This is a genomic window from Streptomyces solicavernae, assembly GCF_029968095.1.
GTDB lineage: Bacteria > Actinomycetota > Actinomycetes > Streptomycetales > Streptomycetaceae > Streptomyces > Streptomyces solicavernae.
Genome location: NZ_JASCIR010000027.1, coordinates 1 through 57,671, shown reverse-complemented (window position 1 = coordinate 57,671; position 57,671 = coordinate 1). Strand labels below are relative to the sequence as shown.

The 57,671-nt window shown below is 72.6% G+C and carries 43 protein-coding genes and 1 other RNA gene (1 of these 44 running past the window's edge); 26 read left to right on the top strand and 18 right to left on the bottom strand.

Annotated elements, in window-relative coordinates; genetic code table 11:
- Nucleotides 1-345, top strand: partial view of a TetR/AcrR family transcriptional regulator gene (locus QIS99_RS24970; protein ID WP_282515884.1) — the 3' portion only. The gene continues 267 nt to the left of window position 1, outside the view; only the last 345 of its 612 coding nucleotides appear in the window; its start codon lies beyond the left edge, outside the window; the stop codon is at nt 343-345.
- A gap of 184 nt (nt 346-529) precedes the next feature.
- On the opposite strand, the gene galE is transcribed toward QIS99_RS24970, so the two are convergent.
- The 3 genes from galE to QIS99_RS24955 all read right to left on the bottom strand — a co-directional run bounded on the left by galE (nt 530) and on the right by QIS99_RS24955 (nt 4,763).
- The gene (gene galE / locus QIS99_RS24965; protein WP_282515883.1) at nt 530-1,546 is read right to left on the bottom strand and encodes a UDP-glucose 4-epimerase GalE; all 1,017 of its coding nucleotides are present in this window, start codon (nt 1,544-1,546) and stop codon (nt 530-532) included.
- A gap of 226 nt (nt 1,547-1,772) precedes the next feature.
- Nucleotides 1,773-3,410 (bottom strand): glycosyltransferase family 2 protein, encoded by a 1,638-nt coding sequence (locus tag QIS99_RS24960; protein WP_282515882.1) that lies wholly within the window; start codon nt 3,408-3,410, stop codon nt 1,773-1,775.
- 36 nt (nt 3,411-3,446) lie between these two features.
- Complete coding sequence (locus QIS99_RS24955; protein ID WP_408909625.1) at nt 3,447-4,763, bottom strand: glycosyltransferase 87 family protein; 1,317 nt, start codon at nt 4,761-4,763, stop codon at nt 3,447-3,449.
- An 82-nt stretch (nt 4,764-4,845) separates the two neighbouring features.
- Here QIS99_RS24955 and QIS99_RS24950 point away from each other — a divergent pair, with 82 nt between their 5' ends.
- Nucleotides 4,846-6,456 (top strand): glycosyltransferase family 39 protein, encoded by a 1,611-nt coding sequence (locus QIS99_RS24950; RefSeq protein ID WP_282515881.1) that lies wholly within the window; start codon nt 4,846-4,848, stop codon nt 6,454-6,456.
- A 158-nt stretch (nt 6,457-6,614) separates the two neighbouring features.
- Here the strand turns inward: QIS99_RS24950 and QIS99_RS24945 are convergent, their stop codons facing one another.
- Both QIS99_RS24945 and QIS99_RS24940 read right to left on the bottom strand, forming a co-directional pair.
- Nucleotides 6,615-9,563 carry a stealth conserved region 3 domain-containing protein gene (locus QIS99_RS24945; RefSeq protein ID WP_282515880.1) on the bottom strand — a complete coding sequence of 983 codons (2,949 nt, stop codon included), beginning with the start codon at nt 9,561-9,563 and terminating at the stop codon, nt 6,615-6,617.
- Entirely contained in the window at nt 9,560-10,558 is a 999-nt protein-coding gene (locus QIS99_RS24940; RefSeq protein ID WP_282515879.1) for a hypothetical protein, read from the bottom strand. Before QIS99_RS24940 ends, QIS99_RS24945 begins: the two co-directional genes overlap by 4 nt.
- Nucleotides 10,559-10,676: 118 nt before the next feature.
- On the opposite strand from QIS99_RS24940, the gene QIS99_RS24935 reads away from it, so the two are divergent.
- The 5 genes from QIS99_RS24935 (at nt 10,677) to QIS99_RS24915 (ending at nt 20,008) form a co-directional block, all read left to right on the top strand.
- On the top strand, nt 10,677-11,417 hold the full coding sequence (locus tag QIS99_RS24935; protein ID WP_282515878.1) for a methyltransferase domain-containing protein: 741 nt from the start codon (nt 10,677-10,679) through the stop codon (nt 11,415-11,417).
- Between the two features lie 55 nt (nt 11,418-11,472).
- A complete protein-coding gene (locus tag QIS99_RS24930) occupies nt 11,473-12,288 on the top strand; it encodes a TylF/MycF/NovP-related O-methyltransferase (RefSeq protein WP_282515877.1) in 816 nt (271 codons plus the stop codon).
- 261 nt (nt 12,289-12,549) lie between these two features.
- Nucleotides 12,550-16,047 (top strand): bifunctional glycosyltransferase/CDP-glycerol:glycerophosphate glycerophosphotransferase, encoded by a 3,498-nt coding sequence (locus QIS99_RS24925; protein WP_282515876.1) that lies wholly within the window; start codon nt 12,550-12,552, stop codon nt 16,045-16,047.
- Complete coding sequence (locus QIS99_RS24920; RefSeq protein ID WP_282515875.1) at nt 16,044-18,851, top strand: bifunctional glycosyltransferase/CDP-glycerol:glycerophosphate glycerophosphotransferase; 2,808 nt, start codon at nt 16,044-16,046, stop codon at nt 18,849-18,851. The genes QIS99_RS24925 and QIS99_RS24920 overlap by 4 nt, the downstream gene beginning before the upstream one ends.
- Nucleotides 18,848-20,008, top strand: a complete 1,161-nt coding sequence (locus QIS99_RS24915) for a glycosyltransferase (protein ID WP_282515874.1) — start codon at nt 18,848-18,850, stop codon at nt 20,006-20,008. Before QIS99_RS24920 ends, QIS99_RS24915 begins: the two co-directional genes overlap by 4 nt.
- A 156-nt stretch (nt 20,009-20,164) precedes the next feature.
- Here the strand turns inward: QIS99_RS24915 and QIS99_RS24910 are convergent, their stop codons facing one another.
- The 6 genes from QIS99_RS24910 to QIS99_RS24885 form a co-directional block, all read right to left on the bottom strand.
- Nucleotides 20,165-21,016, bottom strand: coding sequence for a class I SAM-dependent methyltransferase (locus QIS99_RS24910; protein ID WP_282515873.1), 852 nt, complete (start codon nt 21,014-21,016; stop codon nt 20,165-20,167).
- A 165-nt stretch (nt 21,017-21,181) separates the two neighbouring features.
- Complete coding sequence (locus QIS99_RS24905; RefSeq protein ID WP_282515872.1) at nt 21,182-23,437, bottom strand: bifunctional glycosyltransferase/CDP-glycerol:glycerophosphate glycerophosphotransferase; 2,256 nt, start codon at nt 23,435-23,437, stop codon at nt 21,182-21,184.
- A 170-nt stretch (nt 23,438-23,607) separates the two neighbouring features.
- Nucleotides 23,608-24,537, bottom strand: coding sequence for a carbohydrate ABC transporter permease (locus QIS99_RS24900; RefSeq protein WP_408909624.1), 930 nt, complete (start codon nt 24,535-24,537; stop codon nt 23,608-23,610).
- On the bottom strand, nt 24,534-25,844 hold the full coding sequence (locus tag QIS99_RS24895) for a carbohydrate ABC transporter permease (RefSeq protein ID WP_282515907.1): 1,311 nt from the start codon (nt 25,842-25,844) through the stop codon (nt 24,534-24,536). The genes QIS99_RS24900 and QIS99_RS24895 overlap by 4 nt, the downstream gene beginning before the upstream one ends.
- A gap of 115 nt (nt 25,845-25,959) precedes the next feature.
- Nucleotides 25,960-27,279 (bottom strand): ABC transporter substrate-binding protein, encoded by a 1,320-nt coding sequence (locus QIS99_RS24890; protein WP_282515871.1) that lies wholly within the window; start codon nt 27,277-27,279, stop codon nt 25,960-25,962.
- Between the two features lie 342 nt (nt 27,280-27,621).
- Nucleotides 27,622-31,251 carry an FHA domain-containing protein gene (locus QIS99_RS24885; protein WP_282515870.1) on the bottom strand — a complete coding sequence of 1,210 codons (3,630 nt, stop codon included), beginning with the start codon at nt 31,249-31,251 and terminating at the stop codon, nt 27,622-27,624.
- Between the two features lie 589 nt (nt 31,252-31,840).
- Here QIS99_RS24885 and QIS99_RS24880 point away from each other — a divergent pair.
- From QIS99_RS24880 to QIS99_RS24865, 4 genes are all read left to right on the top strand, one after another.
- Complete coding sequence (locus QIS99_RS24880) at nt 31,841-33,496, top strand: serine/threonine-protein kinase (RefSeq protein WP_282515869.1); 1,656 nt, start codon at nt 31,841-31,843, stop codon at nt 33,494-33,496.
- A gap of 227 nt (nt 33,497-33,723) precedes the next feature.
- The gene (locus QIS99_RS24875) at nt 33,724-34,974 is read left to right on the top strand and encodes a serine/threonine-protein kinase (RefSeq protein WP_282515868.1); all 1,251 of its coding nucleotides are present in this window, start codon (nt 33,724-33,726) and stop codon (nt 34,972-34,974) included.
- 186 nt (nt 34,975-35,160) lie between these two features.
- Nucleotides 35,161-36,267, top strand: a complete 1,107-nt coding sequence (prfB, locus tag QIS99_RS24870; RefSeq protein WP_282515867.1) for a peptide chain release factor 2 — start codon at nt 35,161-35,163, stop codon at nt 36,265-36,267.
- A 325-nt stretch (nt 36,268-36,592) separates the two neighbouring features.
- Complete coding sequence (locus QIS99_RS24865; RefSeq protein WP_282515866.1) at nt 36,593-37,249, top strand: hypothetical protein; 657 nt, start codon at nt 36,593-36,595, stop codon at nt 37,247-37,249.
- A 179-nt stretch (nt 37,250-37,428) separates the two neighbouring features.
- Here QIS99_RS24865 and QIS99_RS24860 read toward each other — a convergent pair whose 3' ends face one another.
- A complete protein-coding gene (locus QIS99_RS24860; RefSeq protein ID WP_282515865.1) occupies nt 37,429-37,623 on the bottom strand; it encodes a hypothetical protein in 195 nt (64 codons plus the stop codon).
- A gap of 252 nt (nt 37,624-37,875) precedes the next feature.
- Between QIS99_RS24860 and ftsE the strand changes: the two genes are divergently transcribed.
- From ftsE to ssrA, 5 genes are all read left to right on the top strand, one after another.
- Nucleotides 37,876-38,565 (top strand): cell division ATP-binding protein FtsE, encoded by a 690-nt coding sequence (ftsE, locus tag QIS99_RS24855; protein WP_282515864.1) that lies wholly within the window; start codon nt 37,876-37,878, stop codon nt 38,563-38,565.
- A 77-nt stretch (nt 38,566-38,642) separates the two neighbouring features.
- Nucleotides 38,643-39,560 (top strand): permease-like cell division protein FtsX, encoded by a 918-nt coding sequence (ftsX, locus tag QIS99_RS24850; protein ID WP_282515863.1) that lies wholly within the window; start codon nt 38,643-38,645, stop codon nt 39,558-39,560.
- A 68-nt stretch (nt 39,561-39,628) separates the two neighbouring features.
- Nucleotides 39,629-40,792: a S41 family peptidase gene (locus tag QIS99_RS24845; protein ID WP_282515862.1), complete on the top strand. Its 1,164-nt coding sequence runs from the start codon at nt 39,629-39,631 to the stop codon at nt 40,790-40,792.
- A gap of 18 nt (nt 40,793-40,810) precedes the next feature.
- The gene (smpB, locus tag QIS99_RS24840; protein ID WP_282515861.1) at nt 40,811-41,311 is read left to right on the top strand and encodes an SsrA-binding protein SmpB; all 501 of its coding nucleotides are present in this window, start codon (nt 40,811-40,813) and stop codon (nt 41,309-41,311) included.
- A gap of 135 nt (nt 41,312-41,446) precedes the next feature.
- Nucleotides 41,447-41,835, top strand: a transfer-messenger RNA (tmRNA) gene (gene ssrA, locus QIS99_RS24835).
- A 108-nt stretch (nt 41,836-41,943) separates the two neighbouring features.
- Here ssrA and QIS99_RS24830 read toward each other — a convergent pair.
- The 5 genes from QIS99_RS24830 to QIS99_RS24810 all read right to left on the bottom strand — a co-directional run bounded on the left by QIS99_RS24830 (nt 41,944) and on the right by QIS99_RS24810 (nt 45,086).
- A complete protein-coding gene (locus tag QIS99_RS24830; protein ID WP_282515860.1) occupies nt 41,944-42,597 on the bottom strand; it encodes a class I SAM-dependent methyltransferase in 654 nt (217 codons plus the stop codon).
- Between the two features lie 104 nt (nt 42,598-42,701).
- Nucleotides 42,702-43,205, bottom strand: coding sequence for a hypothetical protein (locus QIS99_RS24825; RefSeq protein ID WP_282515859.1), 504 nt, complete (start codon nt 43,203-43,205; stop codon nt 42,702-42,704).
- A 242-nt stretch (nt 43,206-43,447) separates the two neighbouring features.
- Entirely contained in the window at nt 43,448-44,296 is an 849-nt protein-coding gene (locus tag QIS99_RS24820; RefSeq protein ID WP_282515858.1) for a helix-turn-helix domain-containing protein, read from the bottom strand.
- A gap of 24 nt (nt 44,297-44,320) precedes the next feature.
- Complete coding sequence (locus QIS99_RS24815; RefSeq protein ID WP_282515857.1) at nt 44,321-44,854, bottom strand: DUF6879 family protein; 534 nt, start codon at nt 44,852-44,854, stop codon at nt 44,321-44,323.
- The gene (locus QIS99_RS24810; RefSeq protein ID WP_282515856.1) at nt 44,826-45,086 is read right to left on the bottom strand and encodes a hypothetical protein; all 261 of its coding nucleotides are present in this window, start codon (nt 45,084-45,086) and stop codon (nt 44,826-44,828) included. The genes QIS99_RS24815 and QIS99_RS24810 overlap by 29 nt, the downstream gene beginning before the upstream one ends.
- Before the next feature lie 130 nt (nt 45,087-45,216).
- Between QIS99_RS24810 and QIS99_RS24805 the strand changes: the two genes are divergently transcribed.
- Entirely contained in the window at nt 45,217-45,372 is a 156-nt protein-coding gene (locus QIS99_RS24805) for a hypothetical protein (protein ID WP_282515912.1), read from the top strand.
- 35 nt (nt 45,373-45,407) lie between these two features.
- Here the strand turns inward: QIS99_RS24805 and QIS99_RS24800 are convergent, their stop codons facing one another.
- Complete coding sequence (locus QIS99_RS24800) at nt 45,408-46,667, bottom strand: MFS transporter (RefSeq protein ID WP_282515855.1); 1,260 nt, start codon at nt 46,665-46,667, stop codon at nt 45,408-45,410.
- A 99-nt stretch (nt 46,668-46,766) separates the two neighbouring features.
- On the opposite strand from QIS99_RS24800, the gene QIS99_RS24795 reads away from it, so the two are divergent.
- From QIS99_RS24795 to QIS99_RS24755, 9 genes are all read left to right on the top strand, one after another.
- The gene (locus tag QIS99_RS24795; protein WP_282515854.1) at nt 46,767-47,729 is read left to right on the top strand and encodes a LysR family transcriptional regulator; all 963 of its coding nucleotides are present in this window, start codon (nt 46,767-46,769) and stop codon (nt 47,727-47,729) included.
- Nucleotides 47,730-47,923: 194 nt separating this feature from the next.
- Nucleotides 47,924-49,303, top strand: a complete 1,380-nt coding sequence (locus tag QIS99_RS24790; protein WP_282515853.1) for a nitrate/nitrite transporter — start codon at nt 47,924-47,926, stop codon at nt 49,301-49,303.
- A gap of 189 nt (nt 49,304-49,492) precedes the next feature.
- Complete coding sequence (locus QIS99_RS24785; protein WP_282515852.1) at nt 49,493-50,641, top strand: uroporphyrinogen-III synthase; 1,149 nt, start codon at nt 49,493-49,495, stop codon at nt 50,639-50,641.
- Nucleotides 50,642-50,780: 139 nt separating this feature from the next.
- Nucleotides 50,781-51,344 (top strand): CGNR zinc finger domain-containing protein, encoded by a 564-nt coding sequence (locus QIS99_RS24780; protein WP_282515851.1) that lies wholly within the window; start codon nt 50,781-50,783, stop codon nt 51,342-51,344.
- Between the two features lie 76 nt (nt 51,345-51,420).
- Nucleotides 51,421-52,002, top strand: coding sequence for a sigma-70 family RNA polymerase sigma factor (locus QIS99_RS24775; protein WP_282515850.1), 582 nt, complete (start codon nt 51,421-51,423; stop codon nt 52,000-52,002).
- Nucleotides 51,999-52,775, top strand: a complete 777-nt coding sequence (locus tag QIS99_RS24770; RefSeq protein ID WP_282515849.1) for an anti-sigma factor family protein — start codon at nt 51,999-52,001, stop codon at nt 52,773-52,775. Before QIS99_RS24775 ends, QIS99_RS24770 begins: the two co-directional genes overlap by 4 nt.
- Nucleotides 52,776-52,843: 68 nt before the next feature.
- On the top strand, nt 52,844-55,141 hold the full coding sequence (locus QIS99_RS24765; protein WP_282515906.1) for a HelD family protein: 2,298 nt from the start codon (nt 52,844-52,846) through the stop codon (nt 55,139-55,141).
- A 449-nt stretch (nt 55,142-55,590) separates the two neighbouring features.
- Nucleotides 55,591-57,024, top strand: coding sequence for an NAD-dependent malic enzyme (locus QIS99_RS24760; protein WP_282515848.1), 1,434 nt, complete (start codon nt 55,591-55,593; stop codon nt 57,022-57,024).
- A 378-nt stretch (nt 57,025-57,402) separates the two neighbouring features.
- On the top strand, nt 57,403-57,671 hold a 269-nt coding region (locus tag QIS99_RS24755), incomplete at its 3' end, for an HU family DNA-binding protein (RefSeq protein WP_282515847.1).

Below are 57,671 nucleotides of genomic sequence, written 5' to 3'. Positions count from 1 at the left end.
CTCGAAGGCGATCTGCGGCTGCTGTACGAGGTCACCTCGCGCGCCCTGAAGCACCCGGTGGCCGGGCAGATCATCCCGGACCTGCAGGCGGAGGCGGCCCGTAACCCGGAGATCGCCCAGGCCCTGCAGAAAGCTTTGCGCGAAGGACAGCACAGCGTGGCCAGTGGCATCGTGCAGGCGGCCGTCGCCCGCGGCGAGCTGCGCGCCCGCCTCGACGAGGACCTCGCCCTCGACCTGGTCTCGGGCCCGCTGTACTGGCGCTCGGTCGTCGTGCGGACCGGGCTGCCGAAGGGCTATCTGGGCAGGCTGGCCTCGGCCACGGCGGCGGCGCTGCGGGAGTTGTGAGGCCGCCCGGGCGCTCTGCGGGGGTACGCGGAACCCGGGCGCTCTGCGGGGGTACGCGGAAGGGGGCGCTCTGCGGGGTACGCGGACGGGGGTGCTCTGCGGGGGTACGCGGAAGGGGGCGCCCTCGGACTTCCGGGCGCCCCCTGTGCGTAGTGCGAGCTGGTCAGCTGCGTACCGCGAGTTGTCAGCCGCGCGCCGCCTCCGGGTGCCGGTGCACCCAGCCCTCCCAGGCCGACGTGATCATCGCGCGTACGTCGTACCGCGACTTCCAGCCCAGCTCCGCGGAGATCCGCTCGGCCGAGGCGACGACGCGCGCCGGGTCGCCGGGGCGGCGCGGGTCGACCTGCGGGGCGATGCCGTACCCCGTCACGTCGTTGATCAGGTCGATCAGCTCGCGCACCGAAACGCCCTCGCCGCGGCCGATGTTGACCGTCAGGTCCGCGCCGGGCCCGGGTGCCGTGACCGGTGCCGTGGCGGGCCTCGGCGCCTTGGCCAGTCGGCGGGCGGCGGCCACGTGGGCGTCGGCGAGGTCGGCCACATGGATGTAGTCGCGGATGCAGGTGCCGTCCGGGGTGGCGTAGTCGGCGCCGAAGATGCGCGGGGGCTCGCCCGCGGTGAGCCGCTCGAAGACCATCGGGACGATGTTGAACACGCCGGTGTCGGCGAGCTCGGGGGCCGCCGCGCCCGCCACGTTGAAGTACCGCAGGCAGGCCGTCGACAGTCCGTGCGCCCGGCCGGCCGCGCGCACCAGCCACTCGCCCGCGAGCTTCGTCTCGCCGTACGGATTCATCGGCACGCACGGGGTGTCCTCGGTGACGAGGTCGACGTCCGGCATGCCGTAGACGGCGGCGGAGGACGAGAGGACGAAGCTCGGGACGCCCGCGTCGACGACCGCTTCGAGGAGGACGCGCAGGCCCTCGACGTTCTCCCGGTAGTAGCGCAGCGGCTGCTCCACGGACTCGCCGACCTGCTTCTTCGCCGCGAGGTGGATGACGCCGGTGATGCCGTGGTCCGCGAGGACGCGGTCGAGCAGCGGCCGGTCGAGGGTGGAGCCCTGGACGAGCGGGACACCTTCGGGGATGCGCCCGGCGACTCCGGCGGAGAGGTCGTCCAGGACGACCGCCTGCTCGCCCGCCTCCTTCATGGCGCGGACGACGTGCGCCCCGATGTAGCCGGCTCCGCCGGTGATCAGCCAGGTCATGGTCACCCTGTTCCGCGTGCGATGTTTGTGGTGGTGTGACGGTAACGTGCTGGGGTCGGCCGTGGTTCCGGTGGTCCGTCCCGCGCTGTCGGCTCGGGCGCCGTCGATCGCCCTTCGGGCTCGTCCTCAATCGCTGGACGGGCTCATTTTTGATCCCCTCCCCGCCCCTTCCCGAAAGACCTGCGGTCGGCTTCGGAGGCTCCGCCCCCGGGCCCCTCCCCCAATCTCAAACGCCGGACGGGCTGGATGTGCCCGAGGGGCTGAATTTCAGCACCCGTACCGCCTTCCGTCGCAGCATGCCCGCCGCGCTTCGCGTCCCGACCGACAGGCGTAGCGCGAGGTTGCCAGAGGCGGTGGCGTACGGGCGCACGAGCAGTACGCCGCGGCGCGGGTGCGGGCGGGCTGTGGACCGCAGCACGCCCGCGTTCTCGACCGCGCGCACCGTCGTGTCGCGCGCCGTCCCGTCCGCGAAGCGGACCCGCACCTTGATGTCCCACACGCCGGTGTGGAGCGCGGCCAGGTCGAGCAGGAGCAGGGCGGTCCAGGCGGCTCCGGCGCGCTCCGGTGACCATGCCGCTGTACGGCGGAGTCCGCGGCGGCCGGTGTCGCGGTGGCGCAGTTCGACGTCGACGGTGGTCGGGTCGGCCGCGCTCGCCCTGCCGTACAGGTCGTGGAGGCGCAGCCGGAGTGCGGAGGCACGCGCGCGTGGGCGCAGTTCGGCGTCGACGGCGAGCGGGAGCACCCGCATCGGGCGGACCAGGAGGTGATCGAGCGTCACCTGGGGCAGCTGCTCGGACCAGACCGGCGTGGCGTCGGCGGCCTGTGCGTACGGCGGGACGAGCCGGGCCGGGCGGGCGGCGACCTGCTTGAGGCGGTCCAGGTCGACCGGGTCGGGGGAGGCCAGGACGACGCGGCCGATGACGCGGCCGGGCGCGGGCGCGAGCGTGAAGTCGGCGTCGTCGAAGGTCCGCAGGTACGCGCGCGTGCTGTCCCACCAGGCGCGGCGGTACTCGGCGCTGCGCTGGTCGAGCTCCTTGGCGTACATCCGCAGGCTGTGGTCGAGGAACTTGGCGCGGGAGGCGCGGGCCAGCTGCTTCTCGCCGGCGTCCAGGAGGATCTCGACGACCTGGCGGTGGGCCTCGACGCGGGCTTGCCAGTTCGCGACGCCCGCCCGGTCCAGGGAGAGGGAGAGCTTCGTGGCGGAGCGGCGGACGTGCCAGACGTAGACCGTGTCGGTGACGAGCGCGAGGCGCGGGGCGGCGGCGAGCACGCGCGCGGAGAACACGAAGTCCTCGTAGACGAACCGGCCGTCGGGGAAGCGGATGCCGTGCTCGCGCAGGAAGTCGGTGCGGTAGAGCTTGTTGACGCAGAGGGTGTCGTGGACGAGCCGGGTCCGCTGCTCCGGGCGCTCGACGATCGCGGGGGAGTCGTACAGCTCGGGCTGCCAGGGGACGCGCCGCCCGGAGGGCAGTTCGAGGCGGACGCAGCGGCCGGCGGCGACCTGGGTGCCGTGCTCGGTCGCGGCGGAGAGCAGGGCGTCGACGGCGCCGGGCGGCAGCGTGTCGTCGCTGTCCAGGAACATCACGTACGGCGAGGTGCAGGCGTCGATGCCGTCGTTGCGCGGGGTGCCGCAGCCGCCGCTGTTGGCGGAGCGCAGGACCAGTTTGAGGCGCGGGTCCTCGGCGGCGAGGCGGCCGAGGAGTTCGGGGCTCGCGTCGGTGGAGCAGTCGTCGACGGCCATGACCTCGCGGACCGCGGGGCCCTGTTCGAGCGCCGAGCGCACCGCGTCCGCCACATGGGCCGCGTCGTTGAATCCGATGACGACGACGCAGACCTGGGGCTGCTGAGGCGGAGCGCTGTTCATAGCTCGGAATTTTAGCTGTTACAGGGAATTGTCCGACTAGTGGGGTTTGGTGGGGGTGGGCGGCAGCGGGACCGGCGGCAGGTGGCGGAGGTCCGCCCGCGGTGGCGGCCCGGCCTGGACGCCGGATCTCCAGAGCCCCCGCCACGACAGCAGGACGGCTGTGACGAGCAGGGCGTTCCGCACGCACACGACACAGGTTCCGGTCCAGGTGACGGCCATGACCTCCTCGTACAGCAGCGGGTACCCGAGCGTGGTGACCGCCGCCGCGGCCGTCACCAGGGCGGCCGCCGGGCGCTGGCTGGTCGCGCGCGAGGTGAGGCAGACCGCGGCGAGGCCGAGCAGCCAGATCAGGTACTGCGGGCTGATCACCCGGCTCGTGACGGTGAACAGCAGCACCGCGCACAGCGCCGCGTCGAACGGCGTCGCCTCCGTCCAGTGCCGCGCCCGCACCCGCCACAGCAGCAGCGCCGCGCAGCCGAGCCCGGTCGCGAGCAGCGACGCCTGTGCGACCGCGCCGACGTACGGACCGGTGAACTCCATCGCTCCGAAGCGGTACTCCACCCGCAGCGGCTGCCCCGCCAGCCGCGCGAACGCGAGCACCGTGCCGCCCACCGACTCGATCTGCACGCCACGCCCGCCCTGTTGGCGCAGGAACCCGAAGAGGTGGTCGAAGACGGCCGCCAGCACGAGCAGCAGGGCCGCCGCGGCGGCGAGCGCGGAGCCCCAGGTCGCGCGCGTGGCCCGCCCGCGCTCCACGCCGAGCAGCGCGAGCGCCGGCCAGAGCTTCACCAGGGCTCCGACCGCGGCGAGCACCCCGGCCGTACGGGGTCTGCGCGCCGCGCAGAGCAGGGCGAGCACGGCGAGCGCGGTGACCTGCAGGTCGTACCGCGCCAGCGGGATGTGCAGGAGCAGCGGGAGCCCGCCGACCCAGAGCGCCGCCCCGGCGAGGCGGCGCCCCGGGCGGGCGCCCACGCGGGCGAGCGCGCAGGCGACGGCGGCGTCCGCGAGCAGCGCGAGGGCGACGAAGCCCTGGAAATAGCTGAGTCCGGGCAGGAGTCCGGGGGAGAGCAGCACCGGGCCCGCGGCGGGCGGGTACTGCCACAGCGGGTCGTCCAGGGGGAAGCCGCCCTGCCTGAGTACTCCGTACCAGTGGAAGTAGAGCGTGTGGACCTCGCGGGCGATGCCGCCGACGCCGAGCGGGTGGCGGCCGTCCCGGGCGAGCAGGAGCAGCATCACAGCGCGCGTGGCCACCCAGGTCACACCCAGGGCGGCCAGGGTGAACAGCGTGCGGGCGGCGGTGCGGCGGCCGGGTCCGGGGAATTCCGGCCGGGGCGGCAGGAGTGTGGTCGTCATCGAGGGCAGCGTAGGTCGCACGAACCACCTGAGGAGCCGTCAATCCACAGGATCGGTGAGTTAATAGCACAAACTGTGGCGCATGCAGGTCACGACTCTTCGCGCGGCCCTCGCTGCCGGACCGTCCGCCACGGCCGCCGCGCCGGGCCACGTCCGCACCGCATGGGCGGCGCTCACCGCCAGGCCGGCCGTCACGGCCGTGCTCGTTCCCGCCTCCGCCATGCTCGTCCTCGGCCTCTGGGGCCTGGACCGCGCGTCCATGTGGCGCGACGAAGGGGTCACTCACCAGGTGGCCACCCGTTCGCTCCCCGAGATCGTGCGGCTGCTCGGCAGCGCCGACGCCGTCCACGGCCTCTACTACCTCCTCATGCACGCCGTGCTCTCCGTGCACCCCGGCGAGGTCGCCCTGCGGCTGCCGTCGGTGCTCGCCGGGGCCGCGACCGCGGGCCTCGTCGCCGCACTCGGCGTCCGCCTCGCCCGCCCCCGCGTCGGCCTCTGGGCCGGACTCCTCTATGCGGCGACCCCACTCACCGGCTACTACGCCCAGGAGGGCCGCAGTTACGCGCTCGTCGCCGCCGGAGTCACCGGCGCCACGCTGCTGCTCGTCCGGGCCGTACGGCAGGGCCGCGTCAAGGACTGGTGCCTGTACGGGGCCGTCGTCACCGCGACCGTGCTGCTGCACCAGCTCGCCGCGCTGATCCTGCTCGCGCACGCCGTCACGCTGCTGCTGTCCTGGAAACGCCTCGACCGGCAGGCCTGGCGCAACTGGGCCGTCTGCGGCTGCGCCACGCTCACCGTGCTGCTGCCGCTGGCCCGGCTCACCCTCGGCCAGAGCGGGCACCCGGCCTGGCTCGCGGCCGCCGACGAGGGCAGCTCCGCCTCTCTCCTCAAGGCCTTCGCCGGGCCGACCGAACTCGTCCTCACCGCGGCCCTGTTGCTCGCCTGCGTCTCCCTCAACTCGCCCCTCGAACGCACCGGCCGGCTCTCCCTCAACGCGGTCGCGATGCCGCTCATGGTGCTGCCGCCCGCGGTCCTCCTGGCCGCCTCCCAGTACGCGCCGCTGCACCACGACCGCTTCCTGTTCTTCGCGCTCGCCGGTGTGCCGCTGTGCGCCGCCGCCGGTGCCGAGCGGATCGCCCGCGGCTTCCGGATGATGCGTTCCCGGCCGGGCCGCCGGGCGGGCGGCGCGCTCTTCGGGGCCGCGGTGGTCGCGCTCGCGTTCTGCTGGCAGCTGCCGCTGCACCAGGGAGACCGTACGACGGACCAGCGGCCCGACGACCCGGCGGCGCTCGCCAAGGTCGTGGCGGAGCGGATCGGTCCGGGTGACGCGATGCTGTACCTCCCGTCCGTCGCGCGGCGCACCGCGCTGGCCTACCCGCGCGAGTTCCAGAACACCAACGACATCGCCCTCGCGCGCACCGCGGCCGCCTCGGGGACGCTGTACGGACAGGAGACCGGCCCCGGGGAGCTGCGGCGGCGGCTCGCGGACCTGGAGCACGTGTGGCTGCTCGCGGAGCCGTACGCGGCGAGCACCGCGTGGGACCCGAAGAGTGCGACCGAGCGGGCCAAACTCACCGTCGTGAGCGAGGAGTTCCTGCTGCGGGCCGATTACCGGACGCGGAGCGGGGTGCTGCGGCACTATGTCCGGCGGCCGCCGGAGAAGCCGGTGGGGTGGTCGGCGCCCGCCGCGTAGTTGCCGTGGTCCGGGGCTGCGGTCCCTGGGGCTGCGGTCCCCGGGCTGCGCCCCAGACCTGCATCGGCCTGCCTTGTCCTCGGGCCGGACGGGGGGCTGGTTTGTCGGCCTGCGCCCTCGCCCTCAAGCGCCGGACGGGCTGGATTCACCCGGGGCGGTCAGGAGCGCCGGGACCGCTCGTAGGGCGAGGGGACCGGGAAGTACGCCGTCAGGAACGCCCGCAGCGCGAGCGCCGTCTCCTGCTCGGAGAGTGTCCCGTCCTGGGACTCGCCGATGCAGAACACCGTCTTGTTGCGGCTCTGCAGGATCCGCCCGAGCCGCGCGTGCCCCGCCCGGTCGGCGATGTCGACGTAGTCGTACGCGAGCGCGCCGGGCACCGCGCGGCCCGTCAGGTACGCGTAGTGCTGGTACAGGGACGACACCGGGGACAGGTCGGTGCGGGAGCGGAAACGGCTGCGGGACGTGGCGGCCAGCTCGTCCGCGTACCGCTCGGAGAGCTCTTCGAGGACGCTGCGGCGCAGGGCGTGCGGGACGTGCAGGAAGCCGTGCGTGAGGGTGCGCCCGAAGTCCCGCTGGAGCAGGGCCCGGTTGTTCTTCGCCGCCGCCAGGCAGCCCTCGTCCGCGTCCGACGGCGGCTGCGCGGGCACCGGCACCGACGACCAGAACAGCCGGACCAGGCCGGAGCTGAGGAAGAAGGTCTCCGGGGTGGTCGGACGGCCGAGGAACACGTCGTCGTTCAGGTACAGGAAGTGCTCCGACAGGCCCTCGATGCGGTGCAGCTGCGCCTCGATGGCGTGCGAGTTGAAGGTGGGCAGGGCCGCCGCCGGGTCCGGGAAGATCTCCTCGTGGCCGACGACCGTCAGGCCCGGGTGGCCGGGGTCGAGCCAGTCCGGGCGCTGCCCCGCCGTCACCAGGTACACATGCCGGATCCACGGCGCGTACTGCGCCAGCGACCGCAGGGAGTACCGGAGTTCGTCGCGGTTGCGGAAGCGCACCGTCCCGTTGTCCGCCGACTCGCCGGCCGGCCCGCGCGCCGCGTCACGGCGGGCGCGCCAGCGCGGGTCGGTGTCGTCCACCCAGGTGTAGACGGCGTCCACGGGGAAGTCGACGTCCTTCATCAGGCGCTCGGCGAACACCTCAAGGGTGGGGTGGCGGCGGCCGGCCACCGTCAGCGCCGCCGAGGGCCGCAGGGACGGCAGCTCCGCGCCCGCGAGCGTGGTGCCGAACGGCGCGCGCCATGGCCCGCCGTCCCCCTCGCCTTTCCCCTGGCCCTCCTTCTGGCGCTCTCCCTCTCCCTGTCCCCGGCCCTGTCCCTGTCCCTGTCCCTGGCCCTGTCCCTGGCCCTGTCCCTGGCCCTCGCCCTGGCCCTCCCCCTCCTGCTCCCGCCGCCAGAAAGCGACCGTGCAGGCCTCCCCCGCCCCGTACCGCAGCGAAAGCGTGGACGTGGTGACCGGCCGGAAGATCTTCACCCCGGCGACCTCGCCCACCGAGTCCAGGCGCTCGGCGAGCACCGGCCCCGGGGCGGCGTCGCGCGGCCGGACCAGCTCCGCGTAGACCGCCTCGCCGGAGGCGGCCTCGGCCAGTGCCTTGAGCGCGAGCGCGCGGTCGGCGGCGTCCACGGCGAGGGTGTGTGTCGTCCCGCCGGTGCGCACCAGGACGTACGGGACGGCGTACGACCGGAGCGCGGAGGCGGTCAGTTCGAGGTTCCGGTCGACCGCGGCGGGCAGCGTCAGGTCGTCCCGCTGCTCGGCCAGGCGGCCCACGGAGCGGACCAGGCGCTTGGCGGCGCCGGTCTCCAGGAGTTCGTTCTCGCGCGCGTGCTCGTCGGCGGCCGGCAGGGCGCTGAGCAGGTACGGGGCGGTGGCCCGGAAGGTCCCGCCGCCCGCACCGATCGCGGCGGCGGCCCGGTCGGCCCGCTCGGCGAGCCGTTCGGGGCGGTCGCGGCGGGCCACGAGCCGGGTGAAGAGGTCCTCCCAGAGCCCGGTGACGCGGACCGGGGAGAAGCGCTCGTACACGCCCCGGCGCGCGGCGAGCCCATAGCCCCGGCGGGTCTCCGGGTCGCCCATCAGGGAGCTCATCGCGGCGGCGAGACCGTCGACGTCGCCCGGCGGCACGAGCAGCCCGTCGACCCGGTGCCGGACGATCTCGGCGGGCCCGGTCAGCACGTCGTACGCCACCACCGGGACCCCGGCCGCCAGCGCCTCCAGGAGGACCGGCGGGAAGGCCTCGTCGTGTCCCGAGGTCAGCAGGCTCAGGCCCGCCTTGGCCCACTCGGCGGCCATGTCCCGGCAGGGGCCGAGGAGTTCGACCCGGTCCTGCAGGCCCGAGCCGTCGACCAGGCGGCGCAGCTCGTCCGCCGGCCGGCCGCCGCCGAAGACGCGCAGCGTCCAGTCCGGGTGGGCGTCGGCGACCTGGGCGAAGGCCCGTACGGCGTGGTCGACCCGCTTCTCCCCGGCCAGACGCGCCGCCATCACGATCACCCGGCCCTCGCCGTCGGCGCTCGGGCGGAAGCCGTCCGGGACAGCGTTCGGGATCACCGCGAGCTCGGGCGCGCTGGCGCCCAGGGACTCGGCGAGCCACAGGCGGGTGCGCTCGGCCGGCGTGACCAGGGCGTCGAGCCGGGGCCCGTGCAGCAGCAGCGGCTCGACGGAGGCGCCGCGGCGCTGCGACGGGCGATGTTCCTGATGCACCGTCACCACCCGGGCCGGTGCGTGCGTCACGGCCGCGGCCAGGAGCGCGGGCGAGGTCGTCACCAGGACGTCCGTGTCCAGGGCGGCGAGCGCCGTCGACAGCTCGACGTCGGAGAGCCGGTCGAACGTCGGCTCCCAGGCGGGCGCGACCAGCTCGCTCGGCAGCGCGGCCAGCGTGCGGCAGGTCTCCTCGTCCAGGCGGGACTCGCGGACCGGGCGTCCGGGGCTCGCCGTGCGGTCGACCAGGTGGCGCACGGGCAGCGCGCGGGCCTCGGGGAAGTACGGCTCGGGCCGGGTGCGGAACACCGACAGGACCTCGACCTCGCACCGGCCGGCGAGGTGCTGGGCCTGGGTGCAGGTGGCTAGTTCGGTGCCGCCCGTCTCGTCGCCCCGGGTCAGCAGGTACGTGATCTTCATCGGTCCTCCGTCAGTTCGAGGCAGGTCACGGCGAACCCGCCGGACTTCGTGAAGTGGGCGTGCGCCCGGACGAGCGAGCCGCAGGGCAGCGCGAAGACGCGGAACGGCGCGGGGAAGGCGGTCGCCGGGTCGCGTACGTCGGTGAGGCGGCGGGCGAGCGGCAGCGCGTGGCGGGCCGGGTCCGGGCCGCGCAGCAGCCGGAAGTCCCACACCCACTGGCCGGGTCCGGCCCCCGCCATCCCGCCGAGCGGCAGGTCGAGCGTGAACTTGCCGTTCTGCGAGCTGAGTCGGGCCGGTACGGTGACGCCGTCCCGGCGCCGTACCGCCTCCGCGCGCCAGCCCTCGGGTGCGGCCGCGACCAGCCGGACGTGTACGGCGGCGCCGTCGCCGCGCGGCTCGAAGCGGACCAGCTCGGCGTGCGGCAGCGGCCGGGTGACCTGCAGCGCGGCCCGCCCGCCGCGGCAGCGCACGACCCGGATCAGGGCGCCGGTGCGGGCGTCGGGCGCGTACCGCAGCGTCGGAGTGGCGGGCGGCGTGGCAGGCGGCATGGCAGGAGGCGTCGCGGGCGGCGGTGCCGTCGGTGGGGGCGCCTCGGGGCCGAGGGTGAGGCCCCGCCGCCGTACGCGGCCCTCCGGGCCGGTGGTGACCACGGTCAGCCGCCAGACCCCGTCGGCCAGATGCAGGCCGGAGGCGCCCGGCTCGGCGCCGGGACCGCGCAGCGTGGCGGTCGCGGTGAGCAGCCGGCCGCCGCCCGCCGCGCGGCGTTCCACGGCGAGCGGCACCTCATGGCGCACGCCGCCGCGCGAGACGACGAGCCGGGCGCGGCCCACCGGCTCCGGCGGGTCGAGGGCGAGGTTGAACGTCCGGCTGTCGCCAAGCGAGAGGTGGACGGGCGGCGGCAGCAGGGCCCCGCGCCCGCGGGAGCGGCCCGCGGCGAGCCGCTCCAGGCGGAACCGGTGCGAACGGCTCCGTACGACGAACCCCATTCGATGCATTCGCCTACTTTGCCCCGACCCGTCCCGAAGTCCCCGCCGGACGGGCCCGCGGGGCGTGACCTCGTCGCCCGGCAGGCCGTTGATGACCGCAACGCACCCGAGTTGAGGATGAGGCCCCGTGCACAGGTCCGCGTACGAGCAGATGGCGCTCTGCATCGAGGAGTACATGCCCACCGACCGCCGCCAGCGGGTCGTCGACCTGGGCTCCCGTGTCTCGGACGGGCAGAAGCTCACGCACCGGGCGCTCCTGAAGGGGCGGGACATCGACTACTGCGGGGTCGACGTGTGGGACGGCCCCAACGTCGACCGCGTGATGCCCAGGCCGTACCGCGTTCCGGTGAAGTCGAACAGCGCGGACTTCCTGCTGTCCGGTCAGGCCTTCGAGCACATCCCGTTCTTCTGGGCGTCCATGCTGGAGATCGCCCGCGTGCTCAGGCCCGGCGGCACCGCCTTCGTCACCGCCCCGTCCCGCGGCCATGAGCACGACCAGCAGGACTGCTGGCGCTACTACCCGGACGGCTTCCGCGCCCTGGCCGCGTACACGCAGCTCGAACTCGTCGAGGCCTACACCGACTTCCCGCCCGCCAAGGGCATCTGGCACAGCTACAAGGGCATCGACGCCAAGCACGCCTACTGGGGCGACACCGTCGGCGTCTTCCGCAAGCCGAAGAACTACCCCCGGCTCACCATGACCTTTGTTCGGGCCACCACCCGGTGGTGGGCCAACCGCGTCGGCGGCGTCGAGGGCGTCCCGCTGCCCGAACCGCTGGCCGGGCGCGGACAGTGCGGCAGGCCCGCCGCCGTGCCCGAGCCCGCGCGGCCCACGACGTCCCACACCCCCGCACCGCACGCACAGTAAGGATTCGTTGACGAAACGTGACATCGGCGGCGGCGCGCGCGTATCGTCCCGCCGCATGGCATGGCGAAAAGCAGTGAACGGCGTACTGAAGCAGCTCACCGGATACCAGCTGACCCGAGCGGCCGCCCCCGCACCGAAGCCGTCCGCGGCAGCCCCGGCCCCCGCCCCCAAGGCGAAGCCGAAGCCCAAGGACCTGGTGCTCCCGGACGACTACGACGACGAGGCGAAGGCGATCATCCGCGAGGTGAAGCCGCGCACGATGACCTCGCCGGAGAAGCTCAACGCCTTCATCCTCGCCATCCGGCACGTCGTCGCCCACGACATCCCCGGCGACATCGTGGAGTGCGGGGTGTGGCGCGGCGGTTCGATGCAGGCCTGCGCCAAGACCCTGCTCTCCCTCGGCGCGACCGACCGCCACCTGTACCTCTTCGACACGTACGAGGGCATGACCCCGCCCACTGAGCTGGACGTGCGGCGCGACGGCAGGCCCGCGCAGGAACTCCTGGACATCCAGGGCAAGGACCGCCCGATCTGGGCCGTCGCCGACCTCGACGACGTCAAGTCCGGCTTCGAGAGCGTCCCTTACCCCGAGGAGCGGATGCACTACGTCGTCGGCAAGGTCGAGGAGACCGTGCCCGACGAGGCGCCCGAGCAGATCTCCATCCTGCGCCTCGACACCGACTGGTACGCCTCCACGAAACACGAACTCGACCACCTCTACGACCGGTTGTCGCCCGGCGGCGTCCTGCTCATCGACGACTACGGCTACTGGCAGGGCTCCCGCCAGGCCGTCGACGAGTTCCTGGAGCACACCGGGGCGCGGCTGCTGCTCCTGCGCATGGACGAGGGGCGGATCGCCGTCAAGCCGTGACAGCAGGCCTAGCGGCAGGCCGTAACTGCAGGCCGTAACAGCAGGCCGTAACAGGCAGTCCCCGCAGGTGAGTTGAGACGGTCCCGGTCTCACGGCGTGAGTGCCGTGGGGTCGGGATCGGCCTGTTTTCACTCGAACGGCCGTCATGGGGTGACTGTGCGAAGAGCCGTCTGTTGTTAACCCGTAGACCCTTAAAAGGTCTTGATGTGTAGCCCGTGTAGCCCGTGTAGCCCTGCCGTCCGGAAGGATCGTGTGCACCGCATGGCACCCCGCCTCAGCGTCGTCGTCCCCGTCCACAACGTCGAGGACTACCTCGGCGCCTGCCTGCAGTCACTCGCGGGCCAGACCATGACCGACCTCGAAGTGGTCATGATCGACGACGGCTCCACCGACGGGAGCGCCCGCATCGCCCGCGAACACGCCGCGCGGGACCCGAGGTTCCGGCTCTTCCGGCAGGAGAACGCCGGCCTCGGCGCCGCCCGCAACGCCGGGGTCCGGCACGCCCGCGGCACGCATCTCGCCTTCGTGGACAGCGACGACCTGGTGCCGGTCGACGCGTACGAGAAGATGCTCGCCGCCCTGGCGGAGTCCGGGTCCGACTTCGTCAGCGGCAATGTGCACCGGCTCAGGGTGAACGGCAGGGCCGAGCAGTCCTGGATGTTCAAGAAGCCGATGCGGGCCACGCGTTCGGGTGTCCACGTCACCCGCGACTGGTCGCTGCTCGCCGACCGCATCGCCTGCAACAAGGTGTTCCGCAGGGAGTTCTGGGACCGGCACCGACTCGCTTTCCCCGAGGGCGTGCTGTTCGAGGACACCCCCGTCATCGTGCCCGCGCACTTCCTCGCCGGCGCCGTGGACGTCCTGCGCGACACCGTCTACCTCTGGCGCGACCGCGACGGCTCCATCACCAACCGCCGCACCACCCCACGCGCCGTCGAGGAGCGCACCGCCGCCTGCACGACCGCCTCCGCGTTCCTCGCCGCGCGCGCGAAGGACGCGGCGCCGGGCTCCGACGAGCACACCAAGTGGGCCGAGGGCAAACGGCGTTACGACTCCTCCGTGCTCGTCGCCGACCTGCGCTACTTCCTCGACGTCCTGCCCGAAGGCGACCGGGCGTACCGCGAGGCGTTCCTGCGGCACGCGGGCGGATACGCGGCCGCCGTCGACCGCTCCGTGCTCACCGCGCTGCCACTGCACCTGCGCGTCAAGTGGCAGCTGGTCACCGAGGGCCGCGTCGACGAGGTCCTCGCCCTGCTCGCGTACGAGAAGGGCCACCCGGGCGCATTCCGGGTGCGGGGGCTGCGCCGGCGGCGCGCGGACTACCCGGTCCTTCAGGGGGCGCTGCCGCGCGACGTGGCCGCGCTGAAACGATCCGAGCTTCCCCTCGTCACCCGCGTCTCGCAGGCCGAGTGGCGCGACGGCAAGCTGCACCTGAAGGGCTTCGCCTACCGCCGCAACCTGCCCGCGGGCCGCCTCGCCGGACGCGTCAAGTTCCTCTGGCTGCGGCTCGGCAGACGGCGCCTGCTGCCGCTGCGGGCCCGTACGACCTTCCTGCGCGAGGCCACCTACGCCTCCCGGCAGGGGCTGCACCGCTACGACTGGGCCGGGTTCGAGGCCGTCGTCGACCCGCGGAAGCTGCTCACCGGGCGGCGCAGCGCCGTCTGGCAGGCCGAGACCGCGGTGCTCGGCGGCGGTGCGCTGCGCCGGGGACCGCTGCGGATGGCGGGCGGCGCGACCCCGGCCGCCGTGCACTATCTCGACGACCACGCGCGCGTGGTGCCGACGCTCAGCCGCGGCCGCCTCCAGCTGAAGGTGGAGCGCACCCTCGCCCAGCTCACCGGGCACCGCCTGGACGGCGCGGACGTGCTCGTCGAGGGCACCCTTCTGGAGGCGGCGCCCGGGACGCTGCTGCGGGTGGAGAACTGGCACTCCAAGGAGGGCGCCGACGTCGAACTGCACACCGAGGGCCGGACGTTCACCGCGCGTGTGCCGCTTTCCGCGTTCACCCCCGATCAGGACGCGGCGCCGCGCGAGGCCGAGCCCTGGGGCGCGTATCTGCTGCGGGCCGACGGCAGCAGGGTCCCCGTCGGCGCCCGGGACACGCTGCCCTCCGGGCGGTACGCGCTGCGCTCCGGCCGCGAGCTGTATCTGACCGCCAACTCCAGCGGCAACCTGGAGCTGCGCGACCAGACCGTACGCCCCATCGCCGAGACCCTGACCTGGGACGCCGACGGCGAACTCACCGTCGGCGGCAGCTTCCCCGCGCTCGCCGCCGGCCCCGTCGACCTGGTCCTGCGGCACAGCGGCCACGACGAGGAGATCACCCTGCCGGTCCACCTGCGCGACGGGCGCTTCCACGCCGCCTTCGCGCCCGCCGCCGTCGCCGGGCTCGCCGGGGAGCTGCCGCTCGCCGAAGGGCGCTGGCACCCGTACTTCCGGGCCGCGGGCGGACAGGGCGAGGCCCTGCCCATGCACGTCGCCCCCGGCCAGCACCAGGCCCTGCCGCTCGTACGGGAGCTCGGCGGGCGGGAGTTCAGCGTGGCGCGGCGCGCCCACGACCGGCTGTTCCTCGCCTCCGGCAGCGCCCTGCCCGCCGCCGACCGGGGCGCGCCCCGCCAGGCCGAACTGCGCGCCCGCTACCAGGAGTTGCGCGCCTCACCTCGCCGCCAGGCCGTCCTCTACAGCAGCTTCGACGGCCGCCAGTACTCGGACTCGCCGCGCGCCGTGCACGAGGAACTCGCGGGCAGGGACACCGGGTTGGAGCACCTGTGGGTGGTCCGCGACCAGCAGGCCGTCGTACCGCCCAGCGCCCGGCCCGTCGTCCTGTGGAGCGCCGAGTGGTACGAGGCGCTGGCCCGCTGCCGCGCGATCGTCACCAACACCCAGCTGCCGCAGTGGTTCGAGCGCGCCGACGGCCAGACCGTCGTCCAGACCTGGCACGGCACCCCCCTCAAGCGCATCGGCCGGGACGTCGCGGGAAGCGTCTCCGCCGACCCCGCCTACATCGCCACCCTGCCCGCCCGCGCCGCCCAGTGGAGCGCCCTGGTCAGCCCCAACCGCGCCTCCACGCCCCTGCTGCGCCGCGCCTTCGGGTACGAGGGCGAGGTCCTGGAGTACGGCTATCCGCGCGCCGACCTGCTGCACGCCCCCGACCGCGGCAAGGTCGCCGCCGCCGTACGCGAACGCCTCGGCATCCCCGACGGCGCGAAAGTCGTCCTCTACGCCCCGACCTGGCGCGAGAACCAGCCCAGGAACGGCGGCCGCTACGGGCTCGACCTGCAGCTCGACCTCGCCGCCGCCGAACGGGCCCTCGGCGAGCGGCACGTCCTCCTGGTCCGCCGTCACTACCTGGTCGGCGGCACGGTCCCCGGCAGCCGCTTCGTGCGCGACGTCACCCGCTACCCGGACGTCGCCGAACTCCTGCTGATCAGCGACATTCTGGTCACCGACTACTCCTCGCTGATGTTCGACTTCGCGCAGACCGGCCGCCCGATGCTCTTCCACACCCACGACCTCGACCACTACCGCGACACCCTGCGCGGCTTCTGCTTCGACTTCGAGGCCAACGCGCCGGGACCGCTGATCGCCGGGCAGGAGGAACTCCTCGCCGCCCTCGCCGACCCACTCGTCGCCACCGCCGGACACGCCGCCGCGTACGCCGCGTTCCGGGAGACGTACTGCGACCTCGACGACGGCCGGGCCGCCGCCCGCGTCGCCGACTTCGTGCTGAACTCCGAGCAGCAAGGAGGCCGGCCGTGAACACCCCGGAGTTCAGCGTCGTCGTCACCCTCGGCGACGACCCCGACGCCATGACCGCGACCGCAGGGTCGGCCCTCGGCCAGAGCCTGCGCTCCGTCGAGGTGATCCTGGTCGGCGACCGCACCGACGCCGACGTACGCCGCACCGCCACCCTCCTCACCGCCCGCCACCCCGACCGGGTCCGCGTCATCGACGCCCCGCCGGAGGTGCGCGGCGCCGCCGCCCTGCGCAACCTCGGCCTCGACGCCGCCCACGGCCGCCACGTCCTGCTCCTCGACTCCGGCGAACGCCTCCAGCAGCACGCCCTGCGCAACCTCCTGCAGGCCGCCCGCCGCACCGACGCCGACCTGGTCGCAGGACGCTGGACCCGCCTCGCAGGACCCGGCGGCAAGCAGCAGGGCCCGCACTGGCAGGACGCCCTGCACGCCCGCACCCGTACCGTCACCGACCTCGCCCAGGCGCCCGAACTCGTCGCCAGGGACGCCCTGGTGAGCGGATTCTGCCTGCGCCGCGACGCCATGGACCGGCACGCCCTCAGGCACGCCGAGGACCTGGCCCGCAGCGAGGTGCACTTCGGCGTACGGGCCGCGCTCGCCGCCCGCCGCATCACCCTCGTGCCGAACCTGATCGTCACCCACCGCGCCCCCGTGGACCACGGCACGGACCTGTGCGCTCTGCTCGAAGCCTCCGCGCGGATCGGCCTGCAGCTGGACCGCCGCGGCCGCACCGGACTGCGGGACGCCCGCGACCGGGCCTTCGTCGCCGACCACCTGCTGCCGCTGGCCCGCAGCTTCCTCAGGCTGCCCCGCGGCGAGCGCGCCGAGCTCGCCGCCCAGGCGCACGCCCGCCTCACCGCCCACATCGCCCCCGAGCACTGGTCCTGCCTGCCGCCCGAGGAGCGGATGTGCGTGACGCTGCTCGCCGCCGGGGACGCGGACGGCGTGCAGGCCGCCGCGTACGCCCTGGCCCGGCCCGGCACCGTGGTCTCGCCGCTGGCCGGGCGGGACGGGCGGGTCCACTGGAGCGCCGCGCACCCCTCGGACGTCACCGAACTCGGCCACCAGCACCGGCCGTTGAAGGGGCTGCGCCTCTTCAACCGGCTCACCCGCTGCGTCAGCGAGGCCGGCCGCCTGGACCTGGCGGGGGAGATCGTCCTGCCCCTGGACAAGCTCCCCGCCGTCACCGACGTCGCCGTCGAGCTCGAACTGCGGCTGCGCGGCGGCAAGCGGATCTTCCGGCTGCCCGTCGACGACGCCGTGCACCACGGCGACCGGCTCGGCTGGCGGCTCCGCGTCGACCCGGCGCTGCTTCCCGTACGCGGGATGAGCGAGCGGATCTGGGACACCCGAATCGTGCTCACCGCGGGCGGCGAGAGCGCCCTCGCCGAGGTGTTCGCCGAGCGCGAGGTCGTCGGCAAGGGCAGCCGCTTCCCCGCCCGGCCCCGCCCGACCGGCCGCCTCTTTGCCGACACCTGGCTCCCGTACGCCACCGCCGGCCACCACCTCGCCCTCGAACTGCAGGCCTGCCGCCGCCCCGCGCGCACCCTGCGCCGCCTGACGACGTACGTCACCCACTTCCGGCCCGCCCGCAAGGCCCGCAAGCTGCTGAACACCCTGAAGAAGAAGCGCGACCGGCTGCACTCCGGATCCGTCAAGGTCCGCGTCCACAACCGGCTCCTTGTGAAGCTGCCGGTGCGCCGCCGCTCGGTCGTCTTCGAGGCCCACATGGGCAAGGCGTACGGCGACAGCCCCCGCGCGATCTACGAAGAGCTGCGCGCCCGGGGCCTGAAAACCCGCTGCACCTGGTCGTACGCCTCCTCACCCGCCGGCTTCCCGGACGGCGCGAAGCTGGTGCGGCGCTGGTCCTGGCGGTACCTGTGGGCCCTGGCCCGCGCCGAGTTCTGGATCGACAACCAGGGCTTCCCGCACGCGCTCGACAAGCCCGCCCACACCACGTACCTGCAGACCTGGCACGGCAGCGCGTACAAGCGGATGGGCTTCGACGAGACGCGCGTACGCATGCAGAACACCCCGCAGCGCGCGAAGCTGCAGCGTGCCGTGGACCGCTTCGACCACTTCCTGGTCCGCTCCGAGCACGATGTGCACACCCTCGCGCGGGCCTACCGGCTGCCGCCGCGGAAACTCCTCCCGCTCGGCTACCCGCGCAACGACCGGCTCGTCGCCGCCCGCGCCCGCGACGAGGCCGAGGGCCGCCTCCCCCGCCCCGAGCTCGCCGCCCGGCTCGGCATCCCGGACCACAAGAAGACCGTCCTGTACGCGCCCACCTTCCGCGGCACCCCGGGGGACGGGCGGCATCAACTCCGCCTCGACGTACGCAGGTTCACGGAAGAGCTCGGCGACGGTCACGTACTGCTCGTGCGCGCCCACTACATGGAGCGGGCGGAGCTTCCGGTGTGCGCCCCCGGCACGTTGATCGACGTCTCGGACCACCACGACGTCAGCGAACTCCTCTGCCTGGCCGACGTGCTGGTGACGGACTACTCGTCGATCATGTTCGACTACGCACTCCTGGACCGCCCGATCGTGCTCTTCGCCCCCGACCTGGACGCGTACGCCGCCGAGCGGGGCAGCTACTTCGACCTGCGGGAGCGGGCGCCGGGCCCGGTCGTCGAGACCGAGGACGCGCTGCTGCGCACCCTCGCCGACCTCAAGTCCGCCGACACCGGGCACGCCGAGCGGCGGCGGGCCTTCGCCGCCGACTTCGGGGCCCACGACGGCGGCACGTCCGCGCAGGCGGTCGTCGATGCCCTGTTCGCCCGGTGCGTCAGGAGGAACCGCACATGAGTACGGCCGTGGACGTCCGGGAGCGGGACATCTTCCTGTTCTCCAACAGCACCGACGAACTGGGCGGCGTCACCGCCTGGATGCACCAGATGGCCCGGCTCTTCCAGACCCACGGCCACCGCGTGCACACCCTCGGCGTGCACCCCGCCGAGCTCAAGCTGACCCTGCCCGAACCCCTCGGCTACCCGATGACCGCCCTGCACCCCGCCCACCCCCCGGCCCCGCGCCGCCGCACCGGCCTGCGCCGCCTCCGCCCCGCCGAACGGCGCCGGGAGGCCACGCGCACCGCCGACAAGCAGCGGGCCGTGGACGAGCTGTCCGCCCTGTTCCGCGCGGCCCGCCCCGGCGGCGTCGTCATCGTCACGCAGGTCTGGCCGATGGAGTGGGTCCGCGCCGCCGACACCACCGGGCTCACCGTGATCGGCATGAGCCACGAGTCGTACGCGTACACGAAGGCCTGCCACCGCTACCGCTGGATCAAGCAGAACTATCCGCACGTCGACCGCTGGCTCACGCTCACCCAGGAGGACGCCGACGACTGGATCGCCGACGGCATGCACAACGTCGGCTTCATGCCCAACGCCCTGGCCCACCTGCCCGGGGCGCCCTCGCCGCGCACCGAGAAGGTGGTCGCGTCCATCGGCCGCCTGCACGACCAGAAGGGCATCGACATGCTGCTCGACGCCTGGGCCCTGGTCGCCCCCGAGCGGCCCGAGTGGACGCTGCGGATCTACGGCGCGGGCGTCGAGGAGGCGGACCTGCGGGCGCAGTGCACGGGGCTCGGGCTCGACGGTTCGGTGCGCTGGATGGGGCGCACGGACGATGTGCCGGGGGCGCTCGCCGGGGCCTCGGTGTTCGTGCAGTCCTCGCGCGGGGAGGGGTTTCCGCTGGCGCTGATGGAGGCGATGGCGAGCGGGGTGCCGTGTGCGGCGTTCGACTGTGCGCCGGGGGTGCGGGAGATCGTCCGGGACGGTGAGGACGGGGTGCTGGCCCCTGCCGGGGACAGTGGCGCGCTGGCGGAGGGGTTGCTGCGGCTCACCGGGAATCCGCGGATGCGGGACGCGATGGGGGACCGGGCTCGGCGGAACGTCCAGCGGTTCTCGGAGGGGGAGATTCTGCGGGCTTGGGAGGAGTTGTTCGGGTTGCTGGAGCTGTAGTTCTTCCCCTCCCCGCCCCTTCCCGAAAGCCTGCGGCGCTGGTCGTTCGGCTGCTGCGCCGCAAATTCAGCCCCTCCGGCGTTTGAGGAGCGGGGTCTGGGGCGGAGCCCCAGTTACGGGAAGGGGCGGGGAGGGGAAAAGAACGCCCCGCAGGGCTCAGCGGCGGCCCTTGAGGGTGCGGGTCAGGCGGGCGAAGCCGCCCGTGCGGGTCGTCGGCTCAGCAGGAGGCGCCGGGGCCTCCGCCTCGTACCGGGAGACCGGCTGCGCCGGGGCCTTCGTCTTCTTGCCGTCGATCCGGATCATCGGGTACCCGGCGACCTCCTCCACCCCGTGCCACAGATCGTCCCGCCCGCGCAGCATCCCCCGCAGCTCCTCGTGCACCTCGTCGTACGCCCCCCACGTCCCGTAGAACTTCGTGGCCGTGATGCACAGCGGCTTCAGGCCCGTCGTGGCGACCGCCCCCCAGGTGGCGGCGGCGACGCCCGGGCAGTGTTCGGCGCGGAAGTCGTCGAGGACCACGATGCCGTCGGGGCCGAGGAGTTCGCGTACGGCGAGGATGTCGCCGTGGACGTGCTCGTACAGATGCGAGGCGTCGATGTGCGCGAAGCGGCAGCTGTCCGCCGTGACCTCGTCGGCGACGACCGAGGACGGGGCCTGGATGATCTCCGGCAGCTCCTCGTGGAACGACCGGTAGTTGGCCTCGAAGGCGCGGCGGGTCAGCGTCGAGTAGGAGCGGTTCATCTCCTTGGAGTTGGGGTCGTCGGGCGCGGGCGAGTCGAAGAGGTCGCAGACCGTGAAGGTCTCGGCGCCTTGCAGGTAGGAGCCCATGAAGATGGCGCTCTTGCCGAGGTAGGCGCCGAGTTCGAGGAGGTCGCCGAGCTGGTCGCGGTCGCGCTGCCGGCCGAGGAACCAGTCGAAGAGCATCTGGTCGGCGGGGAAGAACCAGCCCTTCACATCGGAGAGCCGCGTGGGGCGGGGCAGTGCCTCGGGGGCGGACGTGGTGCTCATGGGTGCTCCTGTTGTCAGGTGCGTGCGATGGGCAGTCGTGGTGCGTGTGGGGGGTGACGGTCCGGTGGCCCGGCTGGCCGGGCCTCGCTGTTCGTGAGCTGTTTTTGAGTTGTATGTGGGGTTGTTCGTGCAGTCCGCTGTGCAGTTGTCCGTGCAGTTGTCTGTTCAGTTGTCGTATGTGGGCAGCAGGGACGGGCCCTGCGACTGCTCGGGCAGGTGCTCCCCGGGCGGCGGTACGGGCGCCGGGCGGCGGTCCGCGAGCGGCACCATGGGCGGCAGCCCCGTGCTCTGGCCGAGGAACACATGGCGGACCACGCGCTCCGCGGCCCGCCCGTCGTCCAGGCCGCAGAACCGCGCACGGAACGCGGCCCGCAACTGCGCGGAGCGCGAGCCGCGCCAGTGGCCGGTGGCGAAGATGTCGATCAGCTCGTCCTCGTCCTGCGCCACCGCACCCGGCGCGCAGGACCGCAGGTCGAGGTAGGTGCCGCGGGTGGCTTCGTAGACGTCGAGGTCGTCGGCGTACAGGACGATCGGGCGGTCCAGGTTGGCGTAGTCGCACATCAGCGAGGAGTAGTCGGTGAGCAGTGCGTCGCTTGCCAGGCACAGCGACTCGACGCTCGGGTGGTCCGAGACGTCGACGAGCCGCGCATGCTCCCCGGAGCTCAGGGGCTGGTCGTACACCGGGTGGGCGCGGGTCAGGACGGTGAAGCGGGGGCCGAGCACGCGCAGCACTCGGTCCAGGTCGAGGGGCCGGTGCGGGGCGCGTCGGTGGTCCCGGGAGGTGGGCGCGTACAGGATCGCGACGTTGCCCGGCGGGATGCCGAGGCCGTCCCGGAGCCGGGCGACCTCCCGTGAACCGGCCTGGAGCAGGCGGTCGTTGGCCGGCCGGCCGTATTCGAGCGTGGTGTACGAGCCGGGGTGGACGCGCTCCCAGACCAGGGTGGAGTGGCGGTTCCCGGACAGGACGTAGTCCCAGGTGTCGACGTCGTCGAGCAGCGCCCCGAAGTCCGTGGTGCGGGCGGCGGCCGGGCGGTCCTGCAGGTCGAGGCCGGTCAGCGCCAGCGGGGTGCCGCGCTGGGTCTGTACGCGGACCTGGCCGCGCCGTTTCACCAGCCGGTGGCCGAAGCCGGAGTCGTGCACCAGGTACTTGGAGCGGGCCAGGGCCGTCCAGTACGCCGCGCTGCCGGGCGTGATCCTCCGGGTGGCCGTCGGAACGGTGTGGTGGTGGGCGGGGCCGGCGAGCCACGCGGTGCGCAGGTGCGGGGCGAGCTCGCGGACCTTCTCCTCGACGGCGCCCGGGTTGCCGCCGTGCCCGTGTCCCCGGTACGCGGCGAACACCGCGCGGTCGTCCCGTACCGGCAGGCACAGCTGGACCCGGTAGTGCAGCCGCAGCAGCGCCGCGCGGGCGCCCCGGCGGACCGCCCCGGCGGCGGCGCCGAGCCGGAGCCGCGCGGCCTTGGCGAGGCGCAGCGTGCGGTACGTGCGGTGGGCGGCGAAGCGGACCAGGCAGTGCCGCACGCGGGTGCGCGGGTCGAGGCGCAGCCCCGGCACGCGGTGGCGGCGGTACTGGGCGCGGGCCCGGCGCAGGAACGCGGGCCGGCTGCGGCGGGGCAGCCGGTCGGGCCGGGCGAAGACCGTCAGGTAGTGGTCGACCATCCGCCGGAACACGACGGGCCGCCACTCGGCGAACTCCGGCCGGGCGTCGAGGTGCGCGAAGACCCGGTCGTACTGGTCGAAGATGTCGAAGTGCTTCCGGCTGGTCGTGCCGAGGATGTTGCCCTGGCGGCGCTGCCGGTAGTGCACGCACACCCGGTCCAGGGTGGCGATCGTTTCCGCTGCCATCAGGACTGGATAGGTCCAGGGAGTGTCCTCGTAGTAACCGGGAGGGAACCGGAAGCCCTGCCGCTCGATGAACTCCCGGCTGTAGGCCTTGTTCCACACCACCATGAGCAGCTTCAGCAGGCCCGGCCGGCCGGCGAGCCGGAACGGCGCCGGGCCGTCCTCGGCGAGCTGCGCGGCCTGCATGTTCCGCACTTCGCGGCCGGTCCAGTAGGTGCGGGCGTAGTCGTAGACCAGGACGTCGGGGGAGCCGGTCTCCTTGAGGCGGTCGGCGGTGGCCTGAAGGGCGCCGGGGGTGAGGGTGTCGTCGCCGTCCAGGAAGATCAGGTAGTCGCCGGTGGCGTGCTCGATGCCGGCGTTCCGGGCGCGCCCGAGGCCCACGTTCTCCGGCAGGTGTACGGGGCGTACGCGCGGGTCCGCCGCCGCGAGTTCGTCGATGAGCTCGCCCGACCCGTCCGGTGAACAGTCGTCGACCGCGATCAGCTCCAGGTCCGCGAAGGACTGTCTCAGTACGGAGTGGAGCGCCTCGCGCAGGTAGGCCTGCACCTTGTATGCGGGGACGATGACACTGAACCGGGGCACTGCACATCCATGGGTCGGCGCGGGCATACTGCCCGCCAACCCCCGAACGAGGGTTCCGGTTACGCCGAATGTGCCAAAGGAGTGAGGGCGGCCCGCGGGTTCCCGCCGGAGACCGCCCTCATGAGGTATGGGGTCAACTCACGTACGAATGTGCCGAGTTGACGCGTCCGTCACTTCACCGCCCCCGCCATCACCCCGGAGACGAACTGCCGCTGGAAGGCGAAGAACACGGCGAGCGGGATCACCATCGAGAGGAACGCGCCCGGCGCGAGGATCGAGACGTTGTCGCCGAAGTGCCGCACCTGCTGCTGGAGCGCGACCGTGATCGGCGGGTTCTTGGAGTCGGCGAAGATCAGCGCGACCAGCATGTCGTTCCACACCCACAGGAACTGGAAGATGCCGAGCGAGGCGATCGCGGGCCCGCCGAGCGGCATCACCACCCGGAAGAACAGCCGGAGTTCACCCGCGCCGTCGAGCCGGGCCGCCTCCAGAAGCTCCCGGGGGATCTCCGCGAAGAAGTTCCGCAGCAGGAAGATCGCGAACGGCAGGCCGAACGCCACATGGAAGAGGACCACGCCGAGCGTCGTCTCGAAGATCCCGATGGTGCCGAAGAGCCGGGACACCGGAAGCAGCGCCACCTGCACGGGGACGACGAGCAGTCCCACGACCCCGAGGAACCACCAGTCGCGCCCCGGGAACTCCAGCCAGGCGAAGGCGTACCCGGCGAGCGAGCCGAGCACGACGACGAGCAGGGCCGACGGGACGGTGATCGCCACCGTGGAGAGCAGCGAGCCGGTGATCGTCTCGTCCTGCAGGAGGTGTGCGTAGTTCTCGAAGGTGATCTGGGAGGGAACCGTGAACACCTCCCACCAGCCGCCCGCGCTGATGTCGGCGGGCTCGCGCAGCGAGGACAGCGCGAGCCCGATCGTCGGCACCAGCCACAGCAGGCCCACGACCAGCAGGAACACCTGCATCAGGCCGCCGCTGAGGGCCCCGGCGATCCGGGCGGCGGCCTTCGTGGCCCCGGCGGTCCGGGCGGCGGTCTTCGTGGTGGCGTCGATCCGGGCGGCGGGCTTCGTGGTGGTGTCGGGGGCGCTCATCGCCGCACCTCTCTGCGCAGGCGTCGTACGTTGAACGCCATCATCGGGACGACCAGCAGGAACAGCAGCACCGCGATGGCGCTGGCGACGCCGGAGTCGCGGTCCACGAAGGAGTTGTACAGCTGCAGCGCGAGCACGTTCGCGTCGTCGCGGACGTCGCCCGGCGCGATGATGAAGACCAGGTCGAAGATCTTCAGGACGTTGATCATCAGCGTCACCAGGACCACCGCGAGCACCGGCGCGAGCAGCGGCACCGTCACCCGCCGGAACACCTGCCACTCGTTCGCCCCGTCCACCCGCGCAGCTTCGAGCAGATCCCGCGGAATGCCCGCGAGCCCGGCGGCGATCAGCACCATCGCGAAACCCGCCCACATCCAGACGTACGCGAGAATCACCGACAGGGTCACGAAGTTGACCCCGAGGAACGGCAGCACCTTGTCCGGACCCAGCCAGTCCACGCCGTTGTACGGCTCCTTGAAGTTGCTTGCGGGGAGCCGGAGCCTCGCCCCGTCGGCCGCGCCGGACAGCGTGAACGTCCCGTCGGCGGCGGCCGTCGTGCGGTCCACCACCTCGCCGCCCCTGACCGCCTCGACGGTGATGCCCGGATAGCCGGACTCGGAGGCGTCCGGGGCGTTGCGCTCGCCCACGCCCTTGCCGAGCGTGAAGTCCTGCCAGGCCGTGCCGGTCACCTTGCCGGGCTCGGCCGCGGCGGCCCGCGCCGGTGCCGCGTCGTCCGGCATCCGCTTCTTGGGTACGCCGAGCAGCGGCAACGCGACCGGTTCCCCGGCCTTGACGGTCGTACGCGTGACGAAACCGCCGTCGCCGGACGGCTTCAGCGGCGACTCCCGGCCCGGGTGCGCCTTCGGAAACGCCGAGGACTCCGCGAACGTGTCGTGCACGCCCACCCATACGGCGTTCAACGCGCCCCGGTCCGGGTCCTGTTCGTACACCAGGCGGAAGATGATGCCCGCGGCGAGCATCGAGATCGCCATCGGCATGAACACGAGCAGCTTGAACGCCGTGCCCCAGCGAATCCGCTCGGTGAGCACCGCGAAGATCAGGCCGAGCGCGGTCGCGACGGTTGGCGCGAGCACCACCCAGATCGCGTTGTTCCGGATCGCCGTGAGGATCGTGTCGTCCGTGAACAGCGTGACGTAGTTGCCGAACCCGGTGAACTCGCCGGACTTGTCGAAGAAGCTGCGCTGGAGCGAGTACCCGATCGGGTACACCACGAGCGCCCCGAGCAGCACGAGCGCGGGCAGCAGGAATGCCACGGCTGCGAGGCGCCTGCGCCCGCGCCCGCGGATGCTGGTGGGTCTGGTGGGGCTGGTGGGGCTGGTGGGGTTAGGGGGACTTGTCGGGCTTGTGGTGCTCGTGGTGCTCGTACGCGGTGTGGCCGGTGTTCCTTCCGAGGCCACGGTGTCAGTCCTTGTGTGACTTGCGCGACTTGTACGCCTTGGCTGCCGCGGCCTCCAGTGCCGCCTGCGCGCCCTCGACGTCCTTCGGGTTCTTCAGGAAGTCCTGCAGCACCTTCCACTCGCCCTTGCCGGGCGTGCCGCCGAAGGCCTGCGGGGCCTGGTCGGACATGTCGAAGCGGATGTCGTCGCCCGCCGCGATCAGGGCCTTGGCGATGTCGCGCTGCACGTCGTTCGGGTACGCCGCGAAGTCCAGGTTCTTGTTCGGCGAGACGAAGCCGCCCGCCTTCGCCCAGATCGCCGCCGCGTCCGGCGAGGCGAGGTAGGTGAGCAGGGCCTGTGCGCCCTTGGTGTCCTTCAGGGCGACGGCCGCGTCACCGCCGACCACGGCCGGGGACTCGCCGTCGACCGCCGGGAACGGGAAGACCTTCGCGTCCGTGCCGATCTTCGCGTCCGTCTCCGCGATCGCGAGCGAGACCATGTCACCCTCGAAGACCATGCCCGCCTTCGGCTGGTCCCCGCCGACGAAGGTCTGCTTGACCGACTCGGGGAACTCGGTGCCGAGCGCGCCCCGCGTACCGCCCGCGAGGAGCTCCTCCCTGCCGAACAGCTCGCCGAGCGTGCTGAGCGCTTTCTTCACGGACGGGTCGGTCCACTTGATCTCGTGCCGGGCGAGCTGGTCGTACTTCTCGGGCCCCGCCTGGGACAGATAGACGTTCTCGAACCAGTCGGTGAGCGTCCAGGCCTCGGCGCCGCCGACGGACACCGGGGCGATGCCCGAGTCGTAGATCGCCTGCGCCGTCTGCAGGAACTCGTCCCAGGTCTGGGGCTCCTGCGCGCCCGCGTTCTTCATGACGGCGGTGTTGTACCAGATCAGCGACTTGTTGGCGGCCTTGAAGTACACCCCGTACTGCTTGCCGTCGACCGCCCCGAGCTCCCGCCAGCCCTCGGCGTAGTTCTTCTTCAGCTGCTGCTGCGCCTTCGGCCCGACCGGCTTGGCCCACTTGTTGGCCACGGCCTGCTCGATCGCCCCGACCTGCGGCAGCATCGCCACGTCCGGCGGCTCCCCGCCCGCGACCTTCGACTCAAGGAAGCCGATGATCGGGTCCTGCGCCGGTACGAAGGACACCTCGGCGCCGGTCCGCTTCTCGAACTCGTCGAGGACCCGCAGGAACACCTCGCGCTCGGCCCCGCCCCACACGGCGGCGACGGACACCTTCTGCCCGTCCAGCTCGGGCAGCTGCACGGTCCGCTCGGCGGGGGCCTGCCCCTTCTCCCCGCCGCTCTTCTCACCGCTGCTGCCGCTGCCGCATCCGCTGAGCACCATCGCCCCGAGCGCGAGCAGCGCTACGGCTGCTCTTCCTGCTGTGGCTCTTCCTGCTGTGGCTCTTCCGGTGGTGGCTCTGCCGGTGGTGACTCCCCTGGCGGTGGCTCTCCCGGCCCCAACAGCCTTGCGTGTACGCAGAGTTGTACGCATCACTGCCCCGTCCCGTCCGAGCGGCGTCCCGTGCGCACAGGTCTACGCCCGGCGTGTGAGGGCGGGCAATAGCGCCTGCGAGGGGGGAGGGGGGATCGTGATGGGCTCGTGATTTGAGGGCGCGGGGGGTTGGGACTGCGGGCGCGCGTGCTCGTGGGGCCGGTCGGAGGGGTGGGCGGGGCCCGGTGGGGCCTACCCCGCCGGGGCCGACGTGGACGACGATGCCGCCCGCTCCAGCGCGCTGGCGAGCAGGGCCAGGTCCGTCGGGCCGTTGCCCAGCTCCCGTACCGGACGCCGCTCCGGCGGATCGCCCATGCGGTGCCACTCCAGGGGGACCGCCGTGGGCCGGAGCGTGGACGTACGCGGGATGCGCCCCGTGACTCGCCCCGCCTGGAACGGTGTCTCCGTGCCGTCCGCCGTGTGCAGCCAGCCCCGTCCGGGCGCCGGGTCCTCCGGGGCCGCCGAGGGGGCGTCGAGCGCGATCCGCAGGGTGGCCCGGCGGGCGAGCTCCGTCTGAGCCGTACGCTCCGGTCGGCCGGACGCCGCCACCAGGTGCACCCCGAGCCGGTCCCCCTCTCGCGCGACGGCCTCAAGCGCGCGGACCACCGAACCCGCCGACGGCCGGCCGGGCGCGCCGAGCGCCGGGGCGACCAGCGCGTCCAGGTCGTCCACGACCACCACCAGGCGCGGCAGCGGAGACTCCGGCTGCGGCTGCGCCACGGCTGACGGCTGCCCGGCGCCGCGGCCCGCACCGCCCGCCGCGCGCCCCGCCCCGGAGGCCGAACGCCCTTGCGGCGGCCGCAACTTGAGCGTCGTACTGGGCGGACTGTCCAGATCCCCGGCACCGGAGAGGTCCCCCGCGCCTCCGGGAACGACGCGGGCGGACCCGCTCGCGGACCTGCTCGCGGACCGGCTGCGCTGCGGGACCAGCCGCTGCGCCACCACCTGCTTGGCGTGCCACTCCGTGAAGTCGATCCGGCCGAGCAGCTCCGCCCGCCGCTTCAGCTCCGCCGTCAGGGCCTGCGCGAACTCCCGCATCCGTACGGGTTCGTTGGCGGCCAGATGCGCCGTCACGTGCGGCAGGTCCGTGCAGACCCGCAGCCCGTCCCCGCGCTCGCCGCCCGCGCCGTCCACCAGGACGAGCCGCAGCCGCTCCGGCCGCTCCGCGGAGGCCAGCGCGGCGGCCATGGACCGCAGCAGTTCCGTTCTCCCGCTGCCCGCCGGGCCCTCCGCCAGGAGGTGCGGGCCGTGCGCCGCGAGGTCGGCGGAGAGCGGGCCGCGCGGGCCCGCGCCGAGCACCGCCTGCGCGCGGCCGCCCAGCGCCTCGGGGTCGTCCGTTGCCGCCGCCCACCGTGCCAGCAGGGACGCCGGGGTGGCGCGGGCGAGCCCCAACTCGTCCAGCAGGCGCGCCGCCTGGGGCAGGGGCGCGGCCACGCGCGCGTGCCGCTCGCCGCCCGCGTCCGCGGGGCGCAGCGGGGCCAGGGCGCGGGCGAACCGCTCGGCCCACGCGGCGGACACGGCGTCCACCGAGGCGACGGTGCCGTGGCCGACGGGGCGCCCCTGCGACGTACGCAGCAGCCGCAGCGCCGTCGCCACGTCACCGCTCAGCAACGCCACGGCGCCACACGCGCGGAACGCGGGCGACGCGGCGCAGGCCGCCTCGTACGTCGCCGTCATCGGGGACGCGGGCGAGGCGGCGGGCGCCTCCGCGAGGCACAGCACATGGATACCGGCCGCGGGACCCTCGGCGGTCAGCCGCACCGTCGCCTCCCGCAGCCCGGCCGAGCCCGGGTCGCCGTCGACGACGAGCACGGTGAGCGGCCCGCTGAACCCGGTCCGCTGCGAAGCCGGTTGACCGGCCGCGGAGGCGGGGCCGGGGATGCTCGACGGTCCGCCGTCCGCGGCGGGGGCGGCGGCCTGGCCGACCGGGGCTGCCGGGGCGGCCGGGGCTGTCGGCGCGGCTGTGGTGGGGGCTGCCGACGTGGCCGTGGCGGGGGCTGCGGTGGCCGGGGCTATGGACTCCTCCGGGGGCGCCGCCTCCGGCCTGGAGCTCTCCGGCCTGGAGCTCTCTGGCCTTGAGGCCTCCGGCCTGGAGCTCTCTGGCCTGGAGCTCTCCGACCTGGAGGTCTCCTGAAGGTGTTCGTCCAGGCGGCGCAGCAGCTCGCCGGTCCGGGCTGCGGCCTGCTCGCGGTCGTACGCCAGCAGCAGTCGGCAGTCCTGCCCGTGGCCGGGGCGCAGGTGCGGCAGCCAGCCGAGCCAGGACCACTGCGCGGTGCGCTCCTCGACGCTGCGCCCCCGGTCCGTGCTGACCAGCACGATCTCCAGGTCGGTGGGGGAGTGCAGCGCGGCGAGCTGGGCGAGCGCCGCGCGGGCGAGCCCGGCCAGGCGCGGCCCGGGCCCGGCGAGGCCGAGCGCTCCCGCCTCGCGCAGCCCGACCGTCACGGGCACGGCCGGCAGCAGTCCGCCGTCGGGCGCCGTGCGGTCCGCCGTGCCGAGCCGCACGGCCAGCGCCTCGGGGTGCGACGGTCCGCGCTCCCACAGCCGGGGCCCGGGTCCGAGCGCGGTCAGCAGCAGCGCGGACGGGTCCGGCCAGGCCTCCGGGACGGCCGGGTCCACGGGCGCGAGCGCCGCCTCCGGCACGCCCCCCGCCTCCTCGCGCTCGGTCCGGCCGCCGGTGATGCGGCGCGCCCACGCGCCGATCCCGCCGCGCCTGCGCACCTGCCGCGGCACGGTCGTGCCCCGCGGGGGCGTCCCGGCCCGGCCCCGCTCGTAGGCGTCGTCGCCTTCGGAGCCGGGCGCGCCGGGCGCTGTCGCGTACGACTCCGCGGGAACCTGCGCGCCCGCCGAAGCGCGAGCCGAACCGTCAGCCGGTCCTCCTGCCGAACCGCGAGCCGGTCCTCCTGCCGAACCGCCCGCATCGTCCCCGGAGTTGAACCCGTCCGCCCGGTCCAGCGAACCCTCGGCGGAGAACCCGCGCGCGTACGTGGTGTCCCCGCGCGCGTACGTGGTGTCCTCGCCCGCGCCGTACGAACGGGCCGAGTCGGGCAGCCCGGAAAGGTTGGGGACGTCGGTGCGGGCGGCGAGGGAGGCCGCCGCTCCGTACCCCCGGACCGTCGCCCCGAGAGGCGGCTGCCCGCCGTGGGCGCCGCGCGCGGTGGGCGGTTCCGGCTCCGGGCCGACCCGCAGCTGGCCCTCGCCGTCCGCGAAGGCGGCAAGCGGCGCCTCGTCCCGCGCGGCGCCGAGCCGCAGCGTGGACTCGCCGATCCGCAGCAGCGCCCCCGGCGAGAGCCGCACCGGCCGGTCGGTCACCGGGCGGCCGTCGACCGACGTGCCGTTGGTCGAGTCCAGGTCGGCGACGGAGACGCGGCCGTCCTCACCGACGGTGACCGCGCAGTGCAGCCGGGAGACGTCCGGGTCGTCCAGCGGCACGTCCGCGTCGGCGGCGCGGCCGATGCTGATCCGGCCGCCGTGCAGCAGGTGCACGCCGCCCGCGTCCGGGCCGGCGACCACATGCAGCCGGGCCGTGGATCCCGCGAGGGACGGGGCGGCCTCGGCCGGGCCCTGCAGGGAGAGCACGGCGCCGTCGACCAAGGGGGGCTCGCCGAGCGTCGCGGTGGCGGCGTCCAGGCGGTCCGTGCCCGCGTACACCACCGCCGGGCCGTCCGGGATCCCTGCGGCCGCCGCCAGGCCCGAGGCCACGGCGGCGAGCGCGGTGCCGGTGGGCGCCGTGACCAGCACGTCACAGGCACGGGGCGGCGCGCCCTGGCCGGACTGCGGGGTCCGGCCGCCGGGCGGCCCGAGGACAGACAGCCGGATCTGCATCGCCGTCAGCGGTCCCTTCTGCGCGGGTGCCCGGCAGGAGGACGGCCCATGTGACTCCCCCCACCGAACACGGCATGGCTCCGTGCTGCTGTGCATCCTCGCACCTGGCACTGACAACACGCCCGCCACCCACCACCAAGTGATCTTGATTGGCTGGGTCTGCTCGCAAAAGTGCCTGCGCAGGCCGGATGAGATCGTTGCGGACGTCCAGTCCGGGACGTCCGTGGCAACCAACGCCCGCGGTCGCACGTCTTCCCCTCCAGCCGCTGTTCCGCTTGTACGCGGGACTCACAGGGAGGTGTACGAGGGTGGGGCCGGGGCAGACAACGCCAGACCGGCGCCAGGCGGGCCGCACTACAGTGGATCGGAACACTTGTCGGGGCCCGTGCGGAAGCCCACGACGTTCCGGTGATCGGCACCGGACACAAGACAGCTGGACACAAGACAGCTGGACACAAGACAGCCGGACAGCAAGACCGCCGGACACCAGACAGCCGGACAGCAAGTCACCAAACAGCAGACACCAAACACCAACCCCCAGACACCAGACACCAGACCAGCAGGACCAGATCGACAGGGAGCGCATGACGTGCGGCCGGTAGGCAGCAAGTACCTGCTTGAGGAGCCGCTCGGACGCGGCGCCACGGGCACCGTCTGGCGAGCCCGCCAGCGGGAGACGGCGGGCGCCGAGGCCGCAGTGGCCGGGCAGCCCGGCGAGACCGTCGCGATCAAGGTCCTCAAGGAGGAGCTGGCGAACGACGCGGACGTCGTGATGCGCTTCCTGCGCGAACGCTCCGTGCTGCTCCGCCTGACCCACGAGAACATCGTCCGCACCCGCGACCTGGTCGTCGAGGGCGATCTCCTCGCCCTGGTCATGGACCTCGTCGACGGCCCCGACCTGCACCGGTACATCCGGGAGAACGGCCCGATGACCCCGGTCGCGGCCGCCCTCCTGACCGCGCAGATCGCCGACGCGCTCGCCGCGAGCCACGCCGACGGCGTAGTGCACCGCGACCTCAAGCCGGCCAACGTGCTCCTCAAGGAGGACGACGGCGGCATGCGCCCGATGCTGACCGACTTCGGCATCGCCCGCCTCGCCGACTCCCCGGGCCTGACCCGCACCCACGAATTCGTCGGCACGCCCGCGTACGTGGCGCCCGAGTCCGCCGAGGGCCGCCCGCAGACCTCCGCCGTGGACATCTACGGCGCGGGCATCCTGCTCTACGAACTCGTCACCGGACGCCCGCCGTTCGCCGGCGGCACCGCCCTCGAAGTGCTGCACCGGCACCTCAGCGAGGAGCCGCGCCGCCCCAGCACCATTCCCGAGCCGCTGTGGACCGTCATCGAGCGCTGCCTGCGCAAGAACCCCGACGAACGGCCCAGCGCCGAGAACCTGGCGCGCGGCCTGCGCACCGTCTCCGAGGGCATCGGCGTGCACGCGAACTCCGCGCAGATCGCCGCCGCCGAGGGCGTGGGCGCCCTGCTCGCCCCCGACCCGGCGCCCGCCTCGGTCCCCGAGACCCCCGGCGCCGCCGACCCCACCCAGATGCTGCCGAACAACGCCGGCCCGTACGGCGACGCCGACCCCAACGCCGCGACCAGCGTCATGCAGCACACCGGGCCCGCGGGACCGGCCGGCCAGGGCGACGCCGACCCGACGGCGATGCTGCCCCCGGTGCCGCCGGGACCGCCGGAGCCGGAGGGCCCGCACCCCTGGGAGAACCAGCTCCGCGCGGCGCGTGACCGCAACGAGCAGACGCAGGTCCAGCAGTACCTCGACCCGAGCCAGGACCCGCTGCGCCGGCGCCGTCCGCAGCGCCAGGTCCAGCCCCCGCCCCAGCAGGCCCCGGCCGGGTACGGCTACCCGCAGCAGCAGGCCCCGCAGCAGCACCAGCCGCAGCGGTACGCGCCCGCGCCGCAGCCCCAGCAGCCGCCGCAGCGGTACGCGCCGCCGCAGCAGCCGCCGCCCCAGCAGCCCCGCCCGCCGCGCGAACCGCGCCGCCGCAGCGCCAACCCGATGCGCATCCCGGGCCTCGGCTGCCTCAAGGGGTGCCTGTTCACGCTCGTCATCCTCTTCGTGGCGGGCTGGCTGATCTGGGAGCTGACCCCGCTCCAGGAGTGGATCGGCACCGGCAAGAACTACTGGGATCAGCTTTCCGACTGGTTCACCACGGTCACCGGCTGGATCGGCGACCTCGGCGGCGACTCGGGCAGCGCGGGCGGAGGCTCGGGCGGCACGCAGTAGCCGTACCAACGGCACCCCAGAGAGAACGAACGGCACCACAGAGAGAACGACGGAACCGTGAACGGCCGCCACGCACGCGTGGTGGCCGTTTCGCTGTCCCGGGTCGGCCACATCGCGTGCCACCCTGGAGATTTGTCGACATCCAAGGGGTGATTTCCGTCCTGGGCGTGAAGGTTGGTGACGGAGCCGCGTAGTTTTGTTGCCAACAGGAGCCCGTAGGAGCAGTTTTGGCACGGAAAATCGGCAGCCGGTACACCGCGAACCAGATCCTGGGACGCGGCTCCGCCGGCACGGTGTGGCTCGGCGAGGGACCGGAAGGCCCCGTCGCCATCAAGCTGCTGCGCGAGGACCTCGCGTCCGACCAGGAGCTGGTGGGCCGCTTCGTCCAGGAGCGCACGGCGCTGCTCAGCCTCTCGGACCCGCACGTCGTCGGCGTTCGCGACCTCGTCGTCGACGGCAACGACCTCGCCCTGGTGATGGACCTGGTCCGCGGCACCGACCTGCGCACCCGCCTCGACCGGGAGCGCAGGCTCGCCCCGGAGGCGGCCGTCGCCATCGCCGCGGACGTGGCCGACGCCCTGGCCGCCGCGCACGCCGCCGGGATCGTGCACCGCGACGTGAAGCCGGAGAACGTCCTCCTCGACATGGAGGGCCCGCTCGGCCCCGGCGGCTCGCACCCCGCCCTCCTGACCGACTTCGGCGTCGCCAAGCTCGTCGACTCACCCCGGCGCACGCGCGCGACGAAGGTGATCGGCACCCCGGACTACCTGGCCCCCGAGATCATCGAGGGCCTGCCCCCGCGCGCCGCCGTGGACATCTACGCCCTGGCGACGGTCCTGTACGAACTCCTCGCCGGATTCACCCCGTTCGGCGGCGGCCACCCCGGCGCCGTCCTGCGCAGGCACGTCACGGAGACCGTGGTCCCGCTCCCCGGCATCCCCGAGGAGCTGTGGCAGCTGATCGTGCAGTGCCTCGCCAAGGCGCCCGCGTCCCGCCTGCGCGCCTCCGAGCTCGCCGCCCGGCTGCGCGAGCAGCTGCCGCTGCTCGCCGGGATGGGCCCCCTGGACGTGGACGAGCCGGACGCGGAAGCGGAGGACGAGCCCGCCCCGTACGCCGAGAACGAGCCGTACGAACCCCGGCCGAGCGCGCCCCGCAAAGGTGCCGTGCCGCTGGTGCCGGGCGCCGCGACGGACTCCAACCGCGACACCCACACGTCGATGCGGGTGCCGGGCCCGGACGAGCTCGCGGGCGGCGCCCGGGGCACGGCCCGCGCACCGCGCGCGTCGGGCGCCCCGCGCCCCGGCTCCGCCCGGCACCGCATGGAGGCCCGGCGCCGCCGCGTGGCCCTGACCGCGGCCGCGGTCGGCGTGGCCGCGGCGCTCGGGGTGGGCGGCTGGCTCGCGGTGAGCGGGGATGACGCGGACGCGACGCCGCAGGACAACAAGGGCGCGAGCCCCAGCGCCCCGGTCACCCCCTGAGCGCTCCCGGCCCCCGGCCCCCGGACCCCCGAGCCCGGACCCCGGACCCCGGACCCCGGACCCCGGAGCCCCGCCCGCCCCGGAATCCCGGGCCGGACGCCCGCCGGGCGCCCGCAGAACGCGGGCCGGACGCCGGTTGTCCACAGGGGGATGAGTGCTCGTTCGCCGAGCCGTTAGGCTGGTGTCGTGGCAGTCGTCGATGTATCCGAAGAGCTGAAGTCCCTCGCCTCCACCATGACGTCCATCGAGGCCGTCCTGGACCTGGACAGCATGAGGGCCGATATCGCCGTGCTTGAGGAGCAGGCCGCGGCACCGTCCCTGTGGGACGACCCGGAGGCGGCACAGAAGATCACCAGTCGCCTGTCGCACCTGCAGGCCGAGGTCCGCAAGGCGGAGGCCCTCCGCGGCCGCCTGGACGACCTGGGCGTGCTCTTCGAGATGGCCGAGGAGGAGGACGACCCGGACACCCGCGCCGAGGCCGAGGCCGAGCTGACCGAGGTGCGCAAGGCGCTGGACGAGATGGAGGTCCGCACGCTCCTGTCCGGCGAGTACGACGAGCGCGAGGCCCTGGTCAACATCCGCGCGGAGGCCGGCGGCGTGGACGCGGCGGACTTCGCCGAGCAGCTCCAGCGCATGTACCTCCGCTGGGCCGAGCGCCACGGCTACGGCTCGGAGATCTACGAGACGTCGTACGCCGAAGAGGCCGGCATCAAGTCGACCACCTTCGTGGTGAAGGCCCCGTACGCCTACGGCACGCTCTCCGTCGAGCAGGGCACGCACCGCCTGGTGCGCATCTCGCCCTTCGACAACCAGGGCCGCCGCCAGACCTCGTTCGCGGGCGTCGAGGTGCTCCCGGTCGTCGAGCAGTCCGACCACGTGGACATCGACGAGTCGGATCTCCGCGTGGACGTGTACCGCGCGTCCGGCCCCGGCGGTCAGGGCGTCAACACCACCGACTCCGCGGTCCGCATCACCCACGTCCCGACCGGCATCGTGGTCTCCTGCCAGAACGAGCGCTCGCAGATCCAGAACAAGGCGAGCGCCATGAACGTCCTGCAGGCCAAGCTCCTTGAGCGTCAACGCCAGGAGGAGCGCGCCAAGATGGACGCCCTCAAGGGCGACGGCGGCAGCTCCTGGGGCAACCAGATGCGTTCGTACGTCCTGCACCCGTACCAGATGGTGAAGGACCTGCGGACGGAGTTCGAGGTCGGCAACCCGCAGTCCGTGCTCGACGGCGAGATCGACGGCTTCCTGGAGGCCGGGATCCGCTGGCGCAAGCAGCAGGAGAAGTAGCGCAGAACCACCGGCGACGCAGCGAAGCCGGCGCGCACGCCGGAGCTTTGTCGACAAGGTAACTGCCGCTCAGGAGGCCCCTCTTGAGCGGCAGTCGCCTTTTCCGTCACAGTCAGATCTCCGTACCACGGTCAACTCCCTCGATAGCGGACATATGGCGCTCAACGGCCTTGACGCGGCCTTTAATTGTGGGAAGGGTTGCGCGCGGTATGCGTATGCCGGGGCACGTGTGACGGGGGGGCGAATGACCATTCTCGGTCTCCCAACAGGCCATTGCCCCGGGCGCCGCTCCATAAAACGAAACAGCTACTGGGGGTAGCAGCAGATGACGAAGAAGACGCGGATCCGCGTTGCGCGGATAGCGGCCGGTGCGGTGATCGCCGCCGGTGCTTCGCTGGCCGCGGCCGGCGCCGCCTCCGCCGTGGGCATCGGTGTCGACCTGGGCGTCGTCGGTGCCGACGTCGGCGTCGACGAGAACGGCCTGGAGGTCGGCGTCGACCTGCCGGGCGGTGGCGACGACGACGAGCCGACCGACCCGCCGACCGGCATCCCGACGGACCCGCCGACGGACGTCCCCACGGACCCGCCGACCGACGAGCCCACCGATGAGCCGACCGACGAGCCCACGGACGAGCCGACCGACGAGCCCACCGATGAGCCGACGGACGAGCCGACCGACGAGCCCACCGATGAGCCGACCGCCGAGCCCACCGTGCCCGGCGACGGCAACAACGGCGGCGGCAACGACAACACCGACCCCGACGGCGGCAATGAGCCCGTCGAGCAGGGCCAGGGCAAGGAAGGCCTGACGGACACCGCTCCGCAGGTCCCCGCCGACGCGGGCAAGGACAAGGGGGAGCTCGCCGAGACGGGCGCCGCCGAGACCACGTTCCTGCTGGTCGGTGCCGCCACGATGATCGCGGGCGGCGTCGGCTTCCGTATGCTGCCCCGCCTCGTGGGTGGCCGCGGCGCCGCTGCCTGATCACCGGCGGTAGCCGAGCGACAGCAGTAGCCGAAAGGGCCCGGAGCATCCAGCTCCGGGCCCTTTCGCCGTGTTCGTGCGCGCCTCACCGTGTTCGCTCGTGCGCGCCTCGTCGTGTTCGTGCGCGCCTCGTCATCATGTTCGTACGCGTCGTGCTTCCGTACGCGTGGGGTGGCGGCTCAGGCCTGGTGGGCCAGGAACGCCACGGCGCCGATCAGTACGAGCAGCAGCGCGATCAGGGCCGCGGGGTTCAGGTTCAGCCCGGCCAGGGGCCCCTCCTGCTGCATCCGCTGGCGGTTCGCCCTGCATACGGGGCAGCGCCCTTCGCTCACCGGCGCCGCGCAGTTCGCGCAGACCAACCTGTCAAAGGTCATGCCGCCTCCTCTCTGCCTCCGCACAACGCTCGCGGACACGCAACCGTTCCCCTTACCACTGTGCCAGCTTCCCCGGATTTCGGCGCGGGCCGTCGGAACTCATCTGGTTCAGCCCGAAGTGTGCCAGGCCGCACGCCGGACGGATCCGTGATAAAACGCGCAACCCAGGACGCCGACTGCGCCGCGCGCGCCGCTTCGCGTAGGGTCACGCTCACCTACCCCCGACGCCCCCCAGACGTACGAGGCGCATCCGTGATCCGATTCGACAACGTGTCCAAGACCTACCCGAAGCAGACCCGTCCCGCGCTGCGCGACGTCTCTCTGGAGATCGAGAAGGGCGAGTTCGTCTTCCTCGTGGGGTCCTCCGGCTCCGGAAAGTCCACCTTCCTGCGGCTGCTCCTTCGCGAGGAGCGCGCCAGCCACGGCCAGGTGCACGTCCTCGGCAAGGACCTGGCGCGCCTGTCCAACTGGAAGGTGCCGCACATGCGGCGTCAGCTGGGCACCGTCTTCCAGGACTTCCGCCTCCTTCCCAACAAGACCGTCGGCGAGAACGTCGCGTTCGCGCTCGAAGTCATCGGCAAGCCGCGCGGCACCATCCGCAAGACCGTCCCCGAGGTGCTCGACCTGGTCGGACTCGGCGGCAAGGAGGACCGGATGCCCGGCGAGCTCTCCGGCGGTGAGCAGCAGCGCGTGGCCATCGCCCGCGCCTTCGTGAACCGCCCGATGCTGCTGATCGCCGACGAGCCCACCGGAAACCTGGACCCGCAGACGTCCGTCGGCATCATGAAGCTGCTCGACCGCATCAACCGGACCGGCACCACCGTCGTGATGGCCACCCACGACCAGCAGATCGTGGACCAGATGCGCAAGCGCGTCATCGAGCTGGAGAAGGGCCGCCTCGTCCGCGACCAGTCGCGCGGCGTCTACGGCTACCAGCACTGAGTACGAGCATGAGCACGAGCCCCGGCAGTACCGCCCCCGCAGTACCGGGCAGCTACGAGAAGCACTGAAAGGACGCCATGCGCGCCCAATTCGTCCTGTCGGAGATCGGCGTCGGTCTCCGCCGCAATCTCACGATGACCTTCGCGGTCATCGTCTCCGTCGCCCTCTCCCTGGCGCTCTTCGGCGGCTCGCTGCTCATGCGCGACCAGGTCGAGACGATGAAGGGTTACTGGTACGACAAGGTCAACGTCGCGATCTTCTTCTGCAACAAGGGAGACGCGGAGGCCGACCCCAAGTGCACCAAGGGCGAGGTCACGCAGGACCAGAAGGACGCCATCAAGGCCGACCTGGACGACATGCCGGCCGTCGAGAACGTCATCCACGAGTCCAGCGACGAGGCGTACAAGCACTACAAGGAGCAGTTCGGCGACTCCCCGCTGGTCAACTCCCTTACGCCGGACCAGATGCAGGAATCCTTCCGGATCAAGCTCAAGGACCCGGAGAAGTACCAGGTCATCAAGTCGGCCTTCGACGGGCGCGACGGCGTCCAGGCGGTGGAGGACCAGCGCAAGACCGTCGACAACCTCTTCGAGCTGCTCAACGGCATGAACTACGCGGCGCTCGCGGTGATGGGCCTGATGCTGATCGTCGCGATGATGCTGATCGTCAACACCGTGCGCGTATCGGCGTTCAGCCGCAGACGTGAGACGGGGATCATGCGGCTCGTCGGCGCGTCCAGCTTCTACATCCAGATGCCGTTCATCATGGAGGCCGCCTTCGCCGGTCTGCTCGGTGCCGGTGTCGCCTGCGTGATGCTGGTCGTGGGCCGCTACTTCCTCATCGACCACGGCCTCGCGCTCGCGGACAAGCTGCAGTTGATCCAGTTCGTCGGCTGGGACCAGCTCATCGCGAAGCTGCCGCTGGTCCTCGGTATCGGTCTGCTGATGCCCGCCCTTGCGGCATTTTTCGCGCTGCGCAAGTACCTCAAGGTGTGACACACCTTCCAGGGCGTCGTACGGTCAACCGGCCGTGCGGCGCCCCGCGTTGTCCTAGACTCACCGACATGTCGGGCCTCGATAAGTGCTCCCGGTCCCGCAGCGTCCGCCGCGGGGCGGCCCTGACCTTGGTCTTCGCGGGCGTCCTCGCCACGGGTGCCGCGACCGGCTCCTTCGGTGTCCCCGGTCGCAACGAGGCGGACCTGTCGGCCCGTTCGGCCGCCCCCGCCTCCAACAGCGAACGCGTCGTGGACGCCGCCGCCGAGGCCATGGCCGACGGCAAGTCGCCCGCCGCGGCCGCCGAGGCGGAGGTCAGCCGCAGCGGCGACCGCTGGGCCACGGTGTACGACCCGGCCGAGTACCGCGCGTTCGCCGACGAGCTGGCCGGCGCCTACACCGGCGTCGGCCTGTGGGTCCGCCGGACCGGCAACGGCCGCATCGAGGTCGACCGGGTGCAGCGCGGCGGCCCCGCCGAGCGCGCCGGCATCCGCACCGGCGACCGGCTCCACGCCATCGACGGACGGCCGACAGCGGGCCGCCCGGTCAGCGAGGTCGTCGACCGGCTGCGCGGCACCCGCGACGAGGCGGGCACCGAGGTCGAGCTCCGCCTGCAGCGCGGCTCGCACACCTGGACCGAGAGCCTGCGCCGGGCCCGCCTGAGGACCCCCACCGTCACCGTCGAGCAGCGGGCCGACGGCACCCTGTGGATCAAGGTGTCCGCGTTCACCAAGGGCACCGGCGAAGGCGTCCGCGAAGCGGTCCGCACCGCCCCGCAGGGCGCCGGCATCGTGCTCGACCTGCGCGGCAACTCCGGCGGCCTGGTCGCCGAGGCCGTCACCGCCGCGTCCGCGTTCCTCGACGGCGGCCTGGTCGCGACGTACGACGTACGCGGTGAGCAGCGCGCCCTGCACGCGCGCGGGGGCGGCGACACGGGCAGACCGTTGGTCGCGCTCGTCGACGGCGGCACGATGAGCGCGGCCGAACTCCTCGCCGGGGCCCTCCAGGACCGCGGCCGCGCGGTCGTCCTGGGCACCCGGACCTTCGGCAAGGGCTCGGTGCAGATGCCGAGCCGGCTCCCCGACGGCTCCGTCGCCGAGCTCACCGTCGGCCACTACCGCACGCCGTCCGGCCGCACCGTCGACGGCCGCGGGATCACGCCCGACCTGGTCGTGGACGAGGGCGTGGCCGAGCGGGCCCGCACCGTATTGAGTGGCCTCGGCACCCCCTCGTAGTGCGAAAATGGCGGCACTATGGCTGCGAAGAAAAAAGACAAGGACAAGGGTGACGGGCGGAAGATCATCGCCCAGAACAAGAAGGCCCGGCACGACTACCTCATCATCGACACCTACGAGTGCGGCGTCGTCCTGACCGGCACCGAGGTCAAGTCGCTGCGCCAGGGCCGGGCCTCGCTGGCGGACGGCTTCGTGCAGATCGACGGCCACGAGGCCTGGCTGCACAACGTGCACGTGCCCGAGTACGCGCAGGGCACCTGGACCAACCACGCCGCCCGCCGCAAGCGCAAGCTGCTGCTGCACCGGGTGGAGATCGACAAGCTGGAGTCCAAGTCGCAGGAGACCGGCCACACGATCGTGCCGCTCGCCCTGTACTTCAAGGGCGGCCGGGCGAAGGTCGAGATCGCCCTGGCCAAGGGCAAGAAGGAGTACGACAAGCGGCAGACGCTGCGCGAGAAGCAGGACCGCCGCGAGGCGGACCGGGCGATGTCGGCGGTCCGGCGACGGCAGCGCGCCTGAGGGTGCCGCAGGGTTGCCGCAGGGGGTGAGCCGGGAATTAGCTGGCACCGTCGTGCGTTCTGTCTGTACGATGGAGCACGCTCCGCAGGTGACGGGGCTGCGGTCCCCTCGGGGGCCATCTTGAAAAATCAACATGGGGATGATCGGTTTCGACAGCGGATGTCGAAGCAGGGGAAGCGTGTCGAGGAAGCGGCAATGATCTCGTTAACCATATGTCGCAACCAATAATCGCCAACACCAAGCGCGATTCCCAGTCCTTCGCCCTCGCTGCCTGATAGGCGGTGAGTGAAGGACCCTTAATGGGTGTCAGCCCGGGGACGTTCCCGACCCGGATCCTGGCATAATCAAGGGAACTAAACCGTTACACCCGGTCACGGGGTGCAGCGGGAAATCAAACAGTGGCTGGGCCCGTCGGAGACTTGTTCGCGTGATCTCCGGGGCCGAGAAAATCGCAGCGAACTGCACACGGAGAAGCCCTGATTCCGCACCGTTGGACGCGGGTTCGATTCCCGCCATCTCCACCACCTCATGTGGCCCCTGACCTGCTCTTTTGTCGCTAGGTCAGGGGCTTTTTGCATGTCTTGGGGGCACGCTGGGGCCCCGTCGCTTGGTGCGGCGGGGCTCGTGGCCTGTCAGGTGGTGGCCCGCCCGATCAGGGTGCCGATGTGCCCTGTCCGGGGCGCGTCGAGGACCTGTACGTCGGCGTCCGCGAATCCGGCGCCACGAAGCAGTCTCTTCCACTTCCGGGGCGTGTAGCTGTAGCGGTAGGTGAACATGGCCGGTCCGGCGAAGCCGCCCTTGTACATGCCCTGCGGGCCGTAGGCGCCGGGAATGGCCGGCGGCTGCGAGAAGACGAACGCCCCGCCGGGAGTCAACCGTTCAGCGACGAGCGGGAACAAACGGGCTGGGGCTGTGAACCAGGCGGCGCCGAAGATGGAGTACACCGCGTCGAAGGTGTCGGTCGTGTCGGCGAGGTAGTCGAGGACTTCGGCGCATTCGAACCGCGCCCCGGTTGCCTTCCAGTGCTCCCGGGTCTTACTCACCATGACCGGGGACAGGTCTACCCCTGTGGCCTTGATGCCCCGACCCGTGAGGTAGGCCAGGGCCCGGCCCGTGCCACAGCCGATTTCCAGGACGGTGGCCGGTGCGCCGAGGAGTTCCGGGCCGGGCCCGTGCCCTGAGTACTGGGTCCAGCAGAAGACCGGCTCGGCGTCCGGCTTGAAGGCGCTCTCGGCGTAGGTGTCCCAGAGTTCGCGTTCGGCGTTGATGTCGTGGCGTGCGGACAACTGGATTCCTCTGTATGGCGGTTGGGCCGGCCACCCGGCCGCGGTGGGACGTTGGTCCTGGTGGCCGGCGAGAAATTTGGTCCCACCGCGGGTCGGTCAAGGGGTCAGTGGGAGTCGGGGACCATGTTGTCGCACGGAGAGCACTCCGCGCCGTCCACGGCCCACAGCTCCCCGTCGGGCTCGAACCCGTTGGCGCGCAGCATGTCTGCGGTGCGTAAGACGATGCCGTCGCGGCGGCGCTGGATGAAAGGTGCGTGGTGCTTGAACTCGCCGCTGTTGTAGGTGGCGAAGAACGCGAACAGGACCGGGGTGTCCAAGTAGATCTGGTGAACGCCCTTGTCGACGAGCTTGCCGACGCCGAGGTGCCAGTCAGGGCGCTCGATCGAGGTGAGCATGTACATCACGGCGTTCCCGAGGATGCGCTCGGCCATGTCGCGGACCATCTCGTTGTCGCGCAACAGCAGGGCGATTTCCCGGTCCCAGAGGGTCATGCCGCTGTCGAAGACGTTGATCGTCAGGTGCTTCACCTGTGGCTGTACCGCGTTGAGGAGTTCTCGTGGGTCACGGGTGCCCGTAGACACGGTGCGGGGTTCAAGGACTGTGCTCACGTCGTGCGGTCCCTTCTTTCGGTGGGGGACGCTGGAGCCTTGGGCTTGCAGCGGTGGCACCGGCACATCGGCATCGCGCTCGACGACAGTGGAGGGCCGCCCTCGCCCGCGTGTAAGGTGCGCGCTCCGGTGCGGTGACCGTCCGCGTGGATCACGTATGCGCTGATGCTGATTGCCATGCCAACGACGCTAGAAGCGGCGGCATTTGGTGCTCCACTTCCTTGCATCAGATTGCACGCGAGTTACCCGTGTGCGGCAATGGCGTCCGTGATCAAGTTCCGTGCCCTGCTCCCATACACGGCGATTTCGGCGAGTCCTGCGAAGGCCTTCGCGTACACCTCCGTCTCGCTCGGCGCGGTGACGTTCACGGCGGCGGTCAGAAGTTCTGCGCTTACCTGTCGGTCGTCGAAGAGATAGAACGCTTCGAGTGGCCAGATCTGACGCGGAGCAGTGAACGGGATGATGCCGAGGCTGACGTTCGGCAGGGCCATGACCGCCAGGAGGTTGCCGAGTTGCCCGGACATGGTCTCGGCATCTCCGATGCGGTACCGCAGGACCGTCTCTTCCAGCAGAAACGCGAAGGTGTGCCCACCCTCGTGCAGCGTCTGAGATCGCTCTGTCCGGGAGAGGGCAGCGTCGGGTGCATCGTCCGGCGTGCCTTGGAAACGTGCGATCGTCGACAGCAGCGCGGTCGCGTATGCCTCGGTCTGGAGGACGCCGGGAACGACATTGGAGCAGTAGATCCGGAAGTGCCGCGTGCCCGCATACAGCGGCAGCACCTCGTCCTGAGCGCGGCGCATGCCGTGCCGGTGCAGCTTCTTCCAGTGCACGTACATCTGATCGGCCTGCCGGTTGGCGGCCACAAGATCGGCCGCCAATTCTTCGGCGCCGCACGCTGCGCACCAGGTCTGCACGTCCGCGTCCGAGGGAGGAGTCCTGGCGTTCTCGATCCGGGATCGCTTCGACGGGCTCCAACCGCACTGACGGGCCAACTCCTCGCCAGTCAGTCCAGCTTCACGGCGTAGGTCCCGCAGCCTGACAGCGAGGCGTTCACGGGCAGCCTGGGCGGCTGACGAGGGGGAGGCAGTCATGTACCAGGTCTTCAGTCGTGTTGGTCAGACGACGTACTTCTCGTGGGGGATGCCGCGCTCCCACACCGTTTCGAAGGCCCGTGCAGCCAACTCGATGACGGCCGGCTCGGTGCGCACTTCCCACTTCGGCTCAGACCAGTTCCCGTCGCCCGCAAAGTGGTTGAACAGAACCGCAGTGCGGTCGAAGAGCCAGAAGTCGTTGCCTGGCAACGCGATGTCTGAGGCATGACGTCGGGGCAGCCATCGCACGTCTTCCCCGGCGTGCACGTTCACTGAGGCACCCGCATGCTCGTACTTGATGTACTCGGTCACCGGCTCGGACACGATGCGCGCCCGACGGACCGTCACGCCCCGGCCCGATGTGCGGCCGATCAGCTCAACCCATGGGGTCCAGTACGCCGAGGTGGGATCGGTATCCCGGTCGCCGGTGCGACGCCAGTGCTCGAAGTCCTCCCTTTCGTCGCCGACGCCGTAGGCATCGCGCATCTCCAGATGACATGCGGAGTGCTGGGTAGCCGCGAGCAGGTCTTCAAAGCTGGGTGCGTCGCTCGATGTCATCGCACGCCTCCCTGATCAGGTGTGTCATGCGGGCGGGCATCCGTATGACGGCCTCGTGGTCCGGTATCCCGACGGCGTGCCCGGGAACCTCCGTGGCTGCGCATTCGGCTTCCAGTTCTGCGCTGGGCCTCCAGCCCTGGAACACCAGCTCCGCGTTTTCCTCGTCGACCCACACTGTGGGAGAACCCTGCTGACCCGTGTCGGGATCAATCCCGATGAACCGTAATGCCATGCCTGCCTCCGGTGTGGAGCCGATTGCACCGCCTTGCATGACGATTCCTCGGACAGCGGAAGCGGTCAAGGTCCCCTATTCGCAGGGGGACTTGAACCAGCCAGATATTCGAGCGGCTGCCTTCGCTGTCTTGCGGGCGCGGGCAGAGAGCGCTCGCGTCTTCGGCAAGTGGGCCAAGTACCCGTGCTTCAAGTCGAGGAAGAAGTCGCGCAAGACCGCCGAGTACACGACCAGCGGGATCCGCTTCCTGGAGAATCTCCTCAGCTCCAAGTCCCCCGCCCCATGAACAGCCCAGCGACCGATCACCACACAGGGCACGGTCTAAGGAGACCGTTCCGACGCCGCCGGAGCCGTTGGGGGCGCAGCGGGCGGCGTCTGTCGAGGACGGCGGGCTCGGATGCTCCTGGCGCAGACCGACACCGTGCTGAACAGCGCGAGGGCCAGCGCGGCCGCGGTGACCGGCACCAGATAGCCCGCCCGCGCGCCCAGGTGCTCGACGGCCTGGCCGCCGAGCGCGCTGCCGCAGGCGATGCCGCCGAGCAGGCCGGTCACGGCGAGGGTCATGCCCTCGTTGAGGCGGCCCTCGGGGGTGCGGGCCTGCACCAGGCCCATGCCGGTGACCATGGTCGGCGCCGTCGCGATGCCGGCCACGAGCAGCGCCCCGGCGAGCAGCGGCAGCGAACCGGTCCCCGCGGCGAGCAGCGGCAGGACGAGCAGGGCCGTCATCCCGGCCAGGCAGCACAGGAAGCGCCGCTCGGCAGGGCCGCCCGGGGCGCGGGCGCCGTACAGCAGTCCCGCCGCGCACGAACCGGCCGCCTGCAGGGCGAGGACCGGGCCCGCCGCGGACGCCTGCCCCAGCCCGTCGGCGTACGCGACCGTCACCACCTCCATGGAGCCGAAAACCGCACCTGTGGCGAGGAAAACCGTCACCAGAGGGAGCATTCCGGGGGCGCGCAGAGGGGAGGCGGTTTTGGTCGGCCCGCTGTGGGGCGGCGGTTCCGTGGCGCGCTGGGCGGTGAAGAGCAGGATCCCGGCGAGCAGAAGCAGTGCGCCCGTGACGGTTCCCGCCTCCGGGAAGAGGCCGGTGCACAGGAGCGCGGCGACGACCGGACCGAGCATGAAGCACAGCTCGTCCGCGGCCTGTTCGAAGGAGTTGGCGGCGTGCAGCCGGGCCGGGTCGCCCGCGTACAGGTGCTGCCAGCGGGCGCGCGACATGCCGCCGGTGTTGGGCGTGGCGGCGGTCAGGGCGTACGCGGCGAACAGCGTCCAGGCGGGCGCCTCCAGGCGCACGCACAGGGCGAGCAGCAGCGAGCCGAGGACGGCGAGAGCAGTGGCGGGCACGGCGGTGCGGGCCTGGCCGTGCCGGTCCACGAGCCGCGCGGTGTACGGGGCGACCACGGCGGTCGCGGCGAGCCCGGTCGCGGTGACCGCCCCGGCGAGGGCGTAACTCCCGTACCGCTCGGCGATCATCATGATGGCGCTGACGCCGAACATCCCCATGGGGAGCCGGGCGACGAGGTTGCCGAGAGTGAACGCGCGGGTGCCGGGAGGCTCGAAGAGCCGGGCGTAGGGAAGGGGCATGCGGCCAGACTCCGCGCGGTGACGGTTCCGCGTCCAACACCTGTAGGAGCCCGATTCACGCGCGGTGGTTGTGGATCGCCGCGGCGGTAGATTGCGGCGGTGCCCCGAGACATAGAACCCCGGCTGCTGCGCTGCTTTCTGGCCGTCGCCGAGGAGCTGCACTTCACCCGCGCCGCCGCCCGGCTGCACATCGCCCAGCAGGCGCTCAGCCGTGATGTCCGCCGCCTTGAACGGGAGTTGGGGGTGGAGCTGTTCGTACGGACCACCCGGCAGGTGGCGCCGACCCCGGACGCGGAGCGGCTCGTCCCGTACGCGCGGCGGGTGCTCGCGGCCCAGGACGCGCTGCTCGCCGCCGCGACCGGGACCCGGCGGCCGCTGCTCGTCGACGTGAACAGCCCCGGTCTGGTCTTCGAGCGGCTGCTCGCCGAGGCCCGTGAACTCGCCCCGGACTGCGAGCTGATGGCCCGCTACGAGAGCGGCCTGACCGGCGCCGCCGCCGAGATCGTCGCGGGCCGCCTGGACGCCTCCTTCGGCCGGTACGCGGGCCTCGACGCCGCCCTGCGCGCCGGGCTCGCCCAACTCCCCGTACGGTACGAGCCGATGGCCGTGGTGCTGCCCGAGGAGCACCCGCTGGCGGGCCTGGCCGAGGTGCCGCTCGACGCGCTCGCGGGCGAGGCGGTGTACGCGGGCGCCGGGAACCCGCGGACGCCGGAGTGGACGGACCTGGCCCGCCGCCTGTTCGCCGGGCGCGGCATCGAGGTCGCCGCGCCCGCGCCGCTCGCGGTGGGTGCCGAGGAGTTCCGGCGGATCATGGCCAAGACCCGTACGCCGGTGCTCGCGGTGGTCGACTTCCCGGCGATGCCGGGCTGTGTGCTGCGGCCGCTGGTCGCGCCGGTGCCGCTGTCGCCGGTCTCCCTGGTGTGGCGCAGGGGCCTGCGGCACCCCGCCCTGGACGCGCTCAGGTCCGCCTGCGCACGGGCCGCGGCGCAGCGGGGCTGGCTGCGGCGCCCGGAGGATGCGTGGATTCCGGCCATGGACGAGCAGGTGATGGCGGGCAGGTGACGGCGGGCAGGTCAGGACGAGCCGGTCAGGACGAGCAGGTCATGACGAGCCGGAACCGATTGATGACGGGCCGCTCACACTTTGGCTGACCGGCGGGTGAGAGCAAGGTTGCGCGAAGGTCACCTGAGGGCACCGGCCTGAAATGCACCCTCCCTAGCGTCGCCGGCACGTACCGACGCATCCGTGGAGGCGTGATGACAGCCCCGACCACCACCGCACCCTCGCGCAAGGGGGGCCGCTGGATCGAGCAGTGGGACCCGGAGGACGAGGGCTTCTGGAAGCAGACCGGCTGGCACATCGCCCGCCGCAACCTCGCCTTCTCGGTCCTCTCCGAGCACATCGGCTTCTCCGTCTGGACGCTGTGGTCCGTGCTCGTGCTGTTCATGGGCCCGGAGTACGGCATCGACGCGGCCGGCAAGTTCTTCCTCGTGTCGATGGCGACGCTGGTCGGGGCCGTGGTGCGGGTCCCGTACACCTTCGCCGTGGCCCGCTTCGGCGGCCGCAACTGGACGGTCGTCGCGGCCTCGCTGCTGCTGCTGCCCACGGGCGCGGCGTTCTGGGTGATGGAACCCGGCACCTCGTACACCACGTTCCTGCTGTGCGCCCTGCTCACCGGCGTCGGCGGCGGCAACTTCGCCTCGTCCATGACGAACATCAACGGCTTCTTCCCGCTCCGCAGGAAGGGCTGGGCGCTCGGCCTGAACGCGGGCGGCGGCAACATCGGCGTGCCCGTGGTCCAGCTCATCGGCCTCGCGGTGATCGGCGCGGCGGGCGGCCCGCGCCTGCTGCTCGGCATCTACCTCCCGCTCGTCGTGCTCTCCGCGGTCTGCGCGTTCCTCTTCATGGACAACCTCGCGCCGGTACGGGGCGACACCGGCGCCGTCAAGGAGGCCGTACGGGACCCGCACACCTGGATCATGGCGTTCCTGTACCTCGGCAGCTTCGGCTCGTTCATCGGCTACAGCTTCGCGTTCGGCCTCGTCCTGCAGACCCAGTTCGGGCGCACCCCGCTGCAGGCCGCGTCGATCACGTTCATCGGGCCGCTGCTCGGCTCCCTGATCCGGCCCGTCGGCGGCGCGCTCGCCGACCGCTTCGGCGGGGCCCGGATCACCCTCGGGAACTTCGTCGCCATGGGCGCGGCGACCGCCGTGATCCTCGTGGCGTCCGTACGGGAGTCGCTGACCCTGTTCACCGCGGCGTTCATCGCCCTGTTCGTCCTGACCGGGCTCGGCAACGGCTCCACGTACAAGATGATCCCCGGCATCTTCCAGGCGAAGGCGCTCGCCCAGGGACTCGGAGGGGAGGAGGCGGCGGCCTACGGGCGCAGGCTGTCCGGCGCGGCGATGGGCCTGATCGGCGCGGTCGGCGCGCTCGGCGGGCTCGGCATCAACATGGCCTTCCGGCAGTCCTTCCAGGCCGTGGGCTCGGGCACCGCCGCGTTCGTGGCGTTCCTGGTCTGCTACGCCGCCTGTTTCGCCGTCACCTGGGCGGTATACCTGCGGCGCGTCACCCCGCGCCCCACGGGCCCGGCCGACGCCGAGCCCGCCCCGCGGCGCAGCTTCGCGCAGGTCTGACCGCGCGGCGGCGGGTTGCCGGCCGGGAGGTCGTACGGTTACGGAGCGGGGCGCCCCGTACGGCAGGGGCGAGGCGCCTCGTACGACATGTAACACGTACGACATCGGAGCGATCCGAGCCCGTCACTCCCCGTTGACATGCTGCGAGAGCTCAAGGCTCCTCAGTGCTCCTCAGTGAACGAGAACCTCATGCACCCCAATGACCAAGCAAAACACGGCCCGCTGGCCGGCTTCACCGTCGGTGTGACCGCCGCACGGCGGGCCGACGAGCTCGGCGCGCTGCTCACCCGGCGCGGCGCGGCCGTCCTGCACGCGCCCGCGCTGCGGATCGTGCCGCTCGCCGACGACAGCGAACTCCTCGACGCCACCCGGCAGATCATCGCGACCGCGCCCGACGTGGTGGTCGCCACCACCGCCATCGGCTTCCGCGGCTGGATCGAGGCCGCCGAGGGCTGGGGCCTGGGCGAGGCGCTTCTCGACCGGCTCCGCGGGCTCCGGCTCCTCGCCCGCGGGCCCAAGGTGAAGGGCGCGATCCGCGCGGCCGGGCTCACCGAGGAGTGGTCGCCCGGCTCCGAGTCGATGGCCGAGGTGCTCGACCGGCTGCTCGGCGAGGGCGTCGAGGGCCGCCGTATCGCCCTGCAGCTGCACGGCGAACCGCTCCCCGGGTTCGTCGAGTCGCTGCGGGCGGGCGGCGCGGAGGTCGTCGGGGTGCCCGTCTACCGCTGGATGCCGCCGGAGGACCTGGGCCCGGTGGACCGGCTGATCGAGGCGAGCCTCACGCGCGGCGTGGACGCCCTGACCTTCACCAGCGCACCGGCCGTCGTGTCCCTGCTCGACCGGGCCCGCGAACTCGGCCGGCTGGACCCGCTCCTGGCCGCGCTGCGCCACGACGTGCTGCCGGTCTGCGTCGGCCCGGTCACCGCCGTTCCCCTGGAGGCGCACGGCCTCGACCCGGTCCAGCCGGCCCGCTTCCGGCTCGGGCCGATGGTGCAGCAGCTCTGCGTCGAACTCCCGGCCCGCGCCCGTACGTTGCACCTCGCTGGGCACCGTGTGGAGATCCGCGGCCACGCCGTTCTCGTCGACGGCGAGCTGCGTGCGGTGCCGCCGGCCGGGATGGCCCTGCTGCGGGCGCTGGCCGAGCGGCCCGGCTGGGTGGTGGGCCGTGCGGAGCTGCTGCGTGCGCTGCCGGGGTCGGGGCGGGACGAGCACGCGGTCGAGACGGCGATGGCTCGCCTGCGGGCGGCGCTGGGGGTGCCGAAGCTGATTCAGACGGTGGTCAAGCGCGGGTATCGGTTGGCGCTGGACCCTTCCGCGGAGTCCGAGTACGCGGACGTGTAGGGGGAGCGGGGGTGCAGGGGCGGAGCCCCCGGACCCCCGGGGCGGAGTCCCCGAGGCGCCGCAGGCTTTCGGGAAAGGGGCGGGCAGGGGAAAAATAGGGGAGCGCCCCGTACCCGTACCCCAAGGCGGTGACACGCGCATGCCGGCAGCAGCGGCCTCGTGCGGCAGGACCTGCCTCGACCTCCTCGCGACCGCCCACCCCACCGAACACCTCAACGGCCCCGACACCCTCCGCGCCTGGATCCTCTGCGCAGGACTCGTCCCGCCCGGCACCCCGCTCACCGCCCTCGGCCCGGACTGCGTCACCGCCTTCCGCCAACTCCGCGCAGACATAAGGGAGTTGTTCACCCAGGACCCCTCCGGGACGGTCGCCCTCGACGCCGGGACGGCCGCCCTCGACCGCCTCAACGCCCGCGCCGCCCCCGCCCCACCCGCCCCGCACGCCGTGCGAACCCCCACCGGCGACCTCCTCCGCACCCTGCGCCCCGCCCCGGCCGGAGAGGCCCTGCTCGCGGCCGTCGCGCGGGACGCCGTCGACCTGCTCACCGACCCGGCGGCCCGCTCCCGCGTCCGGCAGTGCGAGGGCGAGGACTGCCCGCTGCTCTACCTCGACACCTCGCGCGGCCGGCGCCGCCGCTGGTGCTCCAGCGAGGTCTGCGGCAACCGGGTCCGCGTCGCCCGGCACCGCCGCAGAACCCATTGAACGCCGCGCCCCCCGCGCACGTACGTACTGAGCAAACCGGCGAACCGGTACCCCGGCGAACACCGGGACAGCGGAGGTGCGCGTGCGCAAGGATTCCGTCGTGGCAGCCGACCGTCGCCCGCGGGCCCGCCACCGCGCGCCCGGACCCCCGGGCGTCGACGAGGAGTTGATGCGCGCGCTCTACCGGGAGCACGCGGGCCCGCTCCTTTCGTACGTGCTGCGCCTGGTCGCCGGCGACCGGCAGCGCGCCGAGGACGTCGTGCAGGAGACCCTCATCCGGGCCTGGAAGAACGCGGGCCGCCTGCACCACGCCTCCGGCTCCGTACGGCCCTGGCTGGTGACCGTGGCCCGGCGTATCGTCATCGACGGCCACCGCAGCCGGCAGGCCCGGCCGCAGGAGGTCGACCCGTCGCCCCTCGATGTCATGCCCGCGGAGGACGAGATCGACAAGGCGCTGTGGCTCATGACGCTCTCGGACGCCCTGGACGACCTGACGCCCGCGCACCGCGAGGTCCTCGTGGAGACGTACTTCAAGGGCCGTACGGTCAACGAGGCCGCGCAGACGCTCGGCATACCGCCCGGCACGGTCCGCTCGCGGGTGTTCTACGCGCTGCGCTCGATGAAACTGGCACTTGCGGAGCGGGGGGTGACGTCGTGAACGCGTACGGGGGGCCGGGACCGCAGGGGTTCCCGGCGGGGGAGTCCGTGCACGAGCCGGTGGGGGCGTACGCCCTCGGCCTCCTGGATGAGCGGGAGACCGCGGCGTTCGAGGCGCATCTCGCCCAATGCGCCTACTGCGTACGGGAGTTGGGCGAGCTGGCCGGCGTGGAGCCGATGCTCGCCGCGCTCGCAGCGGACGGCGTGCCCGCACCACCCCGGCAGCCCGGCCGACGCCTCCTCGACGGCCTGCTCGCCGAGACCGCCCGCGAGCGCACCGGCCGCCGCAGACGCAGCCGCCTGCTGCTCGCCGCCGCGGCCGCCCTGATCGTCGCCGCCCCGCTCGCCGCCCTCGCCGCGACCGGCGAGGACCACCCGGGTACGCGTACGCCCGAGGCCCATCCGACGAGCCCCGCGCAGGACGCGTTCTTCCATCACATCGCCGACAAGGTCGCGGCGACCGACCCTGCGAGCGACGTCACCGCGACCGTCGGCACCGAGGCCAAACCCTGGGGCACGCACACCGTCCTGGAGCTGAAGAACGTCAAGGGCCCCCTGAAGTGCCGCCTCGTCGCCGTCGGCCGCAACGGCGAGGAGGAGACGGTCACGTCCTGGTCGGTGCCGGAGCGGGGCTACGGGATCGAGGACAGCCCGCACCCCCGGGCCCGCACCCCGCTGTACGTGCACGGCGGCGCGGCGATGGAGCGGTCCGACATCGACCGGTTCGAGGTCCGCACGTTCGACGGCCGACGTCTTGTGGAGGTCGACGCGTAACTTCGCGTACGGTTGACGGCTGCCCAGCACAGCAGAAGGGGAACTCGGTGGCCGACGCCAACGAAGTCATGCCGTCAGGCACACGGGGCCGGGAGATCGGTGCCGAACAGGCACACCTCGACCGGGTCTACCGCCGCCTCGAAGAGAAGATCCACGAGGCCGAGTTCCTCATGCACGACGCCGCCAAGCGCGGCCAGGTCGGCACGCCGGGCGCGCTCGCCGAGCGGGACGCGCAGGTGTTCCGCGCGGGCGTGCACCTCAACCGCCTCAACAACGAGTTCGAGGACTTCCTCTTCGGCCGCATCGACCTGCTGCTCGGCAAGGACGGCAAGAAGGGCCCGGACGGCGCGTACACCTCGGTCGAGCCCGCGGACGACGCGGTCCGGCCGGACCGCACGGCCGACATCGCCGAGACCCTGCACATCGGCCGCATCGGCGTCCTCGACGCGGACTACTCGCCGCTCGTCATCGACTGGCGCGCCCCGGCCGCCGCGCCGTTCTACCGCTCCACGCCGGTCGACCCGGGCCGGGTGGTGCGCCGCCGCGTCATCCGGTCCAAGGGCCGCAAGGTGCTCGGCGTCGAGGACGACCTGATGCGCCCCGAGCTGACCGCGTACCTGGACGGCGCCGAACTCCCGGCCCTCGGCGACGGCGCCCTGATGGCGGCGCTCGGCCAGGCCCGCTCGCACTCCATGCGGGACATCGTGGCGTCCATCCAGGCCGAGCAGGACCTGGTCATCCGCGCCCCCGCCGCCTCCGTGACATACGTGGAGGGCGGCCCCGGCACCGGCAAGACCGCCGTCGCCCTGCACCGCGCCGCGTACCTGCTCTACCAGGACCGGCGGCGGTACGCGGGCGGCATCCTGATCGTCTCCCCGACCCCGCTGCTCGTCGCGTACACCGAGGGCGTCCTTCCCTCGCTCGGCGAGGAGGGGCAGGTCGCGATCCGCGCGGTCGGCTCCCTCTACGACCAGCCGGACGGGGCGGAGGCGACGGTGTACGACGAGCCGCCGGTGGCCCGCGTCAAGGGGTCGTCGCGGATGCTGAAGGTGCTGCGCAAGGCGGCCCGCGGCGTGCTGGAGCACCCGGACGCGCCCACCCTGCTCCGGGTCGTCGCCTTCGGCCGCCGTATCGAGCTGGAGGCGGACGAGCTGGCCCGCATCCGGCAGGCCGTGCTCGGCGGCACCGCCCCCGTGAACCTGCTGCGCCCGCGCGCCCGCAAGCTGCTCCTGGACGCGCTGTGGGCCAAGTCCGGTGCGGCGAACCGGCATGCGGACCCGGAGCTGGCGGCCGAGCTGCGGTCCTCCTTCGACGAGGACGTGTCCACCGAGGACGCCTTCCTGGCGTTCCTCGCCGCCTGGTGGCCCGAGCTCACCCCGCGCCAGGTGCTCACCGCGATGGCCGACGAGAAGCGCCTCGGCCGCTGGTCCCGCCGGGTCCTCAACCCGGGCGAGACCCGCCGCCTGGCCCGCTCCCTGCGCCGCGAGGGCCTGTCGGTGCACGACGTGGCCCTCCTGGACGAGCTGCAGACGATGCTCGGCACCCCGGCACGGCCGAAGAAGAAGCGCGACCTTGACCCGCTGGACCAGCTCACCGGCCTGGAGGAGCTGATGCCGCAGCGCGAGGAGACCCAGCGCGAGCGCGCAGAGCGCCTCGCCCAGGAGCGGGTCGAGTACGCGCACGTCATCGTCGACGAGGCGCAGGACCTGACCCCGATGCAGTGGCGGATGGTGGGCCGCCGCGGCCGGCACGCCACCTGGACCGTGGTGGGCGACCCGGCGCAGTCCTCCTGGTCGGACCCGGACGAGGCCGCCGCCGCGCGCGACGAGGCCCTGGGCACCCGGCCCCGGCGCCGCTTCGAACTGACCGTCAACTACCGCAATCCGTCGGAGATCGCGGAGCTCGCGGCGAAGGTCCTGGCCCTCGCCATGCCCGGCTCGGTCGCCCCGAAGGCGGTCAGGTCGACGGGCGTCGAGCCGCGCTTCGCGGTCGTACGAGACGCAGTTGCCGTACCCGACGGGCCCGACGGCGATCTGGGCGCGGCGGTCCGCGCGCAGGCCGCGGCGCTGCTCGACCGGGTCGACGGGACGATCGGCGTGGTGGTCGCGATGCGCCGGCGCGCCGAGGCGGCCCGCTGGCTCGCGGAGCTCGGCGACCGCGTGGTGGCCCTCGGCAGCCTGGAGGCCAAGGGCCTGGAGTACGACGCGACGGTGGTGGTCTCCCCGGCGGAGATCGCCGACGAGTCCCCGGCGGGCCTGCGCGTCCTGTACGTCGCCCTGACCCGCGCCACCCAGCAGCTCACGGTCGTCTCGGGCAGGCGCGACGAGCCGGACGCGGCGGGCGTGCCGGACCTGCTGCGGGACTGACCGCGGCTGCCGAAAAGTGCCACCCGGGACGGGAATTGCCAACCCGGAATCCTTTGTTACCTTGGACGTGGCACCGGCCCGATCCAAGCCCCCGGGCCCAACCTTCGTCGCTACGAGCGACCACTTGCCGCGAGGCGAGCATGGCGGGTCGGTGTCACTTGAACGACACGGTCTTCGCACCGTACGAGAGGCCCGCGTCACCCATGGTGGCGCGGGCCTCTTCGTCGTCAGCCCTGGAGGTTCCTCCAGCGTTCAAGGAAACTCTTCCCACGATCCGCCACTTCTCGTATGGTGGAATATGTTTTCCGAATCCACTCGGTGAGCGTCCGAACCCGCCCCGGCGAGCGTGTGAACACAACGTTCTCAATCCGGGGCGGCTACCACGTACCCAGCGGTAGGTGCGACGATCGGATGACGCACGCGACATACAGGTGAAAGAGGAAGTCGGCATGGCAACGGCGCCCAGCGTCTCCTACTCGATGACGGTCAGGCTTGAGGTGCCTGCGAGCGGTACGGCCGTCTCGCAGCTCACCACGGCCGTCGAGTCCCACGGAGGCTCGGTCACCGGCCTCGACGTCACGGCTTCCGGCCACGAGAAGCTCCGTATCGACGTCACCATCGCCGCGACCTCCACCGCGCACGCGGACGAGATCGTCGAGCAGCTGAGCAACATCGACGGCATCGTGCTCGGCAGGGTCTCCGACCGTACGTTCCTGATGCACCTCGGCGGCAAGATCGAGATGGCGTCGAAACACCCCATTCGCAACCGCGACGACCTCTCCATGGTCTACACGCCCGGCGTGGCCCGCGTGTGCATGGCCATCGCCGAGAACCCCGAGGACGCGCGCCGCCTCACCATCAAGCGCAACACCGTTGCAGTCGTGACGGACGGCTCCGCCGTGCTCGGCCTCGGCAACATCGGCCCGATGGCGGCCATGCCGGTCATGGAGGGCAAGGCGGCCCTCTTCAAGCGCTTCGCCGACATCGACGCCTGGCCGATCTGCCTGGACACCCAGGACACCGACGCCATCGTCGAGCACGTCAAGGCGATCGCCCCCGGCTTCGCGGGCATCAACCTGGAGGACATCTCCGCGCCCCGCTGCTTCGAGATCGAGGCCCGCCTGCGCGAGGCCCTCGACATCCCGGTCTTCCACGACGACCAGCACGGCACCGCCATCGTCGTGCTCGCCGCCCTGACCAACGCGCTGCGCGTGGTCGGCAAGAGCGTCGGCGATGTCCGCGTCGTCATGTCCGGCGCCGGCGCGGCCGGTACGGCGATCCTGAAGCTGCTGCTCGCCGCCGGTGTCAAGCACGCCGTGGTGGCCGACATCCACGGCGTCGTGCACGCCGGCCGCGACGACCTCAAGGACGCGGCGGCCGACTCCCCGCTGCGCTGGATCGCGGACAACACCAACCCCGAGGGCGTCACCGGCACCCTCAAGCAGGCCGTCGTCGGCGCCGACGTCTTCATCGGCGTCTCGGCCCCGAACGTCCTCGGCGGGGACGACGTCGCGGCCATGGCGGACGACGCGATCGTGTTCGCGCTCGCGAACCCGGACCCGGAGGTCGACCCGGCAATCGCCCGTCAGACGGCGGGAGTTGTGGCCACGGGCCGCTCCGACTTCCCGAACCAGATCAACAACGTCCTGGTCTTCCCGGGCGTCTTCCGCGGACTGCTCGACGCCCAGTCGCGCACCGTGAACACCGAGATGATGCTGGCCGCCGCCACCGCCCTCGCGGACGTCGTCACCGAGGACGAGCTGAACCCGAACTACATCATCCCGAGCGTCTTCAACGACAAGGTCGCCGGTGCCGTCGCCGGGGCCGTGCGCAACGCCGCGAAGGCCGGCGAGGCCGCCGCCGGAGCCGCTTCCACCGCCTGATGTGACGGTTCCCACGGTGGTCGGGGCGGCGCGTCGTGGAACCTGCGCCGTCGCCCCGCCCTCTAGGGTTGCGGGCGGCGCGCCCTGAAATCCTGGGCGTGAACCGGGGCGTCCGCGGCCTTGAGTTGGACGGACCGTCGCGAACTTCGTCACCATTAGGACGAAGTGGCGCTTTTCGTGTGACTCCCCAGGGTGCCGGATTGGCTTTCCCGCCATTTTTAGGGGCAGGATGCGTCTCTAGGCGGGAGGGTTCGACGACTGACGGACCCGGGTCCGGGGACCCACGAAGGACCCTGGCAGCATCGGCTTCGCTGTGCTGAACATGCGGCTCGACCGCGTGGCACGCCTCAACGGCAAGAAGAACACGGGAGTACAAACATGAACCGCAGTGAGCTGGTGGCCGCGCTGGCCGACCGCGCCGAGGTGACCCGCAAGGACGCCGACGCCGTGCTGGCCGCGTTCGCCGAGACCGTCGGCGAGATCGTTGCCAAGGGCGATGAGAAGGTCACCATCCCCGGCTTCCTGACCTTCGAGCGCACCCACCGTGCCGCTCGTACCGCCCGCAACCCGCAGACCGGCGAGCCGATCGACATCCCCGCCGGCTACAGCGTGAAGGTTTCGGCCGGTTCGAAGCTGAAGGAAGCGGC

What these genes read in the sequence shown, in the direction of transcription:
- QIS99_RS24865 (WP_282515866.1), top strand. Translation starts at nt 36,593, where the DNA reads ATGACGAAGAAGACGCGGATCCGCGTTGCGCGGATAGCGGCCGGTGCG.
- QIS99_RS24760 (WP_282515848.1), top strand. Translation starts at nt 55,591, where the DNA reads ATGGCAACGGCGCCCAGCGTCTCCTACTCGATGACGGTCAGGCTTGAG.
- galE (WP_282515883.1), bottom strand. Translation starts at nt 1,546, where the DNA reads ATGACCTGGCTGATCACCGGCGGAGCCGGCTACATCGGGGCGCACGTC.
- QIS99_RS24910 (WP_282515873.1), bottom strand. Translation starts at nt 21,016, where the DNA reads ATGAGCACCACGTCCGCCCCCGAGGCACTGCCCCGCCCCACGCGGCTC.
- QIS99_RS24810 (WP_282515856.1), bottom strand. Translation starts at nt 45,086, where the DNA reads ATGGCATTACGGTTCATCGGGATTGATCCCGACACGGGTCAGCAGGGT.
- ftsX (WP_282515863.1), top strand. Translation starts at nt 38,643, where the DNA reads ATGCGCGCCCAATTCGTCCTGTCGGAGATCGGCGTCGGTCTCCGCCGC.
- QIS99_RS24820 (WP_282515858.1), bottom strand. Translation starts at nt 44,296, where the DNA reads ATGACTGCCTCCCCCTCGTCAGCCGCCCAGGCTGCCCGTGAACGCCTC.
- QIS99_RS24960 (WP_282515882.1), bottom strand. Translation starts at nt 3,410, where the DNA reads ATGAACAGCGCTCCGCCTCAGCAGCCCCAGGTCTGCGTCGTCGTCATC.
- QIS99_RS24945 (WP_282515880.1), bottom strand. Translation starts at nt 9,563, where the DNA reads ATGAAGATCACGTACCTGCTGACCCGGGGCGACGAGACGGGCGGCACC.
- QIS99_RS24845 (WP_282515862.1), top strand. Translation starts at nt 39,629, where the DNA reads ATGTCGGGCCTCGATAAGTGCTCCCGGTCCCGCAGCGTCCGCCGCGGG.
- QIS99_RS24800 (WP_282515855.1), bottom strand. Translation starts at nt 46,667, where the DNA reads ATGCCCCTTCCCTACGCCCGGCTCTTCGAGCCTCCCGGCACCCGCGCG.
- QIS99_RS24885 (WP_282515870.1), bottom strand. Translation starts at nt 31,251, where the DNA reads ATGCAGATCCGGCTGTCTGTCCTCGGGCCGCCCGGCGGCCGGACCCCG.
- QIS99_RS24940 (WP_282515879.1), bottom strand. Translation starts at nt 10,558, where the DNA reads ATGCATCGAATGGGGTTCGTCGTACGGAGCCGTTCGCACCGGTTCCGC.
- QIS99_RS24950 (WP_282515881.1), top strand. Translation starts at nt 4,846, where the DNA reads ATGCAGGTCACGACTCTTCGCGCGGCCCTCGCTGCCGGACCGTCCGCC.
- QIS99_RS24900 (WP_408909624.1), bottom strand. Translation starts at nt 24,537, where the DNA reads ATGAGCGCCCCCGACACCACCACGAAGCCCGCCGCCCGGATCGACGCC.
- QIS99_RS24930 (WP_282515877.1), top strand. Translation starts at nt 11,473, where the DNA reads ATGGCATGGCGAAAAGCAGTGAACGGCGTACTGAAGCAGCTCACCGGA.
- QIS99_RS24790 (WP_282515853.1), top strand. Translation starts at nt 47,924, where the DNA reads ATGACAGCCCCGACCACCACCGCACCCTCGCGCAAGGGGGGCCGCTGG.
- QIS99_RS24785 (WP_282515852.1), top strand. Translation starts at nt 49,493, where the DNA reads ATGCACCCCAATGACCAAGCAAAACACGGCCCGCTGGCCGGCTTCACC.
- QIS99_RS24955 (WP_408909625.1), bottom strand. Translation starts at nt 4,763, where the DNA reads ATGACGACCACACTCCTGCCGCCCCGGCCGGAATTCCCCGGACCCGGC.
- QIS99_RS24890 (WP_282515871.1), bottom strand. Translation starts at nt 27,279, where the DNA reads ATGGTGCTCAGCGGATGCGGCAGCGGCAGCAGCGGTGAGAAGAGCGGC.
- QIS99_RS24765 (WP_282515906.1), top strand. Translation starts at nt 52,844, where the DNA reads ATGCCGTCAGGCACACGGGGCCGGGAGATCGGTGCCGAACAGGCACAC.
- QIS99_RS24925 (WP_282515876.1), top strand. Translation starts at nt 12,550, where the DNA reads ATGGCACCCCGCCTCAGCGTCGTCGTCCCCGTCCACAACGTCGAGGAC.
- QIS99_RS24780 (WP_282515851.1), top strand. Translation starts at nt 50,781, where the DNA reads ATGCCGGCAGCAGCGGCCTCGTGCGGCAGGACCTGCCTCGACCTCCTC.
- QIS99_RS24815 (WP_282515857.1), bottom strand. Translation starts at nt 44,854, where the DNA reads ATGACATCGAGCGACGCACCCAGCTTTGAAGACCTGCTCGCGGCTACC.
- smpB (WP_282515861.1), top strand. Translation starts at nt 40,811, where the DNA reads ATGGCTGCGAAGAAAAAAGACAAGGACAAGGGTGACGGGCGGAAGATC.
- QIS99_RS24860 (WP_282515865.1), bottom strand. Translation starts at nt 37,623, where the DNA reads ATGACCTTTGACAGGTTGGTCTGCGCGAACTGCGCGGCGCCGGTGAGC.
- QIS99_RS24915 (WP_282515874.1), top strand. Translation starts at nt 18,848, where the DNA reads ATGAGTACGGCCGTGGACGTCCGGGAGCGGGACATCTTCCTGTTCTCC.